70 protein-coding genes and 1 riboswitch (1 of these 71 running past the window's edge) are annotated in these 54,487 nt (G+C 45.5%); of the genes, 48 read left to right on the top strand and 22 right to left on the bottom strand.

Annotated features, from left to right (window positions below; translation table 11 throughout):
* The first annotated feature begins 82 nt into the window (after nt 1-82).
* Together J4N42_RS20495 and J4N42_RS20490 are read left to right on the top strand one after the other, a co-directional pair.
* Complete coding sequence (locus J4N42_RS20495) at nt 83-1,159, top strand: threonine aldolase family protein (RefSeq protein ID WP_252031771.1); 1,077 nt, start codon at nt 83-85, stop codon at nt 1,157-1,159.
* Between the two features lie 79 nt (nt 1,160-1,238).
* A complete protein-coding gene (locus tag J4N42_RS20490) occupies nt 1,239-1,847 on the top strand; it encodes a class I SAM-dependent methyltransferase (protein WP_252031770.1) in 609 nt (202 codons plus the stop codon).
* A gap of 53 nt (nt 1,848-1,900) precedes the next feature.
* On the opposite strand, the gene gcvP is transcribed toward J4N42_RS20490, so the two are convergent.
* The 3 genes from gcvP to J4N42_RS20475 form a co-directional block, all read right to left on the bottom strand.
* Nucleotides 1,901-4,780 carry an aminomethyl-transferring glycine dehydrogenase gene (gcvP, locus tag J4N42_RS20485; protein ID WP_252031768.1) on the bottom strand — a complete coding sequence of 960 codons (2,880 nt, stop codon included), beginning with the start codon at nt 4,778-4,780 and terminating at the stop codon, nt 1,901-1,903.
* A gap of 154 nt (nt 4,781-4,934) precedes the next feature.
* Entirely contained in the window at nt 4,935-5,315 is a 381-nt protein-coding gene (gene gcvH / locus J4N42_RS20480) for a glycine cleavage system protein GcvH (RefSeq protein WP_252031766.1), read from the bottom strand.
* Nucleotides 5,316-5,364: 49 nt separating this feature from the next.
* The gene (locus J4N42_RS20475) at nt 5,365-6,660 is read right to left on the bottom strand and encodes a serine hydroxymethyltransferase (protein ID WP_252031765.1); all 1,296 of its coding nucleotides are present in this window, start codon (nt 6,658-6,660) and stop codon (nt 5,365-5,367) included.
* A 430-nt stretch (nt 6,661-7,090) separates the two neighbouring features.
* Between J4N42_RS20475 and J4N42_RS20470 the strand changes: the two genes are divergently transcribed.
* The 3 genes from J4N42_RS20470 (at nt 7,091) to J4N42_RS20460 (ending at nt 10,306) form a co-directional block, all read left to right on the top strand.
* Nucleotides 7,091-7,714, top strand: coding sequence for a helix-turn-helix domain-containing protein (locus tag J4N42_RS20470; protein WP_252031763.1), 624 nt, complete (start codon nt 7,091-7,093; stop codon nt 7,712-7,714).
* 354 nt (nt 7,715-8,068) lie between these two features.
* Complete coding sequence (gcvT, locus tag J4N42_RS20465; protein WP_252031761.1) at nt 8,069-9,202, top strand: glycine cleavage system aminomethyltransferase GcvT; 1,134 nt, start codon at nt 8,069-8,071, stop codon at nt 9,200-9,202.
* 102 nt (nt 9,203-9,304) lie between these two features.
* Nucleotides 9,305-10,306, top strand: coding sequence for a S1 family peptidase (locus J4N42_RS20460; protein ID WP_252031758.1), 1,002 nt, complete (start codon nt 9,305-9,307; stop codon nt 10,304-10,306).
* Between the two features lie 39 nt (nt 10,307-10,345).
* Here the strand turns inward: J4N42_RS20460 and J4N42_RS20455 are convergent, their stop codons facing one another.
* Nucleotides 10,346-10,945 carry a cold shock domain-containing protein gene (locus J4N42_RS20455; protein ID WP_252031756.1) on the bottom strand — a complete coding sequence of 200 codons (600 nt, stop codon included), beginning with the start codon at nt 10,943-10,945 and terminating at the stop codon, nt 10,346-10,348.
* A gap of 135 nt (nt 10,946-11,080) precedes the next feature.
* Between J4N42_RS20455 and yddG the strand changes: the two genes are divergently transcribed.
* The gene (yddG, locus tag J4N42_RS20450) at nt 11,081-12,001 is read left to right on the top strand and encodes an aromatic amino acid DMT transporter YddG (RefSeq protein WP_252031753.1); all 921 of its coding nucleotides are present in this window, start codon (nt 11,081-11,083) and stop codon (nt 11,999-12,001) included.
* An 86-nt stretch (nt 12,002-12,087) separates the two neighbouring features.
* Nucleotides 12,088-12,996 carry an EamA family transporter RarD gene (gene rarD, locus J4N42_RS20445; protein WP_252031750.1) on the top strand — a complete coding sequence of 303 codons (909 nt, stop codon included), beginning with the start codon at nt 12,088-12,090 and terminating at the stop codon, nt 12,994-12,996.
* Nucleotides 12,997-13,079: 83 nt separating this feature from the next.
* Here rarD and J4N42_RS20440 read toward each other — a convergent pair whose 3' ends face one another.
* Both J4N42_RS20440 and J4N42_RS20435 read right to left on the bottom strand, forming a co-directional pair.
* Nucleotides 13,080-13,979: a cation diffusion facilitator family transporter gene (locus tag J4N42_RS20440; protein ID WP_252031747.1), complete on the bottom strand. Its 900-nt coding sequence runs from the start codon at nt 13,977-13,979 to the stop codon at nt 13,080-13,082.
* 207 nt (nt 13,980-14,186) lie between these two features.
* A complete protein-coding gene (locus J4N42_RS20435; protein ID WP_252031744.1) occupies nt 14,187-15,065 on the bottom strand; it encodes a LysR family transcriptional regulator in 879 nt (292 codons plus the stop codon).
* A 153-nt stretch (nt 15,066-15,218) separates the two neighbouring features.
* Between J4N42_RS20435 and J4N42_RS20430 the strand changes: the two genes are divergently transcribed.
* On the top strand, nt 15,219-15,800 hold the full coding sequence (locus tag J4N42_RS20430) for a class I SAM-dependent DNA methyltransferase (RefSeq protein ID WP_252034115.1): 582 nt from the start codon (nt 15,219-15,221) through the stop codon (nt 15,798-15,800).
* 112 nt (nt 15,801-15,912) lie between these two features.
* Here the strand turns inward: J4N42_RS20430 and J4N42_RS20425 are convergent, their stop codons facing one another.
* On the bottom strand, nt 15,913-17,886 hold the full coding sequence (locus J4N42_RS20425; RefSeq protein ID WP_252031741.1) for an acetoacetate--CoA ligase: 1,974 nt from the start codon (nt 17,884-17,886) through the stop codon (nt 15,913-15,915).
* 225 nt (nt 17,887-18,111) lie between these two features.
* Here J4N42_RS20425 and phhA point away from each other — a divergent pair, with 225 nt between their 5' ends.
* Both phhA and J4N42_RS20415 read left to right on the top strand, forming a co-directional pair.
* Nucleotides 18,112-18,903 carry a phenylalanine 4-monooxygenase gene (gene phhA / locus J4N42_RS20420; protein ID WP_252031739.1) on the top strand — a complete coding sequence of 264 codons (792 nt, stop codon included), beginning with the start codon at nt 18,112-18,114 and terminating at the stop codon, nt 18,901-18,903.
* Nucleotides 18,896-19,228, top strand: coding sequence for a 4a-hydroxytetrahydrobiopterin dehydratase (locus J4N42_RS20415; protein ID WP_252031737.1), 333 nt, complete (start codon nt 18,896-18,898; stop codon nt 19,226-19,228). The genes phhA and J4N42_RS20415 overlap by 8 nt, the downstream gene beginning before the upstream one ends.
* Before the next feature lie 46 nt (nt 19,229-19,274).
* Here the strand turns inward: J4N42_RS20415 and J4N42_RS20410 are convergent, their stop codons facing one another.
* The 3 genes from J4N42_RS20410 to J4N42_RS20400 are packed head-to-tail and all read right to left on the bottom strand — an operon-like array spanning nt 19,275 to nt 21,646.
* Entirely contained in the window at nt 19,275-20,510 is a 1,236-nt protein-coding gene (locus tag J4N42_RS20410; protein ID WP_252034114.1) for a putative bifunctional diguanylate cyclase/phosphodiesterase, read from the bottom strand.
* Complete coding sequence (locus J4N42_RS20405) at nt 20,500-20,844, bottom strand: hypothetical protein (protein ID WP_252031735.1); 345 nt, start codon at nt 20,842-20,844, stop codon at nt 20,500-20,502. The genes J4N42_RS20410 and J4N42_RS20405 overlap by 11 nt, the downstream gene beginning before the upstream one ends.
* A 37-nt stretch (nt 20,845-20,881) precedes the next feature.
* On the bottom strand, nt 20,882-21,646 hold the full coding sequence (locus J4N42_RS20400) for a CHASE domain-containing protein (RefSeq protein WP_252031733.1): 765 nt from the start codon (nt 21,644-21,646) through the stop codon (nt 20,882-20,884).
* A gap of 183 nt (nt 21,647-21,829) precedes the next feature.
* Nucleotides 21,830-21,894, top strand: a riboswitch (Fluoride riboswitch).
* A 108-nt stretch (nt 21,895-22,002) separates the two neighbouring features.
* On the opposite strand from J4N42_RS20400, the gene J4N42_RS20395 reads away from it, so the two are divergent.
* Together J4N42_RS20395 and J4N42_RS20390 are read left to right on the top strand one after the other, a co-directional pair.
* Nucleotides 22,003-22,695 carry an iron-sulfur cluster assembly scaffold protein gene (locus tag J4N42_RS20395; RefSeq protein ID WP_252031731.1) on the top strand — a complete coding sequence of 231 codons (693 nt, stop codon included), beginning with the start codon at nt 22,003-22,005 and terminating at the stop codon, nt 22,693-22,695.
* Between the two features lie 14 nt (nt 22,696-22,709).
* Nucleotides 22,710-23,684 carry a GGGtGRT protein gene (locus tag J4N42_RS20390; protein WP_252031729.1) on the top strand — a complete coding sequence of 325 codons (975 nt, stop codon included), beginning with the start codon at nt 22,710-22,712 and terminating at the stop codon, nt 23,682-23,684.
* Here the strand turns inward: J4N42_RS20390 and J4N42_RS20385 are convergent.
* Nucleotides 23,681-24,253 carry a hypothetical protein gene (locus J4N42_RS20385; protein WP_252031728.1) on the bottom strand — a complete coding sequence of 191 codons (573 nt, stop codon included), beginning with the start codon at nt 24,251-24,253 and terminating at the stop codon, nt 23,681-23,683. The genes J4N42_RS20390 and J4N42_RS20385 overlap by 4 nt on opposite strands.
* 78 nt (nt 24,254-24,331) lie before the next feature.
* On the opposite strand from J4N42_RS20385, the gene J4N42_RS20380 reads away from it, so the two are divergent.
* From J4N42_RS20380 to J4N42_RS20295, 18 genes are all read left to right on the top strand, one after another.
* Entirely contained in the window at nt 24,332-24,991 is a 660-nt protein-coding gene (locus J4N42_RS20380) for an SH3 domain-containing protein (protein WP_252031726.1), read from the top strand.
* Between the two features lie 22 nt (nt 24,992-25,013).
* Complete coding sequence (locus J4N42_RS20375; protein ID WP_252031724.1) at nt 25,014-25,442, top strand: VOC family protein; 429 nt, start codon at nt 25,014-25,016, stop codon at nt 25,440-25,442.
* A gap of 29 nt (nt 25,443-25,471) precedes the next feature.
* Entirely contained in the window at nt 25,472-25,807 is a 336-nt protein-coding gene (locus tag J4N42_RS20370) for a 5-carboxymethyl-2-hydroxymuconate Delta-isomerase (protein ID WP_252031722.1), read from the top strand.
* A 23-nt stretch (nt 25,808-25,830) separates the two neighbouring features.
* Entirely contained in the window at nt 25,831-26,169 is a 339-nt protein-coding gene (locus J4N42_RS20365) for a hypothetical protein (RefSeq protein ID WP_252031719.1), read from the top strand.
* A 7-nt stretch (nt 26,170-26,176) separates the two neighbouring features.
* A complete protein-coding gene (locus J4N42_RS20360) occupies nt 26,177-26,401 on the top strand; it encodes a DUF7661 family protein (protein ID WP_252031716.1) in 225 nt (74 codons plus the stop codon).
* Nucleotides 26,402-26,479: 78 nt separating this feature from the next.
* Nucleotides 26,480-26,977, top strand: coding sequence for a GNAT family N-acetyltransferase (locus J4N42_RS20355; protein ID WP_252031713.1), 498 nt, complete (start codon nt 26,480-26,482; stop codon nt 26,975-26,977).
* 34 nt (nt 26,978-27,011) lie between these two features.
* On the top strand, nt 27,012-27,611 hold the full coding sequence (locus J4N42_RS20350) for a sugar O-acetyltransferase (protein ID WP_252031710.1): 600 nt from the start codon (nt 27,012-27,014) through the stop codon (nt 27,609-27,611).
* A 33-nt stretch (nt 27,612-27,644) separates the two neighbouring features.
* Complete coding sequence (locus tag J4N42_RS20345; RefSeq protein WP_252031707.1) at nt 27,645-28,097, top strand: GNAT family N-acetyltransferase; 453 nt, start codon at nt 27,645-27,647, stop codon at nt 28,095-28,097.
* A 16-nt stretch (nt 28,098-28,113) separates the two neighbouring features.
* Nucleotides 28,114-28,368: a Rho-binding antiterminator gene (locus J4N42_RS20340; protein ID WP_252031705.1), complete on the top strand. Its 255-nt coding sequence runs from the start codon at nt 28,114-28,116 to the stop codon at nt 28,366-28,368.
* Between the two features lie 56 nt (nt 28,369-28,424).
* Nucleotides 28,425-28,739 carry a cupin domain-containing protein gene (locus J4N42_RS20335; RefSeq protein ID WP_252031702.1) on the top strand — a complete coding sequence of 105 codons (315 nt, stop codon included), beginning with the start codon at nt 28,425-28,427 and terminating at the stop codon, nt 28,737-28,739.
* Between the two features lie 124 nt (nt 28,740-28,863).
* Nucleotides 28,864-29,226 carry a RidA family protein gene (locus J4N42_RS20330; protein ID WP_252031700.1) on the top strand — a complete coding sequence of 121 codons (363 nt, stop codon included), beginning with the start codon at nt 28,864-28,866 and terminating at the stop codon, nt 29,224-29,226.
* 103 nt (nt 29,227-29,329) lie between these two features.
* Nucleotides 29,330-29,761 carry a GNAT family N-acetyltransferase gene (locus J4N42_RS20325; protein ID WP_252031698.1) on the top strand — a complete coding sequence of 144 codons (432 nt, stop codon included), beginning with the start codon at nt 29,330-29,332 and terminating at the stop codon, nt 29,759-29,761.
* Between the two features lie 324 nt (nt 29,762-30,085).
* Nucleotides 30,086-30,400: a heavy metal-binding domain-containing protein gene (locus J4N42_RS20320; protein ID WP_252031696.1), complete on the top strand. Its 315-nt coding sequence runs from the start codon at nt 30,086-30,088 to the stop codon at nt 30,398-30,400.
* A 33-nt stretch (nt 30,401-30,433) separates the two neighbouring features.
* Nucleotides 30,434-30,907, top strand: a complete 474-nt coding sequence (locus tag J4N42_RS20315; protein WP_252031694.1) for a GNAT family N-acetyltransferase — start codon at nt 30,434-30,436, stop codon at nt 30,905-30,907.
* Nucleotides 30,908-30,924: 17 nt separating this feature from the next.
* Nucleotides 30,925-31,302 carry a hypothetical protein gene (locus J4N42_RS20310; RefSeq protein WP_252031692.1) on the top strand — a complete coding sequence of 126 codons (378 nt, stop codon included), beginning with the start codon at nt 30,925-30,927 and terminating at the stop codon, nt 31,300-31,302.
* Nucleotides 31,303-31,327: 25 nt separating this feature from the next.
* Nucleotides 31,328-31,849: an HAD family hydrolase gene (locus J4N42_RS20305; protein WP_252031690.1), complete on the top strand. Its 522-nt coding sequence runs from the start codon at nt 31,328-31,330 to the stop codon at nt 31,847-31,849.
* A complete protein-coding gene (locus J4N42_RS20300) occupies nt 31,846-32,328 on the top strand; it encodes a GNAT family N-acetyltransferase (protein ID WP_252031687.1) in 483 nt (160 codons plus the stop codon). Before J4N42_RS20305 ends, J4N42_RS20300 begins: the two co-directional genes overlap by 4 nt.
* Nucleotides 32,329-32,931 (top strand): class I SAM-dependent methyltransferase, encoded by a 603-nt coding sequence (locus tag J4N42_RS20295; protein ID WP_503034855.1) that lies wholly within the window; start codon nt 32,329-32,331, stop codon nt 32,929-32,931.
* A gap of 6 nt (nt 32,932-32,937) precedes the next feature.
* Here J4N42_RS20295 and J4N42_RS20290 read toward each other — a convergent pair whose 3' ends face one another.
* On the bottom strand, nt 32,938-33,357 hold the full coding sequence (locus J4N42_RS20290; RefSeq protein WP_252031684.1) for a BLUF domain-containing protein: 420 nt from the start codon (nt 33,355-33,357) through the stop codon (nt 32,938-32,940).
* Nucleotides 33,358-33,602: 245 nt separating this feature from the next.
* Here J4N42_RS20290 and J4N42_RS20285 point away from each other — a divergent pair, with 245 nt between their 5' ends.
* Complete coding sequence (locus tag J4N42_RS20285) at nt 33,603-34,007, top strand: GFA family protein (RefSeq protein WP_252031681.1); 405 nt, start codon at nt 33,603-33,605, stop codon at nt 34,005-34,007.
* A 47-nt stretch (nt 34,008-34,054) separates the two neighbouring features.
* Here J4N42_RS20285 and J4N42_RS20280 read toward each other — a convergent pair whose 3' ends face one another.
* On the bottom strand, nt 34,055-34,852 hold the full coding sequence (locus J4N42_RS20280; protein WP_252034112.1) for a nucleotidyltransferase domain-containing protein: 798 nt from the start codon (nt 34,850-34,852) through the stop codon (nt 34,055-34,057).
* A gap of 136 nt (nt 34,853-34,988) precedes the next feature.
* Between J4N42_RS20280 and J4N42_RS20275 the strand changes: the two genes are divergently transcribed.
* The 6 genes from J4N42_RS20275 to J4N42_RS20250 all read left to right on the top strand — a co-directional run bounded on the left by J4N42_RS20275 (nt 34,989) and on the right by J4N42_RS20250 (nt 38,383).
* Nucleotides 34,989-35,393: a DUF1801 domain-containing protein gene (locus J4N42_RS20275; protein WP_252031678.1), complete on the top strand. Its 405-nt coding sequence runs from the start codon at nt 34,989-34,991 to the stop codon at nt 35,391-35,393.
* Between the two features lie 163 nt (nt 35,394-35,556).
* Entirely contained in the window at nt 35,557-35,970 is a 414-nt protein-coding gene (locus J4N42_RS20270; RefSeq protein ID WP_252031675.1) for a GFA family protein, read from the top strand.
* A gap of 82 nt (nt 35,971-36,052) precedes the next feature.
* A complete protein-coding gene (locus tag J4N42_RS20265) occupies nt 36,053-36,691 on the top strand; it encodes an alanine--tRNA ligase-related protein (protein WP_252031672.1) in 639 nt (212 codons plus the stop codon).
* Between the two features lie 41 nt (nt 36,692-36,732).
* Nucleotides 36,733-37,128 carry a GFA family protein gene (locus tag J4N42_RS20260; RefSeq protein WP_252034111.1) on the top strand — a complete coding sequence of 132 codons (396 nt, stop codon included), beginning with the start codon at nt 36,733-36,735 and terminating at the stop codon, nt 37,126-37,128.
* A gap of 11 nt (nt 37,129-37,139) precedes the next feature.
* Nucleotides 37,140-37,871 carry an SDR family oxidoreductase gene (locus J4N42_RS20255; protein WP_252031669.1) on the top strand — a complete coding sequence of 244 codons (732 nt, stop codon included), beginning with the start codon at nt 37,140-37,142 and terminating at the stop codon, nt 37,869-37,871.
* Nucleotides 37,871-38,383 (top strand): GNAT family N-acetyltransferase, encoded by a 513-nt coding sequence (locus J4N42_RS20250; protein WP_252031667.1) that lies wholly within the window; start codon nt 37,871-37,873, stop codon nt 38,381-38,383. The genes J4N42_RS20255 and J4N42_RS20250 overlap by 1 nt, the downstream gene beginning before the upstream one ends.
* 29 nt (nt 38,384-38,412) lie before the next feature.
* Here J4N42_RS20250 and J4N42_RS20245 read toward each other — a convergent pair whose 3' ends face one another.
* On the bottom strand, nt 38,413-38,952 hold the full coding sequence (locus J4N42_RS20245) for a hypothetical protein (RefSeq protein WP_252031664.1): 540 nt from the start codon (nt 38,950-38,952) through the stop codon (nt 38,413-38,415).
* Nucleotides 38,953-39,285: 333 nt separating this feature from the next.
* Between J4N42_RS20245 and J4N42_RS20240 the strand changes: the two genes are divergently transcribed.
* The 7 genes from J4N42_RS20240 (at nt 39,286) to secF (ending at nt 44,903) form a co-directional block, all read left to right on the top strand.
* Nucleotides 39,286-39,759, top strand: a complete 474-nt coding sequence (locus J4N42_RS20240) for an OsmC family protein (RefSeq protein WP_252031661.1) — start codon at nt 39,286-39,288, stop codon at nt 39,757-39,759.
* Between the two features lie 47 nt (nt 39,760-39,806).
* Nucleotides 39,807-40,310: a DUF2867 domain-containing protein gene (locus J4N42_RS20235; RefSeq protein ID WP_252031659.1), complete on the top strand. Its 504-nt coding sequence runs from the start codon at nt 39,807-39,809 to the stop codon at nt 40,308-40,310.
* A gap of 61 nt (nt 40,311-40,371) precedes the next feature.
* A complete protein-coding gene (locus tag J4N42_RS20230) occupies nt 40,372-40,989 on the top strand; it encodes a class I SAM-dependent methyltransferase (RefSeq protein ID WP_252031656.1) in 618 nt (205 codons plus the stop codon).
* A 28-nt stretch (nt 40,990-41,017) separates the two neighbouring features.
* On the top strand, nt 41,018-41,461 hold the full coding sequence (locus J4N42_RS20225; protein ID WP_252031653.1) for a hypothetical protein: 444 nt from the start codon (nt 41,018-41,020) through the stop codon (nt 41,459-41,461).
* A 145-nt stretch (nt 41,462-41,606) separates the two neighbouring features.
* A complete protein-coding gene (locus J4N42_RS20220; RefSeq protein ID WP_252031651.1) occupies nt 41,607-42,083 on the top strand; it encodes a hypothetical protein in 477 nt (158 codons plus the stop codon).
* Nucleotides 42,084-42,158: 75 nt separating this feature from the next.
* The gene (gene secD, locus J4N42_RS20215; RefSeq protein WP_252031648.1) at nt 42,159-43,997 is read left to right on the top strand and encodes a protein translocase subunit SecD; all 1,839 of its coding nucleotides are present in this window, start codon (nt 42,159-42,161) and stop codon (nt 43,995-43,997) included.
* Between the two features lie 3 nt (nt 43,998-44,000).
* Complete coding sequence (secF, locus tag J4N42_RS20210) at nt 44,001-44,903, top strand: protein translocase subunit SecF (protein ID WP_252031645.1); 903 nt, start codon at nt 44,001-44,003, stop codon at nt 44,901-44,903.
* Nucleotides 44,904-45,021: 118 nt separating this feature from the next.
* Here the strand turns inward: secF and J4N42_RS20205 are convergent, their stop codons facing one another.
* The 6 genes from J4N42_RS20205 to J4N42_RS20180 all read right to left on the bottom strand — a co-directional run bounded on the left by J4N42_RS20205 (nt 45,022) and on the right by J4N42_RS20180 (nt 49,530).
* Nucleotides 45,022-45,648: a LysE family translocator gene (locus J4N42_RS20205; protein ID WP_252031642.1), complete on the bottom strand. Its 627-nt coding sequence runs from the start codon at nt 45,646-45,648 to the stop codon at nt 45,022-45,024.
* 171 nt (nt 45,649-45,819) lie between these two features.
* A complete protein-coding gene (locus tag J4N42_RS20200; protein WP_252031639.1) occupies nt 45,820-46,230 on the bottom strand; it encodes a nuclear transport factor 2 family protein in 411 nt (136 codons plus the stop codon).
* 189 nt (nt 46,231-46,419) lie between these two features.
* Nucleotides 46,420-47,151 (bottom strand): dienelactone hydrolase family protein, encoded by a 732-nt coding sequence (locus J4N42_RS20195; protein ID WP_252031636.1) that lies wholly within the window; start codon nt 47,149-47,151, stop codon nt 46,420-46,422.
* Nucleotides 47,152-47,252: 101 nt separating this feature from the next.
* A complete protein-coding gene (yiaY, locus tag J4N42_RS20190) occupies nt 47,253-48,401 on the bottom strand; it encodes an L-threonine dehydrogenase (RefSeq protein ID WP_252031633.1) in 1,149 nt (382 codons plus the stop codon).
* A 262-nt stretch (nt 48,402-48,663) separates the two neighbouring features.
* Entirely contained in the window at nt 48,664-49,314 is a 651-nt protein-coding gene (gene elbB, locus J4N42_RS20185) for an isoprenoid biosynthesis glyoxalase ElbB (protein ID WP_252031630.1), read from the bottom strand.
* A gap of 51 nt (nt 49,315-49,365) precedes the next feature.
* Entirely contained in the window at nt 49,366-49,530 is a 165-nt protein-coding gene (locus J4N42_RS20180; RefSeq protein WP_252031627.1) for a hypothetical protein, read from the bottom strand.
* A gap of 242 nt (nt 49,531-49,772) precedes the next feature.
* Here J4N42_RS20180 and yjjG point away from each other — a divergent pair, with 242 nt between their 5' ends.
* Nucleotides 49,773-50,447, top strand: a complete 675-nt coding sequence (gene yjjG / locus J4N42_RS20175) for a pyrimidine 5'-nucleotidase (RefSeq protein ID WP_252031626.1) — start codon at nt 49,773-49,775, stop codon at nt 50,445-50,447.
* 40 nt (nt 50,448-50,487) lie between these two features.
* On the opposite strand, the gene J4N42_RS20170 is transcribed toward yjjG, so the two are convergent.
* Together J4N42_RS20170 and J4N42_RS20165 are read right to left on the bottom strand one after the other, a co-directional pair.
* On the bottom strand, nt 50,488-51,174 hold the full coding sequence (locus tag J4N42_RS20170) for a helix-turn-helix transcriptional regulator (protein ID WP_252031623.1): 687 nt from the start codon (nt 51,172-51,174) through the stop codon (nt 50,488-50,490).
* A gap of 32 nt (nt 51,175-51,206) precedes the next feature.
* Nucleotides 51,207-51,518, bottom strand: coding sequence for a hypothetical protein (locus J4N42_RS20165; protein ID WP_252031619.1), 312 nt, complete (start codon nt 51,516-51,518; stop codon nt 51,207-51,209).
* Nucleotides 51,519-51,787: 269 nt separating this feature from the next.
* On the opposite strand from J4N42_RS20165, the gene J4N42_RS20160 reads away from it, so the two are divergent.
* From J4N42_RS20160 to J4N42_RS20150, 3 genes are all read left to right on the top strand, one after another.
* Nucleotides 51,788-52,393 carry a DUF1294 domain-containing protein gene (locus tag J4N42_RS20160; protein WP_252031618.1) on the top strand — a complete coding sequence of 202 codons (606 nt, stop codon included), beginning with the start codon at nt 51,788-51,790 and terminating at the stop codon, nt 52,391-52,393.
* A 208-nt stretch (nt 52,394-52,601) separates the two neighbouring features.
* On the top strand, nt 52,602-54,134 hold the full coding sequence (yfcC, locus tag J4N42_RS20155; RefSeq protein ID WP_390903535.1) for a putative basic amino acid antiporter YfcC: 1,533 nt from the start codon (nt 52,602-52,604) through the stop codon (nt 54,132-54,134).
* Between the two features lie 143 nt (nt 54,135-54,277).
* Nucleotides 54,278-54,487, top strand: the beginning of a protein-coding gene (locus tag J4N42_RS20150) for a succinylglutamate desuccinylase/aspartoacylase family protein (protein ID WP_252031615.1). It continues 780 nt past the right edge of the window; only the first 210 of its 990 coding nucleotides appear in the window; it begins with the start codon at nt 54,278-54,280; the stop codon falls past the right edge of the window.

The following is a 54,487-nucleotide window of genomic DNA, read 5'->3' as shown; positions in this document are numbered from 1 at the left end:
CACCAATTAGCGGTAATATCACGGTTTACGCATCTTTTCTAACACGCTACATTGTGGAGACTTTGAATCTAAGGACGGAATTATGAGCGCTCATCTAAAACAGCTATGTCACACACATCTACCTGGCAACAAAGAAGATTCTCCAGCGGAGCACTTCAAAAAAATGGCGCAGTGGTGTGAAGACAATGACGTTAGCCATGATGTTTATGGTGAGGGCGAAACCATCCAAGCTTTCGAGCAAAAAGTGGCCGACTTACTGGGATATGAAGCCGGCCTTTTTGTTGTTTCAGGAACGATGACGCAGCCTACGGTGCTGGAGTTAGTGACTAAACAAAAGCGTAATCCCGTTGTTGCCATGCACCCATCGAGCCACATCTATGTTCACGAAAGGCAAGGCTATCAACTTCAAAACCGCTTCAATATTTTGCCAATCGGGAACGCATTCCAAACTTGGAAACTCAATGATCTAAAAGCATGGCCTGATGAAATCGCAGCCGTTCTCTACGAGTTGCCGATGCGTGAAATCGGCGGGCAATTGCCTTCATGGGATGAACTGGAAAAAATAAAGAATTACTGCTCTGAAAAGGGTATCCATCTCCATATGGATGGCGCCCGTTTATGGGAAGCTGCGGCTTATTATCAGAAAGATTACAGCCAAATCGCAAAAGGTTTTGATACCACTTACGTTTCGCTTTATAAGGGGGTTAATGGCCTTGGTGGCTCCATGCTGTTGGGCTCGAAAGCGTTTATTGAGCTCGCCTCGATTTGGATGAAACGTCAAGGTGGAAACCTTTATCATCGTACGCCTTACATCGTATCTGCTGCGATGCAGTTTGATGAAAAGCTCGCGAAACTGCCTAAGCTCTTTGAGCGCACAAAACAGATTTACGACCTCATTAGCGAGTTTCCAGAACTGGCGGCTAATCCAACCAAGCCCCAATCCAATATGCTGCACCTGATTCTTCCGTTTAGCTATGAAGAAGCGGTGGAACTGCAGCGCACCTTTGCGACGGAAAAAGGTATTTGGCTGGGCAACCCACAAGTAACTGCGCATCCGAATCAATCAGTGATTGAGTGGTATGTGGGAGACAATTTGTTGGACATTGAGGACGATGAGCTGAGGTCGTTTTTCACTGAGCTGCTTCACGGCTTTAAGTAGGGCTGGAGGCTTGGGGTGGAAGCGCTTCGCAATACTCCCCCTTAGCTTGTGTTTCTCAATAATTCGTTAGGGTGTAACCGTGCATCTATTTGATCGGTTTAAAGTCTATCTATACCACCGTAACCGCATTAAAACGTGGTCTGGTAACTTAACTAAGATTCAAGGCTGGTCTAGTGAACACGCCCAGCAGGTGCGATTTGATGTCATTCGAGGTGCCGCTGATTTTAATGGCAAGCATGTTGTTGATCTTGGGTGCGGCTACGGCGAGCTTTTCGATTTCCTATCCGAGCGGGATCAGTTAGCCAAATATACCGGTGTGGATCAGCAAAGGCAGTTTTTGAAATCAGCAAAACAAAGGTTAAGCGACAAGCTGGATATTTGTCGTTTTGCCTGTGCCGATCTTAGTAAGTTTTTTCATGACAACGTGGATATTGTGGTTGCGTGTGGATCACTAAACTACAAAAGCCGCGACTCTGAATACCTCACAAGCATGATAGCCCACATGTATAACATGGCAGGTGAGGCTGTTATCTTCAACCTACTAGACTCAGCTACTTTCCCTAAACAAAACCTTGTCACTGGCTACAATAAGCAGGGGGTTTATTTGTACTGTAAAACGCTGTGTGAAAACGTGGAATTGATCGATGGCTACGCCGACGACGATTTTACAATTGTGTTGAGGAAGTGATTAAAAAAGGCGAACCATACGGTTCGCCTTTTTATTTAAGCGGATACTACATATTAATCTTCGTAGTTATCGATGCTTGGGCACGAGCAGATTAGGTTACGGTCACCGTATACGTTGTCTACACGGTTGACTGTTGGCCAGTACTTAGAAAGCTTAGTTGCTGCTGTTGGGAAACAACCTAGCTCACGTGGGTACGGGCGATCCCATTCTTCGCTAGACAGGTCTACTTGCGTGTGTGGCGCATTCACAAGAGGGTTGTTGTCTAGTGGCCAAGCGCCTTCTTTCACTGCTGTCATTTCGTGGCGGATCGCGATCATTGCTTCACAGAAACGGTCTAGCTCTTCTAAGTCTTCTGACTCAGTTGGCTCTACCATTAGTGTGCCAGCAACAGGGAACGACATAGTTGGCGCGTGGAAACCATAGTCCATTAGACGCTTCGCAATGTCTTCTTCGCTGATGCCTGTTTCTTCTTTCAGTGGGCGAATGTCGATAATACATTCGTGTGCCACACGACCGTTGTTACCACGGTATAGAACAGGGTAGTGAGGGCGAAGCATTTCCATTACGTAGTTCGCGTTTAGGATTGCTACTTTCGTTGCTTCAGTTAGGCCAGGTTCGCCCATCATTGCAATGTAAGCCCAAGAAATTGGTAGGATTGATGCGCTACCAAGATCTGCCGCAGATACTGCGTAATCGCTACCTTGAACACCGTTTTCGATGTGACCAGGTAGGAATGGTGCTAGGTGTGATTTCACACCAATAGGGCCCATACCAGGACCGCCACCACCGTGTGGAATACAGAATGTTTTGTGTAGGTTTAGGTGAGAAACGTCTGAACCGATGAAGCCTGGAGACGTTAGACCAACCTGTGCGTTCATGTTTGCACCGTCTAGGTAAACCTGACCGCCAGCCGCATGAACCATTTCACATACTTCTTTCACTTGCTCTTCGTAAACGCCGTGCGTCGATGGGTAAGTGATCATGATGCTTGATAGGTTGTCTTTGTGCTTCTCGATCTTCGCTTCTAGATCCGCCATGTCGATGTTGCCATCGTCATCACATTTCACCACAACAACTTTCATTGAAACCATTGATGCTGTAGCAGGGTTAGTACCGTGAGCAGAGCTTGGGATCAAACATACGTTACGATGGCCTTCGCCACGGCTTGCGTGGTAACGCTGAATCGCGATTAGACCAGCATACTCACCCGATGCGCCAGAGTTTGGCTGTAGTGAGAAGTCGTCGTAGCCTGTGATTTCACAAAGCTTCTCTTTAAGATCTTTAGCAAGTGCTGTATAGCCGGCTGCTTGCTCTAATGGCGCGAATGGGTGAATTGAACCGAATTCTGGCCATGTTACTGGGATCATTTCTGCTGCAGCGTTTAGCTTCATCGTACAACTGCCCAGTGGGATCATGCCGTGCGTTAGAGAGAAGTCTTTATTTTCTAGCTGCTTCAGGTAACGCATCATTTGCGTTTCGCTGTGGTGCGTATTGAAAACAGGGTGAGTTAGGTACTTAGACTCACGACGACAGTTTTCTGGAATCGCTGCAAACTCGTTGCCTGCAATTTCGGTTGAAAGCTGTGCAACGCTCTCTTCTACGTTGAAGATGGCAAATAGCGCTTCTACATCACCTGTTGTCGTTGTTTCATCGAAACTGATACCAATTTGGCTTGGTAGTTTACGTAGGTTGATATCAGCAGCTTGTGCTTTTGCGTAAAGTTCTTCTGTTTTGTCACCAGTATTGATGGTGATGGTGTCGAAGAAGCTGTTGTGCGCTAGCTCGTAGCCAGATTTAGTTAGGCCAGCGGCTAGAATTGCTGTCATGTGGTGCGTGCGACGTGCAATAGTACGTAGGCCTTCTGCACCGTGGTAAACGGCGAAGAAAGAAGCCATGTTGGCCAGTAGAGCCTGAGCTGTACAGATGTTTGATGTCGCTTTCTCGCGGCGGATGTGCTGCTCACGAGTTTGCATAGCCATACGAAGTGCTTGGTTACCGTGAGTATCGATAGATACACCGATCACACGACCTGGCATAGTACGCTTGTGTTTGTCGCTTGTTGCCATGAATGCTGCGTGCGGACCGCCGTAACCCATAGGTACGCCGAAACGCTGAGCACTACCGATTACTACGTCTGCGCCCATTTCGCCAGCTGGCTTAAGCAGTGCGCAAGAAAGTAGGTCTGCCGCTACAGCAACAAGTGTTTTGTTAGCTTGAGCTTTTACGATGATGTCGGTTAGGTCACGAACTTCACCTGTTGTGCCTGGGTACTGAACCAGTGCGCCGAACACGTCTTGCTCTGGTAGCGTTTCTAAAGCACCAACCATCACTTCAAAGCCGATGTACTCAGCGCGAGTTTTTACAACTTCTAGCGTCTGCGGGTGTACATCGTCGGCAACGAAGAAGACTTTGCTCTTGCTCTTACCTGCGCGTTTACATAGCGTCATCGCTTCAGCTGCTGCTGTTGCTTCGTCAAGTAGAGAAGCGTTCGCGATTTCCATACCAGTTAGGTCCATAACCATTTGCTGGTAGTTCAGTAGCGCTTCTAGGCGGCCTTGTGAAATCTCAGGCTGGTATGGCGTGTATGCTGTGTACCAACCTGGGTTTTCTAATACGTTACGCAGGATCACGTGTGGCGTGTAGGTATTGTAGTAACCTTGGCCGATGAATGTGCGTTTTACTTGGTTTTGATCGGCAAACTCGCGCATTGCAGCAAGCATGTCGACTTCGCTTTTTGGCTCGGCCAATGTCATTGGCTGCTCTAGGCGAATTTGTGATGGAACGGTTTCGTCGATCAGTGCTTCTAAGCTTGTTGCGTTGATCGCTTCAAGCATTTTCTGTTGATCGGCTTTGTTTGGACCGTTGTGGCGTGCAACGAATTCGTTTTTGGTGCCCAGCTCAGCTAGTAGAGGGCTGTGAAGTAATTCAGTCATTTCTTTTACCTTCTCGCTAAGATTCTCGTATCAGCCATAGTGTGGTTATGGTTTGAAACGGTTTCAGGTAGTGCGTTGAGGACATCCTGAAGTGAACCTTAAAAAAAAGCTGCTCACTATTAAGAATAGCTGAGCAGCTTAATTTACGTCCTAATTACTCGTCTTCGATTGAGTTTAGGTATTCTTCTGCGTCTTTTAAGTTGTTTAGCTCATCAGCGTCAGAAAGTTTCACTTTAACGATCCAACCACCTTCGTATGGCTCTTCGTTGATTAGCTCTGGGCTGTCTTCTAGTTCTTCGTTGATTTCAACGATTTCACCAGTTACAGGAGCGTAGATGTCAGACGCTGCTTTTACAGACTCTACTAAAGAAAAGCTTTCGCCTGCTTCAACTTCGTCTTCAACTTCTGGTAGGTCAACGAACACTACGTCGCCTAGCATTTCTTGCGCATGCTCAGAAATACCGATAGTTACAGTACCGTCACCGTTGTCTTTTACCCACTCGTGGCTGTCTGCAAACTTCAGTGTGTTATCCATTGCTTAATCTCCAAAAATAACTTTAAGGTTTTAACTTTCAATAAATTGTTTATTGGTAAAGTGGGAAGCGGTTGCAAAGCTCTTTCACTTGTTTGCGAACGCGTTGCTCTACTTCTGGATTACCTTCTGGGCTTTCAACTAGCCCGTCTAGTACATCGCCAATCCACTCACCGATGAGTTTGAATTCTTCACTGCCGAAACCACGGCTGGTTCCTGCTGGCGTACCCAAACGGATACCCGATGTAATCATAGGTTTCTCTGTGTCAAATGGGATGCCATTTTTGTTACATGTGATCCCTGCACGCTCTAGCGCTTCTTCTGCCTTGTTACCTTTCAGGCCTTTAGGGCGAAGGTCAACTAGCATTAGGTGCGTGTCAGTTCCGCCAGTCACAATGTCACAACCGCGAGTTTGCAACACTTCAGCCAGAACTTTTGCGTTATTGATCACTGAATCAATATAAGTCTTAAACTCAGGTCCCAATGCTTCACCAAAAGCCACGGCTTTTGCTGCGATAACGTGCATCAGTGGGCCACCTTGTAGGCCTGGGAATACTGCTGAGTTGATCTTTTTGATGATGTCTTCATGGTTAGTCAGAATCATACCGCCGCGAGGGCCACGAAGTGTTTTGTGTGTTGTTGTAGTAACAACGTGTGCGTGTGGAAGTGGGCTAGGGTGAGCACCTGTCGCGATAAGGCCAGCAATGTGCGCCATATCAACCATTAGGATTGCACCAACTTCATCTGCAATCGCACGGAACTTAGCAAAATCGATAGTACGAGGAATTGCACTACCACCTGCAATGATCATTTTAGGTTGGTGCTCTTTAGCAAGCTCTAGAACTGCATCGTAGTCGATTTCGAGAGTATCGCGGTCTACACCATATTGAACGGCATTAAACCATTTGCCAGAAAGCGCTGGGCGAGCACCGTGCGTTAGGTGGCCACCTGCGTCCAAAGACATACCAAGAATTGTGTCACCTGGCTGAAGAAGTGCCAGTTTTACTGCGCCGTTTGCCTGAGCGCCAGAGTGAGGCTGTACGTTAGCAAATTCGCAGTCAAATAGCTTTTTAGCACGCTCGATAGCAATTGCTTCAACGGTATCTACGTGTTCACAACCACCGTAGTAGCGACGGCCTGGGTAGCCTTCTGCGTATTTGTTCGTTAGGCAAGTGCCTTGGGCTTGCATAACCGCTTTAGAAACGATGTTCTCAGAAGCGATTAATTCGATTTGTTCGTTTTGACGTGCGTTTTCCGCTTGGATTCCAGCGAATACAGCGTCATCTGTAGCAGCAAGGTTGGTGGTGAAAAAACTATCTAAGCTATGGTTTTGATATGCTTTGTTCATGGTAGATGACCTTCCAATTTCGTAGCAAGCTGGCTTTCTTGTTGTTGCTCGCTAGGTCTTTCGTTTATTACTGCTTCAAAAGTTCTTTCAAAGCAGGGCGAATATGTCCCTAAATATGGGTAATACCAATTCCATCAATTATCTGTTCAACCTTGGAACACATAATGAACGACATTGGTAAAAACAGGCCTGACCAAAGGTTAATTTAAGCAGTTAGTCAAACCAGCAATAGCATCTCTTCATCTAACAAGTCGATAACATACCCCCTGAGTAACGAACAATCAATCAAAAATTTCCTATAGGAAACCTAGTTTCCATTTCTGTTACCGAGAGCACGCTTTATTTTGGTGTGTGGTCTTTAATCAACAAGTCGCTTCATGCAACAATGAAATTCATAAACAGGAAGTAGAAAATTAAAAGAGGGACATGTATGTCTGAAGACATCTACGACGAGTACCCATCCTTAACGTTGGCGAAAGAGTCAACGGATCAGAACATCGAACCGCTAAAGCTTGGCCAACGAATTAAAGACCTGCGAGCCAAGATGGGGCTGACTCTAGAAGAGGCGAGCCAACGCACAGGATTAGCGCGTTCTACTCTAAGTAAAATAGAGAACGAACAGATCTCTCCAACTTTCCAAGCGATGCAGAAATTAGCGGTTGGTTTGCAGATAGATATGCCGCAACTCTTTGAGCCGCCTAGAAAAAAAGTGGCGACAGGCCGCCGCGATATTTCTAGATCAGGGCAAGGAAAACCGCACCCTACGCCAACTTACGAGCACGAATTATTGGCGACTCAACTTTCCAATAAGAAAATGATGCCGTTTAAAAGTCGTGTTCACGCGCGCAATTTTGAAGAGTACAACGACTGGGTTCGCCATGATGGTGAAGAGTTTTTGCTGATTCTTTCTGGCGATGTTTTGTTCTACTCAGAATTCTATGAACCGGTTGCGATGAGCGAGGGTGATAGTGTGTATTACGATGCCAATATGGGGCATATGTTGGTGTCGACCAGCGAAGAAGATGCGCACATTTTATGGGTAACAGCGAAATAGAAACAAATTTTTGAAATTTCTTATAGTGAAAGCAAACGTTTGCTTTTGTTGCTAACATGAATAAACGAGCGCCGATTTGATGCTAAATACATCAAGTCGGCGCTTTTCTTTTAGCTTTTAGATTGTAATCGGCTTGTTAAATGTCACATTTTGAGCTGTTTGAATCTTGTTAATAGTGAAAAAGAAGCGCAAGCTTGTTTATTATAGGAAACACAGTTTCCAGTATGGAAAATTCACAGGTAGGTCTTTAGTACGGTTGTGTATTGAATGAACAATATTCACGTGCGCTTTAAAACGACTTACCCATAAGTAAGCTGCCAGCCGAATCTATGAGTCGGCCCAATGGAGAAGAAAATGACTCAAGAAAACGTGAGCCAAGAACTACTGAAAACCCCATTACACGCACTACACGTAGAAGTAGGCGCAAAAATGGTACCGTTCGCAGGTTATGATATGCCAGTGCAATACCCTTTGGGTGTTAAGAAAGAGCATCTACACACTCGTGATGCTGCTGGTCTTTTTGATGTGTCACACATGGGCCAACTTCGTTTACACGGTGAAGGCGCAGCTGCATTCCTAGAAACGCTTGTTCCTGTCGATATTATCGATCTTCCATCAGGTAACCAACGCTATGCTTTCTTTACTAACGAGCAAGGCGGCATTATGGATGACCTAATGGTGGCGAATCTAGGTGACCACCTATTTGTTGTTGTAAACGCAGCTTGTAAAGATCAGGACATTACTCACCTACAAGCACATCTTCCAGAAGGCGTAGAGTTAGAAATCATTGAAGATCGTGCGTTGCTAGCGCTTCAAGGCCCTAAAGCATCACAAGTACTTGCACGCCTTCAGCCAGCAGTTGCTGATATGATCTTCATGGATGTGAAAACACTAGAAGTTGACGGTGTAGAGTGCATCGTAAGCCGTAGTGGTTACACAGGTGAAGATGGCTACGAAATCTCAGTACCAGCAACTCACGCAGAAGCGTTAGCGCGTAAACTAACCGCTGAAGAAGAAGTAGAGTGGATTGGTCTGGGTGCTCGTGATTCACTGCGCTTAGAGTGTGGTCTGTGTTTATATGGTCACGATCTAGACACGACAACAACGCCAGTAGAAGCAAGCTTACTATGGGGCATTCAAAAAATTCGTCGTAATGGTGGTGAGCGTGCGGGAGGTTTCCCTGGTGCAGATATCATCCTTACCCAGATTGAAACAAAAGATGTGTCTCGTAAGCGTGTTGGTTTAGTTGGTCAAACTAAAGCGCCAGTACGTGAAGGTGCAGAGCTATTCGATGCGGAAGGTAACAAAGTAGGTGTTGTTACGAGTGGTACAGCAGGCCCGAACGCAGGTAAGCCAGTTTCGATGGCGTATGTACGTGCTGACTTGGCTGCTATTGGTACTGAGCTATTCGCTGAAGTGCGTGGTAAACAGCTACCAATGACAGTAGAAAAAATGCCGTTTGTTCCTCAGCGTTACTACCGCGGTTAAGTTATAATTACATAATGTGATCAATGATAGGAGACAATGTATTATTGTTTCCTATCATTCTTTCAAACGGTACGATAGGCGTTCTAGAGAAAGGAATCCATTATGAACAAAAAAGCCTTACTTATTGCGGCCTGCTCCGTCAGCGCTCCCTCTATTGCCGCAGATATTAGCCCTTATATCGTCAATGGCTCAAGTGCCTCTGTATCGACTTACCCTTCTTTTGCTAGCTTGGTTTATGATCGCATCGACTACGATGGTGTGTATTCTGTTGCTCCTTATTGTGGCGCGACGATTCTCGATGCTCAGCATGTATTAACCGCCGCTCACTGTATTTTTGATGGTGAGGGTAATTTGAGTGAAGAAACGGTGCTGTTTACTGCCATAGTCCCTCAGCTTCAAGATGAATCTGATTATCCAGATGGCAATATTCAACGCATTATGGCGAGTGAGTTTTACTACCACCCGAGTTATTCAGACTCTAGTAATGATCTATGGGCAAACGATATTGCGATCATTAAGCTGTCATCGGCAATGAATATCGATACAGTGAATGACGTCGTGAACCGCCCATCCAACGAGACGTACCAAAATGCGGCTAATACCTTTCACGCGGTAGGTCATGGTAATACTCGAACGAATGTTGATACCAGCACTGAACTTTTATATACCACGCTGACTTATGTCTCCACAGCGAGCTGCCAAAGTGATTACAATGTGACAGATAACCAGCTGTGTTTTTCTGGTGACTTTAGTATCTTTAGTGGCCTAGACAACAGTACCTGCCAAGGGGATTCAGGCGGCCCTGTCTACTGGAACAACAGCGGCGAATGGGTACAAGTTGGTATTACCAGTTTTGGCCCAACAACGTGTGGCAACGGTACGACGAACGCAGACGTGACTTCAGTTTTCACTGAGATTTATGACTACCAAAGTTGGATTGATAGTGTGTTGGCTGGCAATGAAACCGCCAATTACGTTGCAACAGATGCGAAGCGCAACAGTTATTTAGGGACAAGTGGAACAAGTACCAGCTCTTCTGGCGGCGGTTCGATAGGTTGGCTAACGTTAATCCTATTGCCACTGCTAAGGCGATTTGCTCAATAAGTTATATCGAGAAGGTGAGTGAAAGCTCGCCTTTTTTGATCATAATGACAGAGGTGGAAGTGTTTCGATAAATGCGACTAGCCACGCTTCGCCTCTGGGAGTGAGGGTCCAGCCAACGATGATGATCTGAATTGAAACAACGATAAAAAACAACAATTTGTAGACGACACTTTTTTTCTTCAAGCGCCATATGTGATGGAACAAGATCGCACTCACCCAACCACCAAGAAAGGAAAGAAATAGGTAGCTGCTGTCGCTGGTGGTAGGTTTTTCTTTCTGAATCGCCCGTTTATCTAGCCAGCATACTAACAATACTAGGCTGTTGAGCACTGAATAATAAACGAGTACCTGAGAGGGGTAGTTGAAATACCATACGCAGCCTGCCAACGCGAAAGCGAACCAAATAGCGACAATCAACGAAATATGAAAATGCCTTAGGCGTTCTATCTCAACCGCTTGACTATGGCCTTTGTCGTCCTTGGCGATAACGAAAATCACTTCTTCATTGAGTTCGAGTTGTTCTTTGCTGCCTTTTATATCTGAAAACTCAAATCGAATCCGCAGAGAGCCTTTGGCTGGGGTAATGTACCCGTAGCCTTTATCTAAGTATTTTTCGGTGATCGTTCCTTTTATGCTCATTAAGCGTTGCTCTAGCGAGATAGAGATGTGAATGTTATGAATTGATTATAGATAAACTATCGAAACTCGTTTTATATTGAGGATTTTTGTAGTAAAGATATCGGTACACCAATAAGAACAATTTAGAAGGTCAGCGTGGTCAATAAAAATACACTCTGCGGTATCGCCGCGATTTTCCTTTGGAGCTGTCTTATCGGTTTAGCTCGTAGTGTCGCTGAAAGCTTTGGAGCGATTGGAGGTGCTGCGCTGGTGTACACCGTCGCGTCACTATTCCTTGTGCTTGTCATGGGCAAGCCGAAGTTAAGCGAGTTTACTCCACGCTATTTGCTTGTCGGCGGGGCTTTGTTTGTGAGCTACGAGATCTGCTTGGCGCTGGCGCTTGGAATGGCGAATGATCGACATCAAGCCTTAGAAATGGCCGTGATCAATTACCTCTGGCCGGCGCTTACCGTACTGATTGCTGTTATCGCTAGCAAAAAACCAACACATTGGTTGGTGTACCCGAGCATATTGTTAGCGCTGGTGGGCGTTGCTTGGACCATTACAGGCGATTCGGGCTTATCGCTTGAGCAACTGATGAATAATGTTGCGACCAATCCAGCGGTCTACAGCATGGCGTTTATCGGTGCGTTCATTTGGGCGATATATTGCAATGTCACTAAGGTTTTAGCCAAAGGCCAGAATGCCATTGTGCTGTTTTTTATTGCCACGGCTTCCACGCTTTGGATTCAGTATGCGCTAAGCAGCGAACGAGAGATGACGTTTACCCTAGAAAGCACATTGACGCTGTTATTAACAGGCATCGTAATGGGCAGTGGTTACGCCTTGTGGAACGTGGCTATTTTGCGCGGCAATATGGTTCTTCTAGCAACACTTTCATATTTTACCCCCGTTTTTTCTACCGTCTTTTCTTCCATCATTTTAGGGATTTCGTTGAGTCTACCGTTTTGGCAAGGGGTCGCTATGGTGACAATTGGTTCTCTTATTTGCTGGTGGTGTACCCGAGAAAAATCCCGCAACAGCAAAGTGTTAGAACAAGTTACCGCCGAAAAATAGCGGTGAGCTTTTACGCGTTATAAAACTATTTACATAACAAGGTTTTTGCGTACAATCGCGAAAAATCCCACATTTGAGAATCTAAGATGTCAGTCAGCCCGATTGCTTTCGGCAATATCATGGCAGCCATTGCGTTTGCGCTATGGGGCATTATGCCGCTGTATTACCAATTTCTTCCTAACGCTGCGATGGATGAGCTGCTAGCGCTGCGCATTATCGCGTCGGTGCCGGTATGCCTGCTGATTATTCTTTGTATACGTAGAAAATGGCCCGACTGGCAAGCGATATGGGCAGATAAAGCTTCGCTCGGTTATGCCTTTGTGGGTTCTTGTTTAATGAGTATTTCTTGGTATGCATTTACCTGGGCACTCACCAACGGGCGAGTAATGGAAGCGAGCTTAGGCTTCTTCATTGGGCCGTTAGTGATGATCGCACTGGGTGTGGTGTTCATGAAGGAGACACTCAGTATTGGCAAGCGAATAGGGGTAGCGCTTGCTGTGGTTGGACTTAGTTATCAGGTCTGGCAATATGGGGAGCTGCCTATTGTGGCTCTGGTTATGGCGACTTTTTTCGCCCTGTACGGCCTGTGTAAAAAGCACATCAAGTTTGATTCATATACCAGCTTGCTGATGGAATCGCTCCTCGTTGCTCCGTTCGCAATTGCTTATATTGCCTGCAAGCATGTCACTGTAGGCAGTGAAGCGTTGAGTGTTGGCACAGCGGAGTTACTTCTGTACTTAGGCGCTGCTCCAGTGACTTTGTTACCACTGGTGTTCTATTCCTATGCCGTGCGTTACACGTCTATGACAATGGTTGGCTTAATGCAGTATATAGAGCCAAGCCTACAGTTTATTTTGGCAGTTGCACTATTCGGTGAAATATTCGATGAAGTGAAAGCGGTCAGCTTTGGTTTAATATGGATTGGCCTTGCGGTAACGCTAGCGGAATCAGTATTACTGAGCCGAAAACGTAGAGCGGATGTCACGCCGCGATAAGTCGCGAGCGCAGTTTTAATAGAGCACACGTTAAATAAAAAAGCCCGAATAAACTCGGGCTTTTTTATTTTATCAGGCGAACACTACCTCGCGATGTTCATTGTAAGCTGTAAATCGAGTGGCAGTTTAGACAGTTTGTTCTTCAACGCCGAGCGAGTAGTTTCGAGCTCTGCTACTTGTACATTGGAGCTATTTGCATACACATCGATATTCACTCTTAGCTCATTACCGACTTTGGTGACACCTGCTAATTCAATGTCGATATCCAAATCGGTTTCTTTGTCTACCGCAGCAACACCTTGATCGACGGTTTTACAGATCTCTTTGCTTGGTGCCATCATGAGAAGTTCTTTCACAGCGTCACGTAGCATTTCGAATGGTACTTTGATGAAGTAGAAAGACATTAGCAACATCATCATAGGATCGGCGTACACCGCGTAAGCTGCCCATGGTGAGAATGTAATCAACCATGCGACCACAAAACCAGCCGTTACAGCGACACTCAATAAAGTATCCATTTGCCACTGCTTTGATTCCGCAACGATCAAACCAGAGCTGAAGCGTTTACTTTTCCGTGCAATGAACCACCATGCGTAGCCACAGCCGAGTACATTAACCACACCGAATAGGGTTGCGATAGAAGCGTCGACTTCGCGGCCTCCGTTAAACATCGCAATTAGTGCAGAGTAGAGAGAGAAGCTGACCACAGCCAAAATTACACTACCTTTGATGGCGATAACCACCGGCTCGAGTACGGCTTTGCCCATAGGGAATTGGGATTGAGAAGGCGTCTGAATGTAGCGTGAAACACCCAGTGACAATAAAGTTAGCAGTAAGCTAACCAGCGAGTAAACGCCATCGAACATGATTACCAGTGAGCCAACAAGCCAGCCTAGAACGAGACCACCTCCCGCAAACCCTGATGCTAAAAGGGCTGAGAAAGTAAGAATTCGTTTTTCGTTTAAGCTTGTCCTGTCACACATAAAATCATACCGAGTAAAAACACAATTTCATTCTTTGCCACAGGGTGAGAATTTACAATGTTTATCTGTTCGGTAAACGGTGGGTATAGAAGTGAGTTTTGATAATTTATTAAATAACAATCACTTATGGATTCTTTTGGTGTCATTAATATTGACAGTGGCTGATTGTTAATCAAAGTGTCAATGAAAAAATATACTTACAGCTGGCTAGAAATCGAACAGGTAGTCACTGAGTTTGTCGGCAAGCCAGCTCATGCCAGGGTGCTCAGCCATACCTGCAGAGGTGAACATACAATAGTCTTCTTGGGTTAGCCCATAGGTGTGCTTGATGACGGCAAGCTCCTGTTTTCTCAGGTGGTGACGAATCAAAGGCTCAGGCAATACACCCCAAGCATTTTCAGTCAGAATGGTGCTGAGCATGTAATCGAAGCTGGAAAAGCCAATGTAGCGAAGCGAGAAAGGCTGAAGTTCGGGGTTATCTTTTTCATTGAGATAAACCATGACCGCTTGCATCGAGTTCCGCAGTTCCTCGTCATTTACCCGGCGCAGTTTGCTCAAAGCATGATCGCTTTTACATACAGACATCATACGTATTTTACCCAACGGCTGGTAGGTAATACGTGGGTCGTCGATGCGCTCGTAATCGACACCAAACGCGAAGTCGACCTGATGGGTTTCGACTAAATTGGCAAGATCGCCACTGGAAGCGAGGACAATGTTGAACGAGGTTGCAGGGAACTGATTGTTCATGGTATGAGCCAAGTCTTGCCACATGTCATCAGGAAGAGAATCATCGCGTGCAATCCAGATCTCGGCGTTAAATTCACCGGAGACTTGAGCACAGGTCTGCTTAATGCGCGAAGAGGTGACCAAAAGGTTCTCGCAATCTTTGTAAATGGCTTTACCTGCTTCAGACAGCGTAACGTTATTTCCACTGCGAACAAAGAGTTGCGTATCGAGTTCTTTTTCTAGCGCCTTAATCGCCATACTGAGCTTTGTGCGGTTACATTCAAGTTGCCTTGCGGCTTCTGAAACGGAGCCAGTGTCAGCGACAGTGCAAAAAGCTTCGATTTGGGACAGGTTCATAAGGTGCTCTAAAAAGTTGACTCGTTGAATCATAACCAATTTTTCTTTATTTGTCTGGTATCGTGAGAAAGGGATATAAGACTACCCACAAGCCCCTGTTTTGGTTTACTCTTGTGGGCAGATGCCGAATGAAGATGTTATAGGGAGATCATGATGGCGAACGAATGGGATGAGTACGCGGAAAATTGGGAACAAGACCAAGCGACCTCTATTTATGCGCAGCATGTATTTGATTGTCTTTCAGAGCTTGTGGACCTAAAAGGCAAGCATGTTTTGGATTTTGGTTGTGGCACAGGCTTGTTGTGTCAGAAGCTTTCACCACTGGCGAAGGATATCGTTGCTCTTGATGGTTCGGAAGCCATGATTGAACAGCTCGACAAAAAAGAGCTCGATAACGTAGAACCTGTTGTGGATATGCTTTCCCGCGGTTTAGTGGCACAGCACCCGGCTTTCAGGGGCCAATTTGATGTCGTTGTTGCTTCTTCTGTCTGCGGTTTTCTACCAAACTTTTCCGACACGGTAGATGTTATCTACTCGATTCTTGATGACGGCGGTGTGTTTGTTCATTGGGATTGGTTAGCAGAAGGTGAGGGCGATCAGGTCGGTTTTACTGAAGCACGAGTCAACCAAGTGCTATCGAGTGTAGGGTTCTCAGAAGTATCAATTAGCGTACCGTTTGAAATCGCGACCAACTCCGGTACTAAAAAAGTTGTCATGGGTGTTGGACGCAAGTAACTCGTGATTTAAAAGAATTTGAAAAGCCGCTGTATTCAGCGGCTTTTTTGTTTTTGTATCATCTGTTTCTTACATTGCTTCGTTGTCGCTTTCAGCCTATTTAACTGAGAGATTAACGGAACAAGGCGGCAATTTCGTCTAGCACCTGTGGGTTTGCAATTGCCCCTTTGTTTTTGACCTCTTCTCCATGAATGACTTGCTTAACCGCTAACTCAACTAACTTCCCTGATTTCGTTCTAGGGATGTCACTGATTGCGTGGACTAAAGCCGGCACGTGCCGCGGTGAACATTGGCTGCGTAATTGGCTACGAATGGCGCTGACTAGTGTTTCGTCGAGTTGTTGATTGGGTTCAAGCTGCACAAGTAGCACAATGCGTTCGTCATTCTCCCAACGTTGGCCGACGGCAATTGAATCGAGAATGCCACTTATCTTATTGACCTGCTGATAAATCTCTCCTGTACCAATACGAATCCCACCAGGGTTAAGTGTGGTATCACTGCGACCAAAGAAGCGCATTCCCTGCCACTTTGATAGCTCCACATCATCACCGTGGTGCCAAATATTGGCGTACTTTGACCAATACGCATTGTGGTAACGCTCGCCGTTGTCGTGCCAAAAACCAATGGGTTGGTTGGGGAAACTGTTTCTGCAAACCAGTTCACCACGTTGCTCGGTAATAGCTTCTCCCTGCTCATTAAGCACTGCAACGTCCATTCCTAAAGCGGCGGCTTGGCACTCACCACGGTACACGGGTGAAATTGGGTTGCCCAATACAAAGCACCCACAGATGTCGGTACCTCCGGAAATTGAGGCTAAGTGGACATCGGCGTTGATATTGGCGTAGACGTAATCAAATTGTTCTGGATAAAGTACCGAGCCCGTTGAGCAAAGCGTTTTTAAATGGCTGAGCGGATAGTAATAGCTAGGGTTAAATTCTTGTTTTTGCAATGCTTCTAAGTATTTGGCCGAAGTGCCGAACAAAGTCACTTTGGCTTCTTCAGCCAGTTCCCACAATGTACTTGGCATTGGGTGCATTGGGTTACCATCATAAATCACTAAGGTTGCGCCACTAGCAAGCGCAGAGACATGCCAGTTCCACATCATCCAACCGCAGGTGGTGTAATAGAACACGCGATCTTCGGGCTGAATATCGCAGTGTAGTTGATGCTCTTTAATATGGTTGAGTGTGGTGCCTCCCACGGAGTGCACAATGCATTTCGGCTTACCGGTCGTGCCAGACGAATACAAGACAAACAGTGGATCGTTAAACGCTACGCGTTCATAACGCAGGCCTCTTGGTAAGTAACTGGCTAAAACCGCTTTCCAGTCGGAGAAGTACTCATTGGAAGTGGAATTATTTTCGGCGGTATGAAGGTATTCGATTTGGCAGGTATTGGTGATGCTGTCGATTGCATCGACAATGGCGGTGTTCTTCTCAATCATTGAGAACGTTTTGCCATTAAACGTATAGCCGTTGCAGCAGAACAAGATCTTTGGCTGTACTTGCCCAAAGCGCTCAATCACACTTTCCACACCAAAGTCTGGTGAGGTGGAAGTCCAGATTGCACCTAAGCTGGTGGTGGCGAGCATCGCAACCAAGGTTTCCGGTAGGTAAGGTAGATAACCAGCGACGACATCACCTTTTTCTACACCGTTTTGTTTTAGCCATTGCTGGACGACAGAAACTTGGTCACACAATTCTTGCCAGGTTAGTTTTCGGCTCTGACCACGTTCATTCTTAAACCATACCGCGATACCTTCAGGTTGTTGAAAGGCATATGAGAGTAGGTTTTCAGCGTAGTTGAGTTGCGCTTGAGGAAACCAGATCGTGTCGCGGCTTGGCTGGAATTCTCCCCACTTAGCAACGCCTTCGCCATGGATACAATCCCCGCGATAGCCAATCACATCGCAATATTGCCAGATTTCCATCCAGAAGCGTTTTTTCTCAACGACCGACCACGCGTGCAGGTCTTGGTAGTTGTCGAGTGCTTCACCTTGCATGTTGATGTGCTGCATGAATTGATACAAGTTTGAACCCTCAATGCGTTCCGTGCATGGGGTCCAAAGAGGGGATGAGTTTGGCATGGTTTCCTCGTTACTGTACGTCCAATGTGCTCGATATTAAGTCTTGTTGGTTTTCCGGTAGGTGTCAAACATTCGCCAATAATCATATCCCTGAAAAATAAGCAAAAAACTGTCAAATGTAAATTATTTGTTACGGGTTTGTATCTTTAAATGTAGCGCAGGGAATTGGCAGCGATATTGGCAGGCGATAGGCTTAATATGTGAACGCAAGAAAGGAGAAAGGCGGTGACACACTATAAGTCCAAGCCCGTGAATGACAAAGGATTTGTCGAGTGGAGCAGCGAAGAAGACAGTATCTGGCATGACCTGATCACTCGTCAATTGCCGCTGGTAAAAGAGCGCGCATGCAAAGCGTATTCTGACGGGTTAGCCATGCTGAATTTGCCCACAGATCGTGTTCCACAGTTACCGGAAATTAATCAGGTTTTAGTGGAGAAAACAGGTTGGCAGGTAGAACCCGTTGCGGCATTGATAAGCTTCGACAAGTTCTTTGAACTGCTGGCGAATAAGCGCTTTCCTGTAGCAACGTTTTTACGCAGCCGAGAGGAATTTGAATACTTACAAGAACCGGATTTTTTTCACGAGGTGTTTGGTCACTGTGCAATGCTGACCAACCCAGACTTCGCTCATTTCACCCACGTGTATGGTAAGTTAGGCATGCAAGCCGACGCCAAGCAACGCGTGTACCTCGCTCGATTGTACTGGTTTACGGTGGAGTTTGGTTTAGTCGAAGAGTCTGGCAGCACTAAAATCTATGGTGGCGGTATTCTTTCTTCTCCAGGAGAGACGCTGTATGCCTTAGACAGCCAAGATCCTCTTCGTCACCGCTTTGATATTCAAACGGTATTAAGGACGCCTTATCGGATTGATATCATGCAGCCGGTTTACTACAAAATTCACGATATTAAGTCTCTCTATCAGCTCAGTGAGCTAGATTTAATGGAACAGGTGGCACAAGCCATGGAACTGGAACTTCTTCCCCCTCTATTTGAACCAAAGGAAATGACACATGCTTGATGAACTACGCTGCGAAGCTTGCAGTATTGATGCAGTAGCTTTAACTCTTGAAGAGCGCCAACGCTTGTTGCTAGAACTGGATGGTTGGCAGTTGCTAGACAGAGAGGGTATTCCTCAATTGGAAAAAGAGTATAAATTCAAGAACTACCTACAGGCTTGGTCGTTTGCCAATAAAGTTTCCGAGATTGCCGAGGAAGAGTTTCATCACCCTTCGATTCTATTGGAGTGGGGGAAAGTGACGGTTACGTGGTGGAGCCATTCCATCAAGGGGCTGCACAAGAATGATTTTATCTGCGCAGCCAAATGTGACTCCGTTGTCGAGTGATTGAGTAGCCTATAGCGTATAACAGCCAATAGCCTGAGCACGATGCTCAGGCTATTTGTTTTTTGGCTTTCGGCTGCTGCTTACACTGAACGGGCTGGCGGCTATGAGCGCCGTGAATAACAGGCAGCAACTGACAAGCGGAGACCGGCTTAGACTTTAAATACCCTTGCACATAGTTACAGCCATACTCTGCTAACTGAGCAAGTTGTTCATGGCTTTCAACCCCTTCTGCGACGACCGCCATGTCGATGGTGTGAGACATATCGATGATGGCTTTACATAAGTTATCGGCGGTGCTGTGGCCTCTCGCGATCCCTTGAACAAAGCTTCGATCAACTTTGACCACGTCAACAGGATAATCGTTGAGTACTGAAAGTGAAGAGTAACCGGTTCCAAAATCATCTAAGTAGATTACGCAGCCTAGCGCTTTAATCTTGTCGAGTACTTGCCGACTGGATTCTGCGTGGCTGAGCAGTAAAGATTCGGTGATTTCAATACCAATGAAACGAGCCGGGAAGTCATACTGATCTAACATGGTGAGTAAGCTGTGGTAGATATGCTCTGATTCAAACTGCTTGGCCGACACGTTAATATTAAAGCGTGGTAGCAGCTCTAGCTGATTGCTTTTCCAAAGCTTATTTAAGGTTTGGCAGGTCTTTTTTAACACCCAGTCGCCCACTTTAATGATAAGTCCGGTTTCTTCAGCCATAGGAATGAACTCGTCTGGAGAGATCATGCCCTTTTCTGGATGATTCCATCTAAGTAAGGCTTCAAAGCCAGTGACCCGATCCGTATCGGTAGCGTAAATGGGCTGATAGACAATACTGAGTTGGTTGAGGTCGATGGCAACGGCTAGGTCTTGCTCTAGTTCGAATCTTTGTTTTGCTCGTTTAAACATCCCATCGTGGAAAAACATCACCTTGTCTTGAGTCGAGTTCTTGGCGTGGTACATCGCGGTATCGGCTTCACGCAATATGCTTGCTAGATTCTGCTGGTGGTCTGTCACCACAGAGATACCAATACTCGCTCCGATATGGCAACGCTGATCTTGAACCAAGTATGGCTGGGATAATACTGAAGCATAGCGGTGGCTAATTTGGCTAAGTGCTTGGGAATCGATTTGTTCTGGTAAACAAATCACAAATTCATCGCCGCCAAATCGAAAGCACAGATCGCCATTGCGGCAGTTATTGCTAAGACGCTGAGCTACTTGAATCAGCACTTCATCACCAAGCAGGTGTCCCATTGAATCGTTGATGAGTTTAAAACGATCAAGGTCGATAAATAGAATCGAAAAGCCTCTGATTTGGGTCTGTGCGCAGCTGAGTCAGGCGTTGATCGACTTCGTTATTGAGAGCTTGTCGGTTGTACATACCCGTCAGGTTATCTTGCAGTGCTTGAAGCGCTAGCGTGTGGGTTTTTTCTTGAATGACTTGATCTGAAACTTGTAAGCGGGTTCGGTAAAAATTTTCTGCCAGTGAGGCAACAACGGTGAGTAACAGTACTAAAAACACCGCTGAGCCACCGTAAAGAACAATGGATCCAGAACGGTCTACCATGGAAATCTCGAACCACCATTGTTGATTGAGTAGTGGAATCGGTGCGAGTTTTGACATAGAAAATATCTGCTCAAAAAGCTCGGAATCACTCAGTTTAATATTGAAGGTGGGATTGAAACAGAGTGTGTTGAGTCTCTTTAGCGCGAACCGTGATATTTAACTTGTTGGAGTTAATTTGTTCACTCCAAGTGACGCCTAGTAATTCGTGCAAAATGATATTGGCCGCGACAAAGCCCTGTAGACGATCGTGTTGAATCACGGGTAGGAAGACTCTTGCTGCATCTTGGCCATCCATGCTGATTGTCGAGACCGTCGCTGCGTTATTTTGGTAAGCCAAATTCATCGCTTTAGCATCGCTAGGATGCGTATCAAAACGTATTCCCAAATAATCGCTGGCCTCAAAGATAGACGACACATACAGAACCGGAAATGTGGTATCGGGCATGACTTGGTCGCATTGTGGTTGTTCCTCTAGGCTTGGAGAGAGGCTGTAGGCAAGAAAACCGTTGTCTTTTGCTGACTTTCTCAACTGTTCAACTTGTGATGCAGGAATGGTCGGAAGCCAAAGAACCGAATGAACAATGGAACCGATTCCCGTGCGCTGCGTTAAGTACTGCTCAAATTGTTGTTGGCTGGGTGAGTTGGCGTTTAGGAGAAACGAGCGTGTCGAATAAAGCAGGTTTTCTATCGAGCCTAATGATTGCTCAAGGGAGCGAAACTTAGAATCAAACTGGGCTTGTAGCTGATCGCTGTGTCTCCTAGATTCATAATACTGTACGGTTTGAAAGCTTCCTAACGCGACGATGATACCAATCAACCAAATGAAAATAGAGTTTCTAGAGCGCAGAGGTAATTTCACTAGACCGTATATCACTTAAAGAACGATATCGGGATGTTAATGATTTTTCATATGAATGCAAATGGTAATTGTTATCAATAGTAATTTGATCTTATATATTCAATTGAGCATTACGGCGTGTGGTTTTATGTAAAAACGCTCTAACTCGCTCATTGCATCTAAATGTGATGTAGATCTACAATTGTTGCCACAGGTGATGGGGTTCCACCTACTTAACCGCCATATTGGCTGATGACTCCTACAGAATCGAAAACAGGTGTAACTGTTGGTATGAGGGGCGCGTTCTACGTGTCTCCATGAGCTTCTGTAGGTATCGTGCCACTTCACACTTGTTTTCCTTAACCAAGGAAAACAACATGCAATATTCTTCTGATATTCAATCCATGTGCCCGATTCAACGTGGCGATTTGCATCCTTCTGCACCGATTCCTGTTGAAGGCCGAATGATCCGTCCAACCGAGGTCATCGCGCTATCTGGTTTAAGCCATGGCGTTGGTTCATGTGCGCCACAGCAAGGCGCAGCAAAACTCACATTAAACGTTAAAGATGGCGTCATCGAGGAAGCGCTTATTGAAACGGTAGGCTGCTCTGGTATGACCCACTCAGCTGCAATGGCCGCAGAAATCTTAACGGGGAAAACCATTCTAGAAGCCTTAAACACCGACTTGGTGTGCGATGCGATCAATGTAGCGATGCGCGAGATATTTTTGCAGTTTGTATATGGTCGCACTCAATCGGCGTTTTCTGAAGGCGGATTGGAGATTGGAGCGGCAATGGAGGACTTAGGCAAAACTCAGCGCAGTCAAGTGGGGACCAGTTACTCAACACGCGCAAAAGGTGCTCGTTATATGGAATTGGCAGAAGGTTACGTCACCAAACTCGCGCTCGATGAAGACAAGGAAATCATTGGCTACCAATACCTTAACTTAGGCAAGATGATGGCTTCTATCGAACAAGGCATAGCAGCTGAACAAGCCATGCTAGAAGCTACAGGTACTTATGGCCGTTTCGATGAAGCAGTCTCTACTATCAATCCACGTCACGCATAAGCCGAGGTTTCGCCATGAACAATCACGTTATTCAATTACTTAAAGACATGAACCTATCATCTATCCAAGAAGCGCATCAGTACTGCTTATCCCACGGTATAGATGCGAAACAAATGGTGATAGAAACCCAGCCTATCGCGTTCGATAATGCTTGCGATGCATACACACTGGGCACTGCGATGGCTTTGTATCGCCACACTGACAGTGCAGAGAGTGCGGCGCTAGCGATTGGTGAAGGGTTACAGGCATTTTGCAAACCAGGCAGTGTGGCAGAGCAGCGTAAAGTCGGCTTAGGCCATGGTGCGTTGGCCGCTCGCTTATTGAATGAAGACACTCAGTGTTTTGCTTTCTTGGCTGGGCATGAATCTTTTGCCGCCGCTGAAGGTGCAATCAAAATTGCATTGAACGCCAATAAGTCTCGCCGTTCACCACTCAAAGTGATCCTCAATGGGTTAGGTAAAGATGCTGCCTATCTTATCTCGCGTATTAACGGGTTTAGCTATGTGCGCACAGAGTTCGATTACCAAACAGGGGAGTTACATGAAGTGAGTCGTAAACGCTTCTCACAAGGGGAGCGCGGAGAGATTCTCTGTTACGGCGCAGATGATGTTCGTGAAGGTGTCGCGATCATGCATCGCGAGCAAGTCGATGTGAGTATCACGGGTAACTCAACCAACCCAACTCGTTTCCAACATCCGGTAGCTGGTACTTATAAGCTTGAGCGAACTCAGCAACAGAAACCGTATTTCTCTGTGGCTTCAGGTGGTGGTACTGGGCGTACATTACACCCAGACAACGTTGCGGCAGGCCCAGCTTCTTACGGACTGACAGATACAATGGGTAGAATGCATGCCGACGCTCAGTTTGCTGGCAGCTCTTCGGTTCCTGCTCATGTAGCGATGATGGGCTTTATTGGCATGGGTAACAATCCAATGGTCGGGGCCACGGTAGCGTTAGCGGTGGCGGTGGAGCAACACACAACGCACTAAGGCGCTGACTCGGCTCGTGCTTTAGTGTCCCGCAACACCTGAGCTTCTGCCGAATAGGTGTTTTTCAAGAAGCTCACTTTTCTTATAAGTAAAGTGAGCTCCTGTTGCAGTTCTTGGTTGGTTATCACATACCTCGCACTGGAAAGTGCATTCACTTTCAGGTCGGCAATATCGCAGTGCACACTCATCGCACTCCACATCGACTGCATTTCCTCAATCTGAAGTTGGCCTTGGCCCAGCTTTTCTATCTGTTCATCCAGCAACAGGCTAGCCTGAGAGGAAGCAACAATCTGCTGATCCATTTTGTCGTGAAAACCTTGTTTGCTCGGGTGCCAAAGGGACGTTAATTCGGTCTTGCTAAACTCTTTATGCAGGAATACTTGCTGATGAAAGACCAGTAAGGCACTGTTAAACCAACGGGCTTGCTGGTTATACCAAGAGTCGAGCGCCTGCTGTTTGATTAGAGCTTTATTCCATTGTTCTTCTTGGCAATGGGCACTTTTTACCAAACTCGATAAAGTGATGAGTATAATTGCCGTTATAGTTAAAGAAACTGTGCGCCATCGCATAAGAACAACTAAAAGTGTGACCTGACTTGAGTATAGGTCGCATTGATGCAACTACCCAATATAGGAACCCCGACAAGCATGAAGAAAGTGCTGATGGTTTTATTACTCGTTTTAGGGCTTGCCGGAGCAGGAGCAGGTTACTACTTGTTTGTGTGGAAACCAGAAAACGAAGTTATGGCACCTGAGCCAATGCCTGAAGAGGAAGAAGAAGCCCCGGTAGTGGTTGAGGAAGAGGAAGCCCCTAAACCGGAAGTGACTGAATACTATGTCAGCCCGCCCAAGTTGGGTGTGCGAGAATACCCAGACTACGATGCGTTTGTCGAAAGTGTTTTATACCGTGGAGATAAGCTAACCATTCTGGAAAAGAAAGAAGGATGGGGACGAATCTCGGTGTACTACGTCTACGAAGAAGGTGGGGCTGAGGTGGCAGAGTGGATTCCAATGGATGCATTGGTTGAAGAAAAGCCAGTTATCACTAAAGCAGAACGGACTAAAACCCTTATGGGGTACGTTGAAAATTCAGACGACTTCAAAATGTTTCAAGATAAGTTTATTGAGACAACAGGCCAGCTAATTGATGAAGGGACCTGCTCGCCATTAGATTTTGAAGAGCTAGGTGGCTGGGTACGTTCAGTGCGCTACAGTGAACGTGACGTGTATTTCGTTTATTGCGGCGGAATGAAGCAAGCGAACAAAATATACTTGGATGTTCACTCGGGTGAGATATTCTATAAATAGTCTCGCCAGAAAGGATATCTCCATGGAACCCAGAGTCAGTATCATCACATTAGGGGTAGAAAGCCTCGAAGTTGCATTTAAGTTCTATTCAACGCTAGGGTTTGAAAGTTCCAAAACCCCTGAAGATGGCATCATTTTCTTTAAAACAGGTGGCGTTTGTTTAGCTCTTTACCCAAATCAAGCGTTGGCGGACGATGTTTCGCCACACCTCTCTCCTAATCGAAGCCAGTTCTCTGGTGTAACGCTTGCCCACAATACTCGCAGTAAAGCTGAGGTAGATGAAACCTTAGCAATGGCGGAACGCGCTGGTGGAACGATTGTAAAACCAGCACAAGATGTATTTTGGGGCGGTTACAGTGGTTACTTCTCTGATCCCGATGGCCACCTGTGGGAAATCGCATATGGTGACTGTTGGGAGTTTAATGACGATGGCAGCCTTGTCATCGATTGATCAACAACGACAAAACCAAAGGATCGACATTGCCACACTGTATTATTGAACATTCTCCTTCTATTGATAGCAACGCTTTGAACCAATTGGTGTTTGAGGGGGCTATGGCTTCAAAACTATTCGCGCCCGACGGCAGTGATATTAAGGTTCGCAGCTTGGTTTATCAGAGCTATCAATCGGGTGGGCGTAAACAAGAGTTTGTTCATGTCTCGGCTAAGATACTCTCTGGGCGAAGCGAAGCGGATAAGTGTTTGCTCTCTCAATGTATCCTTAAGCAGCTGCTTGAGTTGGGTTTAGCGGATGCTTCGCTAACGGTTGAAGTGGTCGATATCGACAGAGCCAGTTACGCGAAGCAAATCGTTTGATGATATAGACCGAGGAGGCTGTAATGCCAATAGCCCATTGTACGGTTTCACCAAGTGTGGAGTTATTTGATTGTAACCTGAGCGGTTTTACTCGACGCTGGGCGGAGCTTGCGGGAACGAATGCAGACGAAATGACAATCAACTTTGTTCAAGCCGAAGCTCAATCCGGCAAGCCCTACGCGGTCGTTGCACAGTTAATTTTGCCTTCGCTCTGGTCAACATCATCGGTGAAGGCTATCCAACTTGCCTTGTCCAATACATTATCTGAGACTCTTGGTGTAAGCGTGGACCACATCATTGTTGTTACGTCTGTCATTGAATCCGGGTTAGTGGTGGAAAGTGGCAAAGTAGTCGAGTGGTAGGGGATGTATGAAATATCGATTTAACGTGTTTGGTAAACCAATGGTCGTTGTTCGTAAAGATGAGGCGTGGGAGTTGTACCTAGAATCAGATGTTGGGATGCGAACGAGAGTTTATGACGTCGCGATCCCTGCGGAATTATCTAGTGATGAATTAGGTCGTTATCTCGATGATATTTATCATGAAATGGCAACACAGCGTCATCCAACAGTCGAGCAATTGGAGCATGATTAACGGCTTAAGTAAAACGTCATAGAGATTCACGCTTAAAACATGCATAGTAAAGAAAAATGGAATTCTCTGAGGCATGTTTTGGATTTGAAAATTAGACACTTAGAACTGTCAGATAATCACGATTTAGCTGAGTTATACAGCTTTACATCTGTCACCGCGAACACATCGCAAAAACCTTTCTTAAGCTCCGACTACGTTGCGGGGTTATTCGACAACCCGAATAACTACACTTTAGTGGCTCAATGTGGCGATAAAGTGGTAGGCCACGTGACGCTTTTTATGTCTCACAAGGTGCGCGATAAGCATAGCGCAGGCTTGGCAATCGCTATTCATCCTGACTCTCACGGTAAAGGTATTGGCAAAGCGCTGATAAAAGAAATCATCAATCAAGCTGATAATTGGCTTAATCTAGTCCGTATAGAATTAGAAGTGCATGCTGACAACGAGGTGGCTAAAGCTCTGTATTTAGCGACTGGCTTTGAAGTTGAAGGGACTAAACGTTTAAGCACATTTAAAGCGGGGCGATATGTCGATATGCATTTAATGTCGAGAATTCGCCCCGATCATCTTTCGTAGTCTGTTCGTTATTTTTCTTTTTAGGTAAACCAGTATGGATATTAAAACCAAAGTACATAGTCAGAAAGTCTATTTCTGCGATGATGAAGAGTTAATCAACCAACAAACCCAATGTTTGGAAGTCCTCTATGACTTTAACCATACTCGGCCTAGTGAGGGAGACAAGCGCAACGAGATCATGCAAAAGCTATTCGCCGAGGTTGGAGAAAACTGCTATATCGAGCCTCCTCTTCAGGCGAACTGGGGGATCAATACGCATCTCGGTAACAACGTTTATGCCAATTTTAACCTAACGTTGGTGGACGATACCGATATTTATATCGGCGACTCAGTCATGATTGGGCCAAATGTAACCATAGCAACAGCGGGTCACCCAATTGACCCTGAGTTACGCCGAAAGGTGGCACAGTTCAACATCCCTGTGACGATTGGTAACAATGTTTGGATTGGGGCAAATTCGGTAGTGCTACCAGGCATTACAATTGGTGAAAACACTGTGATTGGAGCTGGCAGTATTGTGACCAAAGATATTCCAGCTAATGTGGTAGCGGTTGGCAACCCGTGTCGAGTGCTCCGTGAGATCAGCGAACACGATAAAGAGTATTACTATAAAGATCGCCGCATTGAGTTATAGCGTTTGGTGCGTTGCTAATATGGGGGATAAACAATGGAATATTTAGAAACCGACTCCAGCCAAGTTCCAATGTCGTTGCTACTAGAAGCAGACCCTTCAGAGCAATCAATATTAAGTTACCTTGACGGTGGTTGGTGTTTTGTAGCGAAGTCCAAGCAGCAGGTTATTGCGGCTTGCATTGTGAAGATGACCAGGAAAAACACCGCTGAAGTATTTAATGTTTCTGTTTCTCCTGAGTTTCAAAAGCAAGGCATTGGCAGTGTGTTGATGCAATTTACCTTGAGTCACCTTGCTAAGAAGGGAGTGCAGACAGTAGAGCTTGGTACTGGCACGTTTGGCTATCAGTTGACTTATTATCAACGATTAGGTTTTCGAGTTGGATCGGTAGTAAAAGATCATTTCTTGGATAACTACCCAGACCCTATTTACGAAAATGGTATCCAACATAAAGACATGTTGAGGCTGTATTTACATCTTGAACCTTGAACTGTAGGAGGAAGGCATGATTAGTTGCAGTGATTATGACTACATTGAGATTATCTGTCTTTACCGCTATCCAATTCTCTTAACATGTAAATCCGGTGCGAAAATCGAGTGTGTTGCGCTGGATACAAAACGTAATCAAGAGAAGCAAGAATGCATCGAAGTTAATGAGTCTGGCTCAGTTCGATTGGTTGTACTGGATGATATTGTGAAACTGGATGTTTTAACCGATAACCCACATTTCAGTCAGGTGGTGTTTGGAACGCAGGGCTAGATGCCTGAAAGTGGCTAAACAACAATCAATAATGGAATCAAAAAGCTAGGAACACTATGAGCAATGTATTCTCCAATTTACCCAGCAACTTACCTGAAGAAATATTTGAGGATCTTGTCGCGACAGATAACGTGAGAATCGAGCGCATATTATCTCACGGTCAAAGTTCTCCAGAGTCGGGTTGGTACGATCAAGATGAAAATGAATGGGTTATCGTTTTGAAGGGGCAGGGCATCATTGAGTTTGAAGATGGTCGAACAGTGACGCTTAATTCTGGCGACCATATCAATATTAAGGCTCGGGAAAAGCATAAAGTCGCTGGGACAGCGAAAGACGAAATTACAGTGTGGCTAGCGGTGTTTTACAAATAACCTGCACAAGACACATGCGGAATTTTGCTTGCTGTGTTTAGATATGCCCGAACACAATTTACTGTTTTGCACGATCTAGGTGGCTTGGTACACTGAGCTTTTCCTTTAGTTGGCGAAGTAAACCGTGAAAATTCATAGAATTAACCCTTGTGAACGTTGGTGCGATGTCACCGTTTTTAATGGCATCGCTCATTTTGTAGAAGTGGCGGAATCCGATACCTCAGCAGGTATTGAGAGCCAAATTGAACAAATTTTTGAGCAAGCTGAGTCTATGCTTGAATTAGTCGATAGCGATAAATCTCGTATCCTTTCGGTCACCATTTACTTAACCGACTTTGCGAATTTTGATGCCTTGAATCGTGTGTGGGACAAATGGTTTCCTAAAGGCTGCGCACCAAGTCGAGCATGCGTAAAAGCCGAGCTTGCTAACCCAGACTTATTAGTGGAAATGGCGTTTGTGGCAGCGGCAGGAGAGAAGTACCTGTAACGCCAATTTAATAAGATTAATCCACATTTACCTAGTTTGAATGGTTTGCTAAGCTTGCGTCGCGGCTGCACATATCTCCCAGTCTTTTTAGAGAGTCTTTACTATGATTGTTGAAAATGTGCTTCCCAAGGATTACGCAGAAATGTTGAATGTTTGGGAAAACTCGGTCCGAGCCACTCATGACTTTATCACTGATGAAGATATTGAGTTTTTTAAACCTATCATTATTGAACAGGCGTTCCCTGTTGTAACGTTGAAGTGTGTCAAAGCTGAAAGCGGAAGCATTGTAGGTTTTGTGGGAGTCCACGAAGCTAAAATTGAAATGCTGTTTGTGCTTGATGAAATTCGCGGTCAAGGAGTGGGAAAAACGTTATTGCAATATGCGTTAGAGTCATTGAATGCAACGAAAGTTGATGTAAATGAGCAAAACCCTCAAGCGGTTGGTTTCTATCAGCATATGGGCTTTCACGTTGTTTCACGTTCACCCGTTGATGATATGGGAAAACCATTCCCAATTCTGCATATGGCTTTATAAGCTCGGTTAGTCGTTACCCAAACAGTTAGAAGAAATGCCCAAGGCCAATAACCTTGGGCATTTCCGTTTCTGGCTTTAAAAAACTCTTTGTTCAATACATAAAACATAGGTCTTCAACACATAAAACATAACTCTTTAATACATAAAATTTAGTACAAATGGGTTAAAGAAACACTTACTCAAACAATAACCTACAGTTGGTTGTTGTTTCAAACTCAGGCTATGGCAGTATGTTCTATAACCCATAGCCTATGTACTTATCTGCGTGAAACTTTCGAGGTGAGTGCTTACGGTAATGATAATGCCAACTTTTAGGAGATCAGGATGATTTACACTACCACTGAAACGATAGCGGGCGCCGAAATTGATATTGTGCTTGGCGTTGTTACGGGCAACGTTGTGCAATCAAAGCATGTAGGTCGGGATATTATGGCGAACCTGAAAGGCATTGTCGGCGGAGAGCTCAAAGGTTACACAGAAATGTTAACAGAAGCCCGTAGCAAAGCTGTGGAAAGGTTGCTTGATGAGGCTAGGCAACTTGGCGCTAATGCGGTGGTTGGAGTTCGGTTCACGACGAGTGCGATCACCGATGGTGCCTCTGAAGTCATGGCCTATGGAACGGCGGTAAGGCTCAAGTAGCGTCATTTACTCATCTGCGATTAAAGTGAAAAAATGGACATAACCTATTTAGCACAACACCCCCATGAATGTGAAAAAATTGCGCAATGGTATTTCGATGAGTGGGGCTATACCGTTCCGAATATTACTATTGATAGAGTGTTGGAAAAAGTCACTCAAAAAGCACAAAACGTAGAGGCCTTTCCCTTAGCACTGGTCGCGCATGATGATCAGCAGCTAGTTGCGGTTGCTGAACTCAAAATTCGTGAACATGTCGATTACCCAGAGTATGAACATTGGCTGGGAGGTGTCTATGTTGCCGAGCAAGGTAGAGGTAAGGGGTATGCCCCGGCATTGATTGAAAAAGCCAAGCAGCATGTCCGCCAACTCGGCATTGAGCGTTTGTATCTTCAATGCGAGCAGCACAACATTGATTTATACACAAAATACGGCTTCACGATACTCCACAATGCAATACATAACGGAGTCGAGACTCATATTATGGTTTGGTTGGTATCGGACGACTAAAAGAGTAGAGAGAAACTATGCGTCAGCAATATCATTTTCGCCCATCAGAGTTGGGGCTTCAGTCTTGGGATGTCTTCCGTCTTATTGAGCTGTCCAAAAGCTTACCAGTAACAGAAATAGCCCTTGATGAAATAACCGAATTGGATCATGAGTTCTGGTATGAACTGGGTGGCGCTAAACCAACGTGTAGAAACATTGCAGAACATGCTGCGCTGATCCAAAACGCGGATTTGTCGTATCCGATAATCCTATGCCATCAGGGAAGAGTGATGGATGGAATGCACCGTGTATGTAAAGCTGTGATGCTAGGGAGTGAGACGATTAAAGCCGTTCGCTTCACTCAGCCAGTTGAGCCAGATTATGTTGGTGTTTCAGCTGACGAGTTACCGTACTAGCACAATTGCCAGGCAAGGAGGAACGATGGCAAAAGTATACTTGTTCGATTGGGGCAACACTCTAATGGTGGATTTTCCGCTCCCAGGGAAAATGTGCGATTGGCCCAAGGTAGAAGCGGTAGATGGCGCTGACCAAATGTTGTCTGAGTTATCGAAAACCAATCAGGTGTTTATCGCGACCAGCGCAGTGGAATCGAGCGAACAAGATATTCAACGTGCTTTTGAACGTGTTGGATTGTCTGAGTATATTTCTGGTTATTTTTGTAAGCAGAACCTTGGCATCTTGAAGGGTTCAGCTGAATTTTATCGAGCGATTGTCGAGAGACTAAACGTAGAAGCTAACCAAGTGATAATGGTTGGGGATACCTTGGAAAAAGATATTACGCCTGCTATTGAAGCGGGTATTTCTGCGATTTGGTTTAACCCTGGCTCAAGTGACTCTTCACTACCTCACTATGCAGAGACCCACAACCTTGAAAGCAAAGGCGCTTGTCAGGTTCATCATTTGATGGAATTGCTTCCAGTCCTCAATGAGGCTAAGTCATGATCACCATTAGACCTTACCAGCCCTACGATGCTCCAGCTTTGTGGCAGCTTTTCTATCAGACTGTTCGAGAAGTTAATAGACAAGATTACACCGATCAGCAGGTGGAGGCTTGGGCTCCTGATGGGTTTGAACCTGCAGTTTGGCAAAAGAAAATGGATGCGCTGCAGCCGTTTGTTGCAGAGTTAGATGATGTCATTGTCGGATACACTGACCTGCAAGACTGCGGTTTGATCGACCACTTCTTTTGCCATCACCAGTACCAAGGTATCGGTATTGGTAAAGCGTTGATGAATCATGTTTTTGAACAGGCTGAAATTCGAGGAATAGAACGGCTGTACTCTGAAGTTAGCCTCACTGCCAAGCCCTTTTATTTGCGGTTAGGGTTCTCTGTAGTCCGAGAGCAAATAATTGAAGTAAGAGGGCAGCGCCTGACCAACTTCGTTATGGAAAAGCGAGGATGCTCTGAGGTAAAAGGTTAAATGGACATCAATGTACACTCGGAGATATGGCGCCAATACTATCAAAAGGCATTAACTCGTAAACATTCTCCGAGAACCGAGAAAGCAATTTCGTTACGTGAAACAGTTTCTAATGTAGCGCTAGATTGTGGTTGTGGAACAGGAAGTGATATTGCTTATTTGGACGAGCAAGGCTTACAAGTCCATGGTTTTGATTGTAACCAAGATGCAGTTGCGCTTTGTCGAGAGCGATTCAATCAAAGTGCGTTAGTCGACATCACCCAAGCTACTTTTGAAGACTATGACTACCCGAATGCTGGGGTTATCTTAGCGCACTCGAGTTTGTATTTTGCAGACCCAAGTCGATTTGAAAAAACGTGGCAGAAATTAGTAGCAAGCCTTGAAGTTGGAGGCGTGTTTTCTGGTGATTTTATGGGGGGCGAGGATAGCTGGGCATCCCATTATCGAACACCTACTACCCCTTTGACGGAGCAACAAGTATTGAGCCTTTTTGACCGTTTTGAAATTGCCTCGTTTAACCAACGCAACGAGATTGGCACCACCGCTATTGGCAAGCAAAAACGCTGGCATACGTTTTCGGTGATGGCAATCAAGCGTCGTTAAATCCTCTTATATATTTGGTAGTGTCCCTTTTAGCTTCAGCAAAAACTGGTACGCACTTTGTCCTGATAGTGAATATGGGTCAAATTCTGTGGTTCCGGAAAACTGTAGATTTAATGGTGCGGTAAGGCTTGAGCTCGGAACGTAACCCATCGACCAATCAGCGAAGTCGCGGGCACTAATCTCGCTGTACTCCAAGATAATGGCATTGTGATGCCGTTCGTCATTGAGGATCTTGTTGTACGTAGCATTTACGCTATCTCTCGTTCCTTCAATACTTTGTAAAAAGAAATTCCGATTGAAGCACAACATTCCGGTGATGTTATTTTTCTCATTGTTTTTTCGCGCCACTTGCAGAATATCTTCTAAGCTCGACATAGCAAATTGATTGGTAATCTTACTCACATAGATAAGTCGGACTAAGCTCATTGTGCTCTCCAATTCAAAACTCTTTAATTAAATATAAAACAAGTTTCCTAATTTTCTATTTGACAGTCTAAATTAGGGCTCTCTTTCAAAAGTACGCTATTTTCAGGGATTAATGGTGTGGAGTTCACGTTTGTAGGATTTCACCTTGCGGTGCCATCAAATAAGCAGTGATAGTGGGTTTGTTAACGAAAGGCCGAGATCAGCGAACAATCGCCGGTGGCATAAACACAAAACAGGGAGGAGTGATGAGTAAACTATCTGGAAGCTGCTGTTGTGGAGCGGTGAGTTTTGAAGTGGAAGATGATTTTAAACGATTCTTCTTCTGCCATTGCGATCAATGTCGGAAGCTCACAGGGTCGGCTCACGCATCGAATTTGTTTACCTTGCCAGACAACATTACGTGGAAAACTGGGCAAAGTTTGTTGCAGAGATATGAGCACCCAGAAAGGGCATTTGCTCGAGCGTTTTGTTCTCAATGTGGTTCTGGGATGCCGTATGTGAATAAAAGCGGTAAGTTTTTGATTGTACCTGCTGGGAGCTTAGATCAAGAGCCGTCGAAAACGCCAGATGCTCAAATTTTCTGTGCTGAGCAAGCGGATTGGCACAAAGCGGGTTTAAGCGTAGAGAAACTGCCGGGCTTCCCTCAGTAGAGAGCCCTGAAAGTTCAGGGGAGCCAATTCTCCCCTGACTGGAGCATCTATTGTTGCTTGAGCTCTGCTTTGAAGTAATCAATACACAGTGATTGAGCTGCTGGATTGATTACTACGCTCTCTTTTTCGCGCAGTGATAGGTAAAGCTCAATGCTTTTCTCAAAAGCGTCGATGAGTGATTGTTTTTCCGGTTGAGCAACGGTGAGCTTAAGCTGCTCGGAAAACTCTGGTAGGCGCGTTTCAATTTTTCTGACCCCAGACGGCGTAAGTTGTTGTTGCTTTAACGCTAGTGGTGACAAAACAACGCTGCGCAAAAACGAGAGAAACTCCATCGCTTCAAAGTATTCACCACGAGCGATTTTAGTGGCACCGTAATGTAGCCAAATCCAGAATCGGTCTTCAATCCATTGTGGATCGGGTTGTGGGTACTGGTGGGTTGAGCTTTCAAATACTTGCGACAACTTACGTTCTCTTTCCCATAGCACTTGAGTATCGTCGACTCGTGTAGCAGCATCGGGTAAGGCAACGAACTTGTAGTCCACGTGGATTGAGTGTGGAGCGTAAAGCGCGATGACTAGCCTTGGCTCACCAACGTGTTCACCAGTAAATGAAGCGACTTTCCCGTCGATTTGGTCGATGATTTCAAAGCGTTCGCCCATAATGGCTTCAAAGTGGCTTGGCTCAACGGCAATGACTAAGTCGAGGTCACTGTATTTGTCCATGGCGTCGGAAGCATAAGAGCCACTCGCCCCGATACCGACAATGCGAGTGTCACGCGACAATGTGTCGATAATTTGAGTGAGAAGCGCTTTATGAGCTTCTGGAAGAGTTGCTGGGTATTGGATAGCGGGATAAATCATATTTTACCTTTATATCGAATTCGATGATGAAAACTGCATGGTGCAGTTAGTGCGGTAAAATTAACGCAGCATTACAATATGACGGATCTATCCGTGAATTTCAATCAAAGGAGAAACAATCATGAATAAGGATGTTCAAGATAGATTCGACCAGCTACCACCACAAGGGCGAAGTAGGGCAAAAGAGTTACGACGTCTTATTAGCTCTATTGCTGAGCAAAACCAATTGGGGCCGATAGAAGAGTCTCTTAAATGGGGTGAGATTAGCTTTTCAGTCGCGGGAGGTAGTCCGATACGTATGGATTGCAAAGTGTCTTCACCAGAAAGTTTTTTTGTTTATTTTCATTGTCAGACTAAGCTTGTGGACACATTCCGAGAGCTGTACCCCAACTTGTGTGCTTATCACGGCAATAGAGCTCTTGAGTTCCACTCTTCTGATCCACTTCCTGGCGCTGAACTCAGCCACTGTATTGAGCTTGCCCTGACGTATCACAAGCGTAAACATCTGCCGATGTTAGGCGCTTAATATCCGGCTTTAGCCTCTAGACAGAAAAGTGACCAAGATTCAGCAATCAATTTAGAAAGTTGGCATTCTATTATTCGCTGGTACATTGAGTATTGCTTGGCAGTTTATAGAGCCATGAAGCTCTACGGACGCCACTGACTATTGTTTACAAGGAAAGAACACTATGGAATACCCAATTCAAGGTGCTTGCCAATGTGGGCAGGTGAGCTACCAGCTAAAAGCTGAACCGAAAATGGTCATCGCTTGTCATTGTACGGAGTGTCAAAAGCTGGCAACCAGCCCATACAGTGTGACGGCGATTGTGGCTACAGACAGCATTGAGTTCACTGGGGAGCTGAAAGAGTGGCAGAGAATGGCTGAAAGCGGTAACAAGAACTGCGCAGCATTCTGTCCTGAGTGTGGAAATAGAGTCTATCATTACAACCCAGATGATATGTCTACCCTCAAACTAAAGCTCAAGCCCGTTCATTTGGAAGATGCCAGCCTGTTTGAACCACAAGCTCACGTATGGGTCAGTGAAAAGTTAAGCTGGGTAGATATTCCTGAAGGGGTAAAAACCTTTCCTAAACAGCCATAGCCTAACCATTCAATCTAGTCATATTTAAGGTGCGTCTTTGCCTAATAGAGGCGCACTATTTTTCTGTTGGCAGGGAGCCATAATGACCAGCAAAGTTTTTTGGGTTAACCCTTATCAAACCGAATTATCCTCGATTGTCTCATCGGTCGAAGGCTGCGATATCACCTTGCAAGAAACCATTTTCTACGCTGAATCTGGAGGGCAGGAAAGTGATGCCGGGACAATTGGTGGTATTTCAGTGGTGAAAGCGACGAAGCAAGGCAAACAAATCGTTTATACCTTGGCAGAGCGTCCTCGTTTTGACGTCGGTGATCAAGTAGAAACCAACATTGATTGGCCTAGGCGCTATGCATTAATGAAGCTTCATTTTGCTGCTGAGGTTGTTCTCGAGATCTTTACCCAGAACTACCCACAAATAGACAAAGTGGGAGCGCATATTTCAGCGGATAAAAGCAGGATTGATTTTGTCTGGCCGGAAAACATCAACACACTTTTACCGAATATTCAGGAACAAGCGCAGGCGATAATTGACGGCAATGCCAATATCGAAAGCGCATTTTCTGATGTCAGCAGTGAGCGTCGCTACTGGCAAGTCAATGGCTTCGCCAAAGTCCCTTGTGGTGGTACTCACTTAAAGCGCACTGGGGAAGTTGGGGCAATAAAACTGAAGCGTAAAAACGTAGGGAAAGGCAAAGAGCGAGTAGAAATTACGCTGGCCTAACAAGTGATTCGCGAGCATCGAGAGCAAAGGAGTAGAGCATGATTAAGCAAGTCGGTAACACAGAAATACGATTGAAACATAAAGCGACGTGTCACTGTGGTTCAGTGGAGTTAGAGCTTACTTTACCTAATGGGATAGAGAAACCACGTCGATGTGACTGCTCGATTTGCAGAAGAAAGGGTGCCATCGTGGCGTCGGTAGATCTAGACGGTATTAAAATCCTAAAAGGTAGCGATGCCTTAAAGCTATATCAATTTAACACCAATACAGCGAAGCACTATTTCTGTTCAAACTGTGGTATTTATACTCATCATCAACGCCGCTCTCAGCCAAATGAATATGGCTTTAATGTTGGCTGTTTGGAAGGCGTTAACCCTTTTGAACTCGGTGACGTCGTCACCAATGATGGTGTAAACCATCCAGCGGATCGAAAGTAGAAGGAATCATAGTGGATAAAGTTGTCATAGTAACAGGTGGGAGCCGCGGCATAGGTGCGGCGACATCTAAGCTCCTTGCCCGTCAGGGTTATGCGGTGTGCATCAACTATCGTCGAAGCCAACAGCCTGCTTTGGCGCTGGTTGATGAAATCAAACGCTCAGGTGGTGAAGCATTTGCCTTCCAAGCGGATGTTTCTAATGAACAACAAGTGCAGGCGATGTTCGAGGAAGTGAATCGACGTTACGGCGTAGTCTCGCACCTAGTGAATAATGCAGGGCGGTTGTTTACTCAGTCTCGTCTAGCTGACATCAGCGCTGAACGCTTTAACCAAATCATGCAAACCAATGTATTGAGTTGCTTCCTTTGCTGTAAAGCTTTTATCAATCAAACGGGCACCAAGCGTGCCATAGTAAATGTTTCGTCGGCCGCAAGTCGTACTGGTGCGCCGTTTGAATACGTGGACTATGCGGCCTCAAAAGGCGCGATGGATTCATTGACCAAAGGGCTGTCTCTCGAGCTAGCAGCGGACAATATTCGTGTTAATGGAGTAAGGCCAGGCTTTATCCATACCGACATGCACGCCGATGGAGGAGAACCCAACCGTGTTGAGCGCTTGGCTGATAATATTCCTTTAAAGAGAGGTGGAACTCCGGAAGAAGTTGCAGAATCTATCGCGTGGCTGTTGTCAGAACAAGCCTCCTACGTAACGGGGTCTTTCATTGATATTGCTGGTGGTCGTTAATGGAGCTTGTTGTACCGAATAAGAATTGGCAACAAGCGTTTAGCCGTTTCTACCTTGATTTCGCTCGCTTAGACCCTGATAACGCAGATTATTATCGGCAAGGCCTGGAGGACTTCCAACAGTATGTTCAGCGGTTATGTGACGAAGCGAATGGTGTCAACTTACGCCACGGCTACGTGCCTTGCAGTCATTTTTGGCTGACCCAAGAGCAGCAAATCCTTGGTGCTATCCGTATTCGCCATAACATTGATAATGAGTTTCTCGCGCTAGAAGCAGGGCATATTGGTTACGATGTTGCGCCTTCTTATCGTCGCAAAGGGTATGGAAAAACCATGTTGGGCTTAGTGTTAGCACAAGCAAAAGCACTAGGGCTAGAGCGAGTGCTGATTACTGCTGATGAAGGCAATGTGGCGAGCAGAAGAGTCATTGAAGCCAATGGCGGCGTATTTGAGAATGTTGTCACGGGTAAAGTGTTTGCCGGACCTTTGGCAAGGTACTGGATTCAACTATAGAACCCAGTACTTGATTTTGAAGGTTTGATCTAACAACCTTCTTCAACCGCGAGAGTTTTAGGTTCAAGCTTAACCAGTTCTCCAAGCGTTGGGTACTGAGTTTCTAGCTCTGGTTTAGACATTTGATAGTCGTCATATACCTTAGACGATAGTTTTCCAGACCCATATCGGTAGTGGAAATTAGCGGTATAGTAAGTGTTCGCTTCACTCTGTTCTGGAATCGTAAATGCCAACACATTCCCGCCTTGATAACATATTGAGAACTTTTCACGTTCGCCTTTACTGGTGGCTGGTTTTACATCAAGGATTGCGACGAGCTGCCCAGGTTGTGCTTCAAACACGCCAAAATCACCATTTGGTTGGTCATCGTAAATCAATTTTTCTGGGACAAAATGACCGTCCTTTTCATATCCACTATAAACCCCAAGCTGAAAGTTATTCGGGAACACTTTCATCGCTACTGTCGGCATATTGGTCGGAGTATATTGTTGGGAAAGTTGTCCAAAGGGCTCGGTAGCACAACCTGCGAGGACGAATGCAGTACTGAGAGTAATAAGGCTTCTTAACATGATGGTTCCATCCAAAGAGTAGAGTAATAACAAAGGCCTAATGCAGAGCATTCTTGTTTGATAGGAGTGAAGTCTCAATTGGGACTTAGTCCGATAGTAAGGGCTAAAAGTATTGCTCTTGAAAATGCAAAGGCGAGTTATTATTTTTCATTCGAATCCTATTCGCACTGAGTTTCAAAATGTTTTTCGAGAGGCTTCACACCATTACGCAGGGAAAAAACGTAAGTGGATTTTCTGGTGAGTTGATGAATTTTAAGTGAAAACTCAGACTTGAACACTTTGAGTCCATCGCCTAAGTGTGCAATAAATAAGGTTTTGAATTGAGGGAAAAACATGTCTCAACACTCAGCAGTGATTAAGTGGTTCAAGCACCCAAATGAAGTATTTAGTGATGGCGATTATAGTCGCGCCCATCAGTGGGAGTTTGATGGAGGGGCAACTGTTCAGGCTTCGCCGTCTCCTCATGTGGTTCCACTGCCATACTCAATAGAAGAAAACGTTGATCCGGAAGAGGCGTTTATCGCCGCGTTGTCCAGTTGCCATATGTTGGTCTTTTTGTCGGTTGCTGCTAAACGAAAGTATGTCATTGAAGAGTATATCGATGAAGCCGTAGGCTTATTGGAGGAAGATAAAAACGGCTACTCCTCAATAACCGAAGTGACTTTACGACCGAAAATTAAATTCTCTGGTGACAAGCAGCCAACGCGTTCTCAATTAGAGAAATTACACCACGTTGCTCATCAGAATTGCTTCATTGCTAACTCGGTGAAAACACGAGTTACTACGGAAATTATTTGGCCTGAGTAGGCTGCGTTTATATCCCCCGCTTTAGGAAGTCACTCAAGGAGATAGAGATGAACTTTCCACCCCAATCTGTGCTAGCGACATATACCCACGATGCTTATTTTTTTGATAGCTTTTCTCGTGATGTTCGCTATTCAAATGAGTCGGCACTGGATGTGTACTTTATGCTGGTTCAGCAAACGCCCAGCTGGGTAAATCGATTGATGGCGTTGAGAAACCACATCGTGGGCTACTTTGGCCTTAAAAATCTTGGCAAAATGGCCGACATCGACTTTAACAAGCCACATCAAGATTACCGAGTAGGCGATAGGCTGGGGATTTTCACGATCTACTCTATCTCGGAAAAGGAAATAGTTCTGGAAGACAGAGATAAGCATTTGGATGTTAAGGTGTCTTTCTATCTCGAACCCGATGGCGATCGCGCGAAAGTCCATGCCAGTACGGTGGTTCATGTTCACAACATGCTTGGTAAGGTGTACATGCTCTTTGTTGCTCCAATGCACAAAATTATCGTTCCGAGCTCGATGAACCAACTACCGATACTACTAAAATAACAGCTGACCCACTGGTGCCTTTGGAGCTTTAGGTACTATACGTGAAGAATAGGAAAGGAATATGACTGAGCCATTGAAGGCGGAATATGATCGTATCTCTCAACAATGGTTGGAGGTTCGTACTCAGCTTCCTGCTAAAGATATGGAGCTGTTTAAACAGTTCGTTGGGCTGTTTGATGAACCCAGCAAAATTCTAGATTTGGGCTGTGGTCATGCCACACCCATTGGCGAGTTTTTGGCTGGATTGGGTCACTCGTTGGTGGGTGTCGATCGCTCCAAGAAGCTGTTGGCTATGGCTAAAGAACGTTTACCTAATCAACAATGGGTGCTAAGCGAGCTAGAAGAGTACGAAATTGATCAAACTTATGATGGTGTCGTGCTGTGGGATTCACTTTTCCATCTGCCAAGAGTGGAGCAAAAGCGCTTACTGGAATCAGCTTACCAATCTTTGCGCAGTGGTGGGGCATGTATTTTGTCTAGCGGGGGGAGCGAGGTCGATATTCCGCCTTTTACCGACTATATGTTTGAAGTAGAGTTTTATTACGATGCGTACCCGATTCCACAGTTCATTGAGATATGCCAGCAAATAGGCTTTCGAGTGGTAGAGTGGGTATGGGTAAACGAACCTGACGGAATGCGAGATAAAGGTCGCATTGGGGTTCTGTTAATCAAACCATAATTTATATCGCTGAAGGAATTGGTACAACATGCAGCCAACGACCAAACAACAAGTGTTCTTACAACTCTTTTTTCGTGAGCAATATGGTGCGCCAGCCGTTGAGGTGGATGGAATCGACCCAGAAGCCGCTAATACCACCGAATACCAACAGTGGTTAGCTGAAAAAGCAGAGATAACCAAACAGCAAGTTCTAGAATCACATTGGATAAAGACCTGTACCGAAGGCTACATTACTGAACTTGTGTTTAATCAGGATGGGTCGCTGAATGAACATAAGCTGTTTGACCGCCTTCATACTCAAGGGACATGGAGCTTGGTGGATGGCATGTTGAAAGTGTCGATCACCAAAGGAGAAAACCGCTACGAGTTCCACGTCGTAGGCCGAAAAGCGCCGCGAATCTACTCCGCCATAGAATATAAGAATGGCGAACTGCATTCTTACCTCAAATTGGCCCCAGTCAGGCCTGATTAGCGTATTTTCCGCAGAAATAACCCAAGCGTAAAAGTGCAATGTTAGATTACGCTTGCTTAAAATCGGTTTTAGTTTTTTTTAGTTGCTGCTCGCAGTGAACAGGCATACTATCCAGAATAGAACAGTCACTCTATTATTACGGCTCATGCATCTTCGCTTTTTTAAATACGTATGGTTTACCCTACTTGCGACACTCTTACCGTCGCAAGCGTTCGCGTATTTAGCACAAAGTGAAGCAGATGCCGGTAACAGACTGTCTAGCTACAAGTATTTACCCGCTTACTCCTCATTAAATGTAGAGCAGATATTCATTGAGCTAGAAGGGCAAGATGAAGTCAGCACAGGCTCGGTTCCTGTATCAGAATCGAATATTGATGTTGGAGCTGTTGGCATTATTAACGCCAATCGTTGGTCATACTCTTCGCGTAATTCAGAGAGCAACGATACGCAGTCAGGAGCGGACTTCGAGCAGTTTAACGCTCATCTACCCCCACATAAGCTCTACCAACTTGCTCAGTATGAAATTGACTTCTGGGCAGGTGATGTCTTTTCTTCCGATCACCGAATCTCCGGTTGGAAAGAGAGCAATGCTCTCTACGTGGCGCTCAACAGCCAGTTTTAGTCGTTCTTCCCATAATACACAACACAATTAAATTAATTTTGTAACTCGGTCTCGTGATCGAGGGAAGACACACATATGAAGAATCATTCTACTCGTAAAGCGAAGTCGAAGCGCCTTATGAACCATTACCCTGCGTGGAAGTACGTGGTGCTTGTTACTACGCTGATCATTTTGGCATTGAGCGCCATTCCAACATGGTATGGTGAGCAGCCATCTATCCAATTGACGACTGCCAGCAACCCATCTTTAAACTCAGTTGTAGAGCTTAATCGATACTTGGAACACCAAAATATTGATGTTGAAGAAATCACTCAAACGGGTGACAAAATGACATTGGTGTTCGACAGTGAGTCGTCACAAACCAAAGCTCGTGAAGCGCTGGATGAGCTAATTCGTGAAGGTGACAGCATTACGTTCTCCTACGTTTCTGTAGCACCTAAATGGTTTACTGATTTTGGCTTCAACCCGATTAAACTTGGCCTAGATTTACGTGGCGGCGTACAGTTCTTGCTTAACGTTGATGTAGACAAAGCGTTTGAAGAGCAGCGTAATACCATCGTCGATGAAGTACGTGATGCGCTTCGCCAAGATCGTATTCGCGGTGTGAAATTCAATAAAGTAGGCGTGGATGGCTTTGAGCTATCAAGTAAAAGCCCAGAAGCTCTATCTGCAGCGTCTACGTTTATTAAATCCAATTACGCTGGTTGGGACGTAAAGCGTCATTCCGATAGTCTAACGATTCAGCCTTCACCACAAAATAAAGCCGAGTTTCAGTCAATCACGCTTCAGCAAAACTTGAAGATTATGCGTGGACGTATTGAAGAACTTGGTATCACTGAGGCACTCGTGCAGCGTCAGGGTGAACACAGTATCCGCATTGAGTTGCCTGGGGTGCAAGACCCATCGCAAGCAAAGAACGTGATTGGTGCAACGGCAAGTCTTGCGTTCCACGAAGCGAAAATGGAATCTGAGGGCATGTCTGGTGCCGATATGGTGCTAAAGGATAACAACGGTCAAAACGTTGTGTTGACACGTCGTCCGGTGCTAACTGGTGAGCACATCGTCAATGCTCGTGCTGGTGTAGACAAGATGGGTTTTTCGGAAGTAAACATCTCTCTTGACCACGCAGGTGGCAAGCTAATGAGTGACTTCTCTGGAAAGCATATCGGTAAGCCGATGGCGACTGTATATCGTGAGTACACAACCAATGCGAGAGGCGAAACGGAACGTAGCGAAAAAGTTATCTCCGTTGCGACTATTCAATCTCAACTTGGTAGCCAGTTCCGTATCACTGGAGCAGGCTCTATGGATGAAGCTCAGCAGCTTGCGTTATTGCTGCGTGCTGGCTCACTGACCGCACCAGTCACCATTGTAGAGGAACGCACGATTGGCGCTTCTCTAGGAGCTGAAAACATTCAAAATGGCTTCGCTGCGCTGGCATTGGGTATGGGGCTAACGCTTACCTTTATGGCCCTGTGGTATCGCCGTTTAGGCTGGGTTGCTAATGTGGCTTTGCTGGCAAATATGACCTGTTTACTTGGCTTGATTGCGCTGCTTCCAGGCGCTGTTTTAACCTTGCCTGGTATCGCGGGCTTAGTTCTGACTGTCGGTATGGCTGTTGATACCAACGTGCTGATATTTGAACGTATTCGCGACAAACTGGCTGAGGGCCGCACGTTTGCTCAGTCAATTGATCTTGGCTTTAGCAGTGCGATCAGCACGATTCTAGATGCCAACATTACTACCATGATAACCGCCGTGATCCTGTATTCGATCGGTAACGGTCCAATTCAAGGCTTTGCACTCACTCTGGGACTTGGTCTGTTGACCAGTATGTTTACCGGTGTGTTTGCTTCACGTGCCATCATCAATGCGGTTTGGGGACGAGATAGTCGTCGCGATGTAAGGGTTTAAATCATGGTTAATACATTAAAGAAAAACATTCGTAAGATCCGTTACCTAACCAGCTACGTGTCTGTTGCATTGATGGTAATTTCACTGGTGGCGCTGGGCTTCAAAGGCTTGAACATGGGCTTAGACTTCACTGGCGGTATGGTGACCGAAGTGAAAGTGGATTCAAGTTTAACCAACAAAGATCTATTGAAAGTATTGTCGCCAGAGCTTGGTGAGTCAGCTGGCGTCACGCATTCTGGAGAAGAAGGGCGTTGGGTGATTCGCTACTCAATTCCAGAGCAAGGCCAAGAGACACCAGACATCAAAGCGTCGTTAGAAACGATTTCACATAACGTAGATATCGTGAGTAATAGCATGGTGGGCTCACAAGTGGGGGACGATCTTGTTGATCAAGGTGGTTTGGCGCTGCTTATCTCTATGCTGACTATTCTTGGTTATCTTTGTTTCCGTTTTGAATGGCGTTTAGCAAGTGGCTCATTGTTGGCTCTACTACACGATGTAGTGCTGGTTCTTGGCTTTTTCGCAGCCACTCAAATGGAGTTCAACTTAACGGTATTCGCCGCGATACTAGCGATTCTGGGCTACTCACTCAATGACTCGATTATCATTGCGGACCGTATTCGTGAACTGTTGGTAGCCAAGCAAACCACACCAACACCAGACATCAACGATCAGGCGGTGATAGCGACTTTCTCTCGTACCATGGTGACATCCGGTACCACCTTGATCACGGTAGCGGCACTTTGGATTATGGGAGGCAGCGCTCTGCAAGGCTTCGCGACAGCGATGTTCATAGGTATTTTGTCGGGTACGTGGTCTTCGATTTCGATTGGTACGGTATTACCTGAATGGTTAAAGCTAGAGCCTAAACATTATTTACCTGTAGAGGTCGATACCGCGCCATAAAACATTCAAACCAGCAATAAAATAACGCCCGAGTAAACTACTAACGCAACAGTTCCTTGTAAATAGATTCTCGGGCGTTCCTTTAACTACTTGATAGTAAATGTGTTTACATTGTAAATTAAATCGACAGGAAAGTTGGGTACTGGATAAAGATCTCTTTGATAACGGGTAAAACGGATACGATTAATAAAGCCGACATTGAGTAATTAAACCATCGGCGATGGCTGTCTTTGGTGAGCCATCTCTTTAGCAGCGTGCCGAAAAATAGCCACAGCCCGACAGCTGGAAAAGATGCAATAAAAAACGTCACGGCAATAATTAGATTCTGCGTGTAGAAGCCTGCACCAGTTGTGGTAAACGCCGCAATCGCTCCTGTTGCCACAACCCATGCCTTACCATTCACCCATTGAAATAAAGCGCCTTTCATAAAGGTTAACGGTTTTGCCTGTTGTTTACTGTTTGAAATGCTGCCTGCTTTGGCAATCAACCATGCAAGATACAGCAAGTAACCCGTCCCTAAACATTTAATGATGAAATGTAAGGCGGGGAACACTTGAAACAGTTGTCCGAACCCAAAGCCCACCACCAAAAGCATCACTGTGAAACCAACACAAATACCCGCCAGCAGCGGCAATGTGCGCCTTACACCAAAGTTGACTCCGGAGGTCATCACCATAATGTTGTTTGGCCCCGGTGTAACGGAGGAAGAAACGGCGAATAGTACGACGGCGTAGAGATATTCCATATGTGCTCCTTGTGTCCTTTCATAAGGAGTTTGGGCGCACAGGCAGAGATTCAAGTCTTAAGGGTGAGATTCTAACGGATGGGCTTTGACGAGCCCATCAAATGGTTGGTGGCGATGTTACCGTGTTTGAGAGGTCGTTATGTTTAAAAAGTCACGGTATTTAAGAAGTCATTACGCAGGCGATAGTTCGTTTCGGCGAGCGGAGATGTTCTCTGCAAGTTTGAATGGTGAACAAGCCGTGCCTTGATGATATTGCATTTGCCAGTGTGAGCCGTTGAAGACCCAGATTGAAGAGCGCTTAGCATAGTGACGAACGTGTCCTAGTCCGTCGTTCCAAGCCGTCTTGTACAGAAGCATTTGTGTATTGGTGCCCAGTACTACACATTCATAGTCTTGAGAGTGCAGAAAACCGCGAGATGGTTTCTCAGTTTTCATTAACTCATTGATGCTGGTGAAATCATAGCTATTGCCAGATTCACCGACTTCTTTGAAATCAGGGTGCAGCAAACGCGAAACCATAGAGCGATCTTGACGAACGTCGTAATGATGTAATGCGACTTCTTGATCGATAAGTGTTTGCATGTTCGGCTCCCTAAACTCATTGGCAGTGATGAACGCTAAGTGCATTCATACTCAGAAAGTATTGTTTTACCTTGGGAGCAGGCGAACTAGCAAGTGTTTTTACACGTGAGAGTATAGATATGACAGGAACCGAACAAAAGGCAGGGGGATTCCCTGCCTTTTCGTGCAATTTCGGCCTAGAAAGTGGGGTTACTGTGTGTATTGGGTTAAGAAATCAGTAAATGCATTCCATGACTTACGGTCAGCTTCCTCTTGGTAGCGTGATGAACCAAACACGGTGAACGCATGCGGTGCACCGCTATAAGTGATCATTTCATGTGGGACATTGGCAGCTTCCAACTCAACCGCTAACTGAGCGAACTGCTCCATTGGGATGGCGGTGTCTGCTGTGCCATGCAGTACCAAAATAGGAGTTTGTGTGTCTGAGTACGACTGTCCTTCTGGTGTTTTTAGCCCACCATGGAAGGTCACGAAACCTTTTGCATCCATTCCTGCTCTCGCCGATTCCAGCACAGCCGCTCCGCCAAAACAGTAACCCATAACAACAAGATTGCTCTTGTTGCCTCCGAGGCTTGCAGCATGGTCAACACTTGCTTGCATCAACGTTCGTAGCTTGTCTCTGTCTTTGTACAGTTCGCCAGTGTGCTGCTTTTTGTCTTTTACTTCAGTAGGGCGAATTCCTTTCCCAAACAGGTCGGCGGCGAATACGTTGTAGCCTAGGTCATTGAGCATTTGAGCTCGCTTTTTCTCGTAGTCGGTGAGGCCATCCCAGTCATGAACAAGAACGACTAATGGTGCATCATCACTGACTTTTGACCAGTAACCTTCATACTCTAGATCGCCAACGGAGTAGGTGGTGTCTTGCCCGGCGATGGCTAAGCCAGCAAACAGGGAAAAAGATAACGTTAACAAGAATTTCATAGAACCTCCTTTTTAGACATTGAAAGTCTAGTACGGTTTTAGGAGGTTTGAAGATCAAAAAAGCCCCACGAATTCAAGTGGGGCCAGTGGTGAGTCAGAAATTACATTGCAGCAGAGAAAATTGCAGAGATTTCTTCGTGCGTCGCCTGTTTAGGGTTAGTAAATCCACATGCGTCTTTTAGAGCATTGTCAGCCAAGATTGAAATGTCTTCCGATTTTGCTCCCAGCTCTTTAAGGCCAGCAGGAATGCCTACATCTTTCGACAGTTGCATGATGGCTTCTAGCGCCGCTTCTGCCCCTTGCTCTGCGTTCATGTTCTCTACATCGACACCCATGGCTTTTGCAACGTCACGTAGACGCTCAGGGCATACTTGTGCGTTGTAACGCTGAACGTGTGGTAGTAGAACAGCATTGCACACACCGTGAGGAAGGTCGTAGAAACCGCCTAACTGGTGAGCCATTGCGTGTACGTAACCTAGGGAAGCGTTGTTAAATGCCATGCCTGCCATGAACTGAGCGTAAGCCATCTGCTCGCGTGCTTCGATGTCTTCGCCGTTATCAACTGCAGTACGTAGATGGGCTTGGATAAGCTCTATTGCTTTAATCGCAACAGCGTCGGTAATCGGCGTCGCTGCGATAGAAACGTAGGCTTCTACCGCGTGAGTCAATGCGTCCATACCTGTTGCAGCGGTTAATGACGCAGGTTTTGCCAGCATTAACTCTGGGTCATTCACTGAAATCAGTGGAGTAGTGTGTTTATCTACAATGGCCATTTTAATGTGGCGCTCTTCGTCAGTAATGATGCAGAAACGTGTCATTTCTGAAGCCGTGCCTGCTGTCGTATTGATAGCAATAAGAGGCAGCATTGGTTTTGCTGATTGGTCGACACCTTCGTAATCAGCGATTTTTCCACCGTTAGCTGCAACAAGAGCAATACCTTTTGCACAATCGTGCGGAGAGCCACCACCAAGAGAGATAACGAAGTCACAATCGTTGTCTGCTAATAGTTCCAAGCCCGCGTTTACGTTGCCGATAGTTGGGTTAGGTTGGGTGCCATCAAACACTACTGTTTCAACATCACGCTCACTAAGAAGCGCTTGAACTTGCTTTACTACGCCGATCTGATTCAACACAGAGTCGGTAACGATTAGGCCTTTCTTGAAACCTTGAGACTGAATACTGTCTGCGGCGTCCTTTAAACAGCCAGCACCCATGAAGTTTACGGTTGGGATGAAAAATGCAGTTGTCATAGATCTATTCCGTTGTAAGTTGATTATTTTAAACTGCAAACAGGTTGGCATAACCCTTAGTAGGTATTATTTGATCTAAAACAATCACAGGAGCACTGGTCGGAGCTTTCTATAGATAAATGTGAATTGGATCTTCTTGCTACATAACTGTAAAAATTATCAATAAATTTAATAAGTTAACGGTATCGTTTGCTCAACAGATAACGTAAAAAAGCGCGATTGAGTATCGCGCTTTGGGAGTGACTTGGATTGTATCGCAAGGTTACGACAGCGAAATCAACTTGTTGACGAGTTTCTCTATTCCAGCCGCCGCTTCAGAAATATTCCCCGCTAGCATGTAAGCAGGAGTAGAAAGAACCAGATGGTTTTCATCGAAAATGTAATCATCCACAGGGCAATCAATATGACTTCCCCCTAACTGATTAAAGGCTGCAGCGGTGGCTTGATCGTTGCCAATAGTGCCTTGTACATTGTCACCGTAAATCATAGGGATGATAGCAGGAGCAATGCATAAATAACCCACTGGCTTGCGAGCTTGAGCGAATGCTCGGCAAGCTGATGCGACGTGAGTATTGATACTGCATTCGGCGCCATTGACCGCAAAGTCAGTTAAGTTTTTCGCCGCCCCAAACCCTCCAGGAACGAGTAGCGCATCAAAGTCGTCTGCGTTAAGCGTCGCGACGTCTTCAATGTTGCCACGCGCGATTCGCGCCGCTTCAACCAGTACATTACGGCTTTCGGCCATCTCTTCGCCTGTCTTATGGTTAATCACGTGCATTTGGTCAATGTCTGGCGCAAAACAGTGCCAGCTCGCACCATTTTTTTCTACCGCATGCAATGCCAGCACAGACTCGTGAATTTCAGCACCATCAAATACCCCTGAGCCACTGAGGATCACCGCAATTTTCTTCATTATTTCTTCCTTTTTTCTGACGTTATTGTATTTATTGAGTTATTGCTGATTTTAGGACAATTCTTGTTCTAGCGTAGCGTCCTTTTGTTCGGAATCAACCAGCGATTCTTGTTGTGTTTGTTCTTTTTGGGCTGTTGGTTGGTCGTCGTTTGTCTCGTCATAGTATTTGACGAGGAAAGGCGTGAGCATCACGCTGGATGGGAAAAATCGTTTCATAACATCACCACTGCTCGGACGGATTCCTCCTCTTTATAACCAGTTGTTGCTGTAGAAAAGTTGAGCTTGCTCATTGAACGAAACTAAATTGATTTCATATTCTCAAGTTGAGCTGAAGGTCACGGTTCACAGACAATAACCTACCCGTGAGAATGATGAATCTAAGCCAAGTTATAAAGCAAAATTGTGCTTTCTTGATGAGGGAAAAGGAGTACACTAGCTCGGTCTTAAAAGGAGTAATCATGAAGTACGATTGGATTCTATTTGATGCTGACGAAACCTTGTTTCATTTTGATGCTTTCAAAGGTATGCAGCTGATGTTCTCACGCAAAGGGGTAGATTTCACCGAGCAAGATTTTGCTGTTTACCAAGAAGTAAACAAACCGCTTTGGGTCGATTATCAAGATGGTGTGATCACTGCAGAGCAATTAAAGCACACGCGTTTCGACGCTTGGGCTAAGAAGCTCGATACAACAACCGCTGAGCTTAACTCTGCGTTTCTAGAAGCCATGGCGGACATCTGTACTTTATTGCCTGGAGCCAAAGAGTTAATGGAATCGCTTTCTGGAAAAGCGAAGATGGGCATCATCACTAATGGATTTACTGAGCTACAGGCGATTCGCTTAGAGCGCACCGGTATGACAGATTATTTTGATCACGTTGTGATTTCAGAAGAAGTTGGCATTGCGAAGCCGGATCTCGGTATCTTCGCTCACGCGCTGGAAAGAATGGGTAACCCGTGTAAATCGAAAGTTCTGATGGTTGGTGATAACCCGCATTCTGATATTCTCGGCGGCCTAAACTTTGGTATCGAGACGTGTTGGCTTAACACTACCGGAGCTAGCGAAGTTGAGGGTATTGAACCTCATTACACGGTGAACTCACTGACTGAGCTACAAAACATCTTAACGGCATAAACATATGTCGTTATTGCACGTTCTAGAGCCGTCTAGGTCGCTATTCTGGCGGTTTATACAACGAAATGTAGTGTGGTAACGACTTTGTTTCCGATAGGCTAAATGCTTCTTCTAATACCGCTAATTTCTGAATTCGATCGAGACGGAAATGGCGGTATTCATCTCTTAGCTCGCACCACGCAACCAGCGTCCAGTTTTTCCCCCAGAAAATTTGCCCTAATGGCTGCAAGATGCGTTCGGTCATCGAGCCATTCTCTGCAATATAATGAACCGACACCTTGTGCTGCATGTCCGTTGCACGCCGTAAAAGCTGGCCTCGCTTCGCGGTGTCGGACTGAATGTGGTAGTCGGGCACAATAATAGGAAACGATTCGATTTGCTGTTTCAGTTTGTCTGGCAATACGGATTGTATTTTTGTCGACGCGCTTTGTGATGCTTTTGCAAGTTCTTCATCTGACCAAGCTCGAACCATACGCATGCCAAGTTCAAGAGCCATCATCTCTTTCTCGGTAAACATAAGTGGCGGCAGGTGAGAGCCCGCTTGGAGCATATAGCCAACTCCGGCTTCCCCTTGAATAGGGACACCGGAGTTGAGCAGGGATTGAATATCACGATAGATGGTTCGTTCACTGACTTCCAACACGCTAGCCAACTCTGCTGCTGTGACAGCGTAGCGCTTGGCTCGTAGTAATGTCAGAAGTTCAAACAACCGCTCTGATTTGCTCATATCAATCCCTCTACGCGACTAGCAGCCTATTCCTAGCCTTCACATGAATTCATTTTAATGACTTGGTGTGTCATATCTACCGACTCTGGGTTGATTAGTGACATCAGTGGTTGGCAGTCTTCGCACGCCATAAACTGCTCGCCAGCCGATTTTGCTTCTTCCATTGATTGCCAATATACAGTGTCAGTCCAAACGTTGGTTTCTTCATTATGGCTAAGTGAGCGATACAAAAAGCCCGGCAGACTTTTCACAAACTGTTGGCTGCGCTCTGCCGCAGTAATAAATTCTTGCTCATTCGCTGTATCGAGTAGTGAAAACTTTACCATTTCAACGATTTGACTCATGACGTTCTCCTTTCTGTGTTGTTGAGTTCGAAATAAGACTAACCAAAAGGACTGTCAGTTCTTGTCAGTAGTGCAGGATTTATTATCTCTTCATATGCAATTGCATTGATTAAAATGTGACCAATTGCATGCCTTTCGTTTTATATGCAACTACACTTTTAAGGCGAGAAGTGATCGCACTCGAATCGAATAACGAGTGTATTACGAAGACGACGACAAATTTGGCTAGAAGATTCAGCTACTTAATTGGCTGAATAAAGGACGACACCATGGCAATCGTAGGAAAAGTCGCTGAATGGAATGACCTGAAAGGGTACGGCTTTATTACTGTTGAGAACCAAGCAACACGTATTTTCTTCCACATCACCGATGTTTCGGGTCGTGCTCAGCGGCCGAGAATAAATGAGCGAGTCCAATTTTCCCTCGCCAAAGATTCTTCCGGTGGACTGAGAGCGGTTAAGGTTGAGCGACCAATTGTATTTAATTTTTCTATGGCGATTGTGATTTGGTTTAGCACCATCATGGTCTCTAGCGTTTGGTTGTTCGACTACCCAGTGATCATACTTCTTTATTATCTCATGGCGAGTGCAGTAACTTATTCACTGTATGGTTATGATAAAACCGCAGAAGCGACTGGGGGATGGCGAGTCCCTGAGACGCTACTACACGTGATTTCCGTAATGGGAGGATGGCCGGGTGCTATTCTTGCTCAATCTATCTTGCAGCATAAAAGCCGAGTACCGGTTTTTATGTTTATTTTCTGGCTTACGCTGCTAATTAATTTTTTACTGTTTTGTTGGACGCTAACACCGCAAGGCGAATTGGAATTACAGGTGTTTATTCAAAAGGCGATCGCTTTTAGCCACTTTTATTAATTAGTGATTCATATGTATGGCGCATTGGATGGGCTGAACTATTAGTTTTAGTGAATTTCAATGCTACAAAAATGTATAAAGTTGGTAATTAATACTTTAATTATTTATTTTGTAGGAGTTAAAGTTCGTTCTGGTGTGGATTTTTGGTTGAATTAACCAAAAATGATTGTGATAATTTATTCACTTTCAGTGAATATAAATAAAAATCATGGAACAAACTCAACCAATCTCAGGGGTAGAGAAAGCCAAAAATTGGCAAATGCCCGATACCCTAATTCTTATTTTCTTTATTGGTATCCTTGCCACTATTCTTACCTATTTTATTCCTGCCGGTACCTTTGATAGCCAAGATGTCACTTATCTAGCCGATGGGGTGGAAAAAACACGTACTGTTATCGACCCTGCTTCGTTTGCGTATGCAACCGATGAGGCGGGTGAATTGGTGTACAACACTGTTGGATTCTTCTCATCAGGTGGCGGCATTGGCCTAATGAACTTTCCGTTTGAAGGGCTAGTTTCTGGTTCTAAATGGGGCAGTGCAATTGGTGTTATCATGTTCATGCTTCTTATTGGCGGCTCATTTGGTGTGGTAATTCGTACGGGCAGTATCGACAGCGGTATCTTGCACTTGATCAATCGAACCAAGGGCAGTGAAGCTCTCTTTGTACCAGTTCTTTTTGCTCTGTTCTCTCTTGGTGGTGCCGTGTTTGGTATGGGTGAAGAGGCGGTGGCGTTTGCCATCATCATTGCTCCGCTAATGGTACGGTTAGGCTACGACAGTATTACTACGGTCATGGTGACCTACGTTGCCACCCAGATCGGTTTTGCTGCATCATGGATGAATCCATTCTCTGTTGCGATTGCCCAAGGCATCGCGGGTATCCCAGTGCTTTCTGGCATGAGTTTTCGTATTGTTATGTGGGTAGGTTTCACTCTTGTCGGCATTATTTTTACGATGACGTATGCGGCGAGAATCAAAGCGAATCCACACTCATCTCTAACTTACAACACCGATGCACACTTTAGAGCACAAGAAGACACTGCCGATGAGCAAGTTAAGCAATGGACACTAGGTGACACACTCGTCATGCTGACGGTGTTTGCAACCACCATTTGGGTTATCTACGGGGTAGTTGCGCATGCGTGGTACATCCCGGAAATTGCTTCACAGTTCTTCACTATGGGCTTTATCGTTGCGATTATCGGTGCAGTTTTCCGTCTTAACGGCATGACTTTAAACGATGCGGCAGATGCGTTTAAAGAAGGAGCTGGCATGATGTTAGCGCCAGCTCTACTTGTGGGTTGTGCGAAGGGGGTACTTTTGATCCTCGGCGGCGGTGCTAGCGGTGAAGCAAGCGTACTTAACAGCATCCTCAACAGCGCTGGTGGCTTTATTAGCGGCTTGCCAGATGTGATGGCTGCATGGCTGATGTACGTTTTCCAATCGGTATTCAATTTCTTTGTTACTTCAGGATCTGGCCAAGCTGCACTAACTATGCCTCTGTTAGCACCACTTGCAGATATCGCAGGTGTTAGCCGTCAGGTTGCTGTTCTTGCTTTCCAATTGGGTGATGGCTTTACCAACATTGTGGTCCCAACCTCTGCGTCTTTGATGGCAACATTAGGCGTGTGTCGCATTGATTGGGGGGTATGGATTAAGTTCTGTGGTCGATTCATCGGATTGCTGTTCGTGCTGTCGAGTGCGGTAGTGATCGGCGCACATGTAACTGGTTTTGCATAACCCGATGAATGTCTGAGAAAGATTGCTTTCGTTGGGTATACTCTCATCGAAAAGCCAAGTACGAGCCCAATTTTGGGCTCGTTTTTGTTTGCCAATCAGGCCACTATTCGATTTTGGCCTGTATTGATTGAGAAAGAAGAACAATGAATAGACTGACGCATACAAACTCAACACTGCCCCTAATTGATTCTCTGGATGTGAATACCTTAACCAGTGGCGAACATAAATTTAATTTTGCCGTCGCGACTAACGCGCTTGGCCAATGGCAAATGTTACCCGTACGCGTATTTAAGGGGGAAAAGCCTGGAAAAAGAGTCGTGATTACTGCTGGAGTACACGGTGACGAACAGAGC

It is taken from the genome of Vibrio sp. SCSIO 43135, from assembly GCF_023716665.1.
Classification (GTDB): Bacteria; Pseudomonadota; Gammaproteobacteria; order Enterobacterales; family Vibrionaceae; genus Vibrio; species Vibrio paucivorans.
Note: the sequence above shows the minus strand (reverse complement) of the source record. Positions and strands in the feature narration are given on the sequence as shown.

Bases quoted from the DNA above. Each gene is read 5' to 3' on its own strand.
- J4N42_RS20385 (WP_252031728.1), bottom strand. From the start codon at position 24,253: ATGCGATGGCGCACAGTTTCTTTAACTATAACGGCAATTATACTCATC.
- J4N42_RS20195 (WP_252031636.1), bottom strand. From the start codon at position 47,151: ATGAAATTCTTGTTAACGTTATCTTTTTCCCTGTTTGCTGGCTTAGCC.
- J4N42_RS20305 (WP_252031690.1), top strand. From the start codon at position 31,328: ATGGCAAAAGTATACTTGTTCGATTGGGGCAACACTCTAATGGTGGAT.
- yiaY (WP_252031633.1), bottom strand. From the start codon at position 48,401: ATGACAACTGCATTTTTCATCCCAACCGTAAACTTCATGGGTGCTGGC.
- J4N42_RS20250 (WP_252031667.1), top strand. From the start codon at position 37,871: ATGGAGCTTGTTGTACCGAATAAGAATTGGCAACAAGCGTTTAGCCGT.
- J4N42_RS20455 (WP_252031756.1), bottom strand. From the start codon at position 10,945: ATGAGCATAAAAGGAACGATCACCGAAAAATACTTAGATAAAGGCTAC.
- J4N42_RS20310 (WP_252031692.1), top strand. From the start codon at position 30,925: ATGCGTCAGCAATATCATTTTCGCCCATCAGAGTTGGGGCTTCAGTCT.
- J4N42_RS20380 (WP_252031726.1), top strand. From the start codon at position 24,332: ATGAAGAAAGTGCTGATGGTTTTATTACTCGTTTTAGGGCTTGCCGGA.
- J4N42_RS20275 (WP_252031678.1), top strand. From the start codon at position 34,989: ATGAATAAGGATGTTCAAGATAGATTCGACCAGCTACCACCACAAGGG.
- gcvP (WP_252031768.1), bottom strand. From the start codon at position 4,780: ATGACTGAATTACTTCACAGCCCTCTACTAGCTGAGCTGGGCACCAAA.
- J4N42_RS20240 (WP_252031661.1), top strand. From the start codon at position 39,286: ATGTCTCAACACTCAGCAGTGATTAAGTGGTTCAAGCACCCAAATGAA.
- elbB (WP_252031630.1), bottom strand. From the start codon at position 49,314: ATGAAGAAAATTGCGGTGATCCTCAGTGGCTCAGGGGTATTTGATGGT.
- J4N42_RS20290 (WP_252031684.1), bottom strand. From the start codon at position 33,357: ATGAGCTTAGTCCGACTTATCTATGTGAGTAAGATTACCAATCAATTT.
- yfcC (WP_390903535.1), top strand. From the start codon at position 52,602: ATGGAACAAACTCAACCAATCTCAGGGGTAGAGAAAGCCAAAAATTGG.
- J4N42_RS20390 (WP_252031729.1), top strand. From the start codon at position 22,710: ATGAACAATCACGTTATTCAATTACTTAAAGACATGAACCTATCATCT.
- J4N42_RS20495 (WP_252031771.1), top strand. From the start codon at position 83: ATGAGCGCTCATCTAAAACAGCTATGTCACACACATCTACCTGGCAAC.
- J4N42_RS20435 (WP_252031744.1), bottom strand. From the start codon at position 15,065: ATGAACCTGTCCCAAATCGAAGCTTTTTGCACTGTCGCTGACACTGGC.
- J4N42_RS20205 (WP_252031642.1), bottom strand. From the start codon at position 45,648: ATGGAATATCTCTACGCCGTCGTACTATTCGCCGTTTCTTCCTCCGTT.
- J4N42_RS20220 (WP_252031651.1), top strand. From the start codon at position 41,607: ATGCATCTTCGCTTTTTTAAATACGTATGGTTTACCCTACTTGCGACA.
- J4N42_RS20160 (WP_252031618.1), top strand. From the start codon at position 51,788: ATGGCAATCGTAGGAAAAGTCGCTGAATGGAATGACCTGAAAGGGTAC.
- J4N42_RS20265 (WP_252031672.1), top strand. From the start codon at position 36,053: ATGACCAGCAAAGTTTTTTGGGTTAACCCTTATCAAACCGAATTATCC.
- J4N42_RS20470 (WP_252031763.1), top strand. From the start codon at position 7,091: ATGTCTGAAGACATCTACGACGAGTACCCATCCTTAACGTTGGCGAAA.
- J4N42_RS20315 (WP_252031694.1), top strand. From the start codon at position 30,434: ATGGACATAACCTATTTAGCACAACACCCCCATGAATGTGAAAAAATT.
- J4N42_RS20440 (WP_252031747.1), bottom strand. From the start codon at position 13,979: ATGTGTGACAGGACAAGCTTAAACGAAAAACGAATTCTTACTTTCTCA.
- J4N42_RS20230 (WP_252031656.1), top strand. From the start codon at position 40,372: ATGACTGAGCCATTGAAGGCGGAATATGATCGTATCTCTCAACAATGG.
- J4N42_RS20335 (WP_252031702.1), top strand. From the start codon at position 28,425: ATGAGCAATGTATTCTCCAATTTACCCAGCAACTTACCTGAAGAAATA.
- J4N42_RS20300 (WP_252031687.1), top strand. From the start codon at position 31,846: ATGATCACCATTAGACCTTACCAGCCCTACGATGCTCCAGCTTTGTGG.
- J4N42_RS20475 (WP_252031765.1), bottom strand. From the start codon at position 6,660: ATGAACAAAGCATATCAAAACCATAGCTTAGATAGTTTTTTCACCACC.
- J4N42_RS20350 (WP_252031710.1), top strand. From the start codon at position 27,012: ATGGATATTAAAACCAAAGTACATAGTCAGAAAGTCTATTTCTGCGAT.
- J4N42_RS20415 (WP_252031737.1), top strand. From the start codon at position 18,896: ATGCTTGATGAACTACGCTGCGAAGCTTGCAGTATTGATGCAGTAGCT.
- J4N42_RS20320 (WP_252031696.1), top strand. From the start codon at position 30,086: ATGATTTACACTACCACTGAAACGATAGCGGGCGCCGAAATTGATATT.
- J4N42_RS20270 (WP_252031675.1), top strand. From the start codon at position 35,557: ATGGAATACCCAATTCAAGGTGCTTGCCAATGTGGGCAGGTGAGCTAC.
- yjjG (WP_252031626.1), top strand. From the start codon at position 49,773: ATGAAGTACGATTGGATTCTATTTGATGCTGACGAAACCTTGTTTCAT.
- J4N42_RS20425 (WP_252031741.1), bottom strand. From the start codon at position 17,886: ATGCCAAACTCATCCCCTCTTTGGACCCCATGCACGGAACGCATTGAG.
- J4N42_RS20395 (WP_252031731.1), top strand. From the start codon at position 22,003: ATGCAATATTCTTCTGATATTCAATCCATGTGCCCGATTCAACGTGGC.
- J4N42_RS20375 (WP_252031724.1), top strand. From the start codon at position 25,014: ATGGAACCCAGAGTCAGTATCATCACATTAGGGGTAGAAAGCCTCGAA.
- J4N42_RS20200 (WP_252031639.1), bottom strand. From the start codon at position 46,230: ATGCAAACACTTATCGATCAAGAAGTCGCATTACATCATTACGACGTT.
- J4N42_RS20365 (WP_252031719.1), top strand. From the start codon at position 25,831: ATGCCAATAGCCCATTGTACGGTTTCACCAAGTGTGGAGTTATTTGAT.
- J4N42_RS20165 (WP_252031619.1), bottom strand. From the start codon at position 51,518: ATGAGTCAAATCGTTGAAATGGTAAAGTTTTCACTACTCGATACAGCG.
- J4N42_RS20295 (WP_503034855.1), top strand. From the start codon at position 32,329: ATGGACATCAATGTACACTCGGAGATATGGCGCCAATACTATCAAAAG.
- J4N42_RS20360 (WP_252031716.1), top strand. From the start codon at position 26,177: ATGAAATATCGATTTAACGTGTTTGGTAAACCAATGGTCGTTGTTCGT.
- J4N42_RS20225 (WP_252031653.1), top strand. From the start codon at position 41,018: ATGCAGCCAACGACCAAACAACAAGTGTTCTTACAACTCTTTTTTCGT.
- J4N42_RS20430 (WP_252034115.1), top strand. From the start codon at position 15,219: ATGGCGAACGAATGGGATGAGTACGCGGAAAATTGGGAACAAGACCAA.
- J4N42_RS20340 (WP_252031705.1), top strand. From the start codon at position 28,114: ATGATTAGTTGCAGTGATTATGACTACATTGAGATTATCTGTCTTTAC.
- J4N42_RS20245 (WP_252031664.1), bottom strand. From the start codon at position 38,952: ATGTTAAGAAGCCTTATTACTCTCAGTACTGCATTCGTCCTCGCAGGT.
- secD (WP_252031648.1), top strand. From the start codon at position 42,159: ATGAAGAATCATTCTACTCGTAAAGCGAAGTCGAAGCGCCTTATGAAC.
- J4N42_RS20235 (WP_252031659.1), top strand. From the start codon at position 39,807: ATGAACTTTCCACCCCAATCTGTGCTAGCGACATATACCCACGATGCT.
- secF (WP_252031645.1), top strand. From the start codon at position 44,001: ATGGTTAATACATTAAAGAAAAACATTCGTAAGATCCGTTACCTAACC.
- J4N42_RS20405 (WP_252031735.1), bottom strand. From the start codon at position 20,844: ATGTCAAAACTCGCACCGATTCCACTACTCAATCAACAATGGTGGTTC.
- gcvH (WP_252031766.1), bottom strand. From the start codon at position 5,315: ATGGATAACACACTGAAGTTTGCAGACAGCCACGAGTGGGTAAAAGAC.
- J4N42_RS20325 (WP_252031698.1), top strand. From the start codon at position 29,330: ATGATTGTTGAAAATGTGCTTCCCAAGGATTACGCAGAAATGTTGAAT.
- J4N42_RS20460 (WP_252031758.1), top strand. From the start codon at position 9,305: ATGAACAAAAAAGCCTTACTTATTGCGGCCTGCTCCGTCAGCGCTCCC.
- gcvT (WP_252031761.1), top strand. From the start codon at position 8,069: ATGACTCAAGAAAACGTGAGCCAAGAACTACTGAAAACCCCATTACAC.
- J4N42_RS20285 (WP_252031681.1), top strand. From the start codon at position 33,603: ATGAGTAAACTATCTGGAAGCTGCTGTTGTGGAGCGGTGAGTTTTGAA.
- J4N42_RS20180 (WP_252031627.1), bottom strand. From the start codon at position 49,530: ATGAAACGATTTTTCCCATCCAGCGTGATGCTCACGCCTTTCCTCGTC.
- rarD (WP_252031750.1), top strand. From the start codon at position 12,088: ATGTCAGTCAGCCCGATTGCTTTCGGCAATATCATGGCAGCCATTGCG.
- J4N42_RS20170 (WP_252031623.1), bottom strand. From the start codon at position 51,174: ATGAGCAAATCAGAGCGGTTGTTTGAACTTCTGACATTACTACGAGCC.
- J4N42_RS20345 (WP_252031707.1), top strand. From the start codon at position 27,645: ATGGAATATTTAGAAACCGACTCCAGCCAAGTTCCAATGTCGTTGCTA.